Source organism: Parabacteroides sp. PM6-13 (assembly GCF_029892605.1).
Classification (GTDB): domain Bacteria; phylum Bacteroidota; class Bacteroidia; order Bacteroidales; family Tannerellaceae; genus QVMG01.
The window spans coordinates 173015-230685 of record NZ_JARXWF010000006.1 but is presented as its reverse complement, the minus strand read 5'-3'; the positions used below and the strand labels follow the sequence as shown (position 1 = coordinate 230685).

The 57671-nt window shown below is 45.8% G+C and carries 38 protein-coding genes (2 of these 38 running past the window's edge); 12 read left to right on the top strand and 26 right to left on the bottom strand.

All coding sequences use genetic code 11. The annotated features are described in order from the left end of the window. The 6 genes from M2134_RS07970 to M2134_RS07945 all read left to right on the top strand — a co-directional run. Positions 1–1780, top strand: the 3' portion of a protein-coding gene (locus tag M2134_RS07970; protein WP_280751801.1) for a TonB-dependent receptor. 1328 nt of this gene lie to the left of the window's left edge; only the last 1780 of its 3108 coding nucleotides appear in the window; its start codon lies beyond the left edge, outside the window; the stop codon is at positions 1778–1780. Between the two features lie 13 nt (positions 1781–1793). Next, positions 1794–3569: a RagB/SusD family nutrient uptake outer membrane protein gene (locus tag M2134_RS07965; RefSeq protein ID WP_280751802.1), complete on the top strand. Its 1776-nt coding sequence runs from the start codon at positions 1794–1796 to the stop codon at positions 3567–3569. An 81-nt stretch (positions 3570–3650) separates the two neighbouring features. Next, a complete protein-coding gene (locus M2134_RS07960; RefSeq protein WP_280758150.1) occupies positions 3651–6770 on the top strand; it encodes a TonB-dependent receptor in 3120 nt (1039 codons plus the stop codon). A 21-nt stretch (positions 6771–6791) separates the two neighbouring features. Continuing rightward, on the top strand, positions 6792–8585 hold the full coding sequence (locus tag M2134_RS07955; RefSeq protein ID WP_280751804.1) for a RagB/SusD family nutrient uptake outer membrane protein: 1794 nt from the start codon (positions 6792–6794) through the stop codon (positions 8583–8585). A gap of 179 nt (positions 8586–8764) precedes the next feature. After that, positions 8765–11161 carry a TonB-dependent receptor gene (locus tag M2134_RS07950; protein ID WP_280751836.1) on the top strand — a complete coding sequence of 799 codons (2397 nt, stop codon included), beginning with the start codon at positions 8765–8767 and terminating at the stop codon, positions 11159–11161. A gap of 78 nt (positions 11162–11239) precedes the next feature. Further along, positions 11240–12169, top strand: a complete 930-nt coding sequence (locus M2134_RS07945) for a TIGR01212 family radical SAM protein (RefSeq protein WP_280751837.1) — start codon at positions 11240–11242, stop codon at positions 12167–12169. 2 nt (positions 12170–12171) lie between these two features. On the opposite strand, the gene kdsA is transcribed toward M2134_RS07945, so the two are convergent. The 13 genes from kdsA to M2134_RS07880 all read right to left on the bottom strand — a co-directional run bounded on the left by kdsA (position 12172) and on the right by M2134_RS07880 (position 25176). Next, positions 12172–12972, bottom strand: a complete 801-nt coding sequence (kdsA, locus tag M2134_RS07940) for a 3-deoxy-8-phosphooctulonate synthase (protein WP_280751805.1) — start codon at positions 12970–12972, stop codon at positions 12172–12174. A gap of 2 nt (positions 12973–12974) precedes the next feature. Next, positions 12975–13898, bottom strand: a complete 924-nt coding sequence (gene miaA, locus M2134_RS07935; RefSeq protein ID WP_280751806.1) for a tRNA (adenosine(37)-N6)-dimethylallyltransferase MiaA — start codon at positions 13896–13898, stop codon at positions 12975–12977. A gap of 5 nt (positions 13899–13903) precedes the next feature. Then, positions 13904–15997, bottom strand: a complete 2094-nt coding sequence (locus M2134_RS07930) for an ATP-binding protein (protein WP_280751807.1) — start codon at positions 15995–15997, stop codon at positions 13904–13906. 156 nt (positions 15998–16153) lie between these two features. Next, positions 16154–17158 (bottom strand): type I glyceraldehyde-3-phosphate dehydrogenase, encoded by a 1005-nt coding sequence (gene gap, locus M2134_RS07925; RefSeq protein WP_280751808.1) that lies wholly within the window; start codon positions 17156–17158, stop codon positions 16154–16156. Positions 17159–17404: 246 nt separating this feature from the next. Then, a complete protein-coding gene (locus tag M2134_RS07920) occupies positions 17405–17773 on the bottom strand; it encodes a hypothetical protein (RefSeq protein WP_280751809.1) in 369 nt (122 codons plus the stop codon). After that, entirely contained in the window at positions 17733–18149 is a 417-nt protein-coding gene (locus M2134_RS07915; protein ID WP_280751810.1) for a phage holin family protein, read from the bottom strand. Before M2134_RS07915 ends, M2134_RS07920 begins: the two co-directional genes overlap by 41 nt. Positions 18150–18158: 9 nt before the next feature. Further along, on the bottom strand, positions 18159–18407 hold the full coding sequence (locus tag M2134_RS07910; RefSeq protein WP_280751811.1) for a YtxH domain-containing protein: 249 nt from the start codon (positions 18405–18407) through the stop codon (positions 18159–18161). Between the two features lie 96 nt (positions 18408–18503). Continuing rightward, positions 18504–19352 (bottom strand): 50S ribosomal protein L11 methyltransferase, encoded by an 849-nt coding sequence (gene prmA / locus M2134_RS07905; RefSeq protein ID WP_280751812.1) that lies wholly within the window; start codon positions 19350–19352, stop codon positions 18504–18506. 74 nt (positions 19353–19426) lie between these two features. After that, positions 19427–21322 (bottom strand): AAA domain-containing protein, encoded by a 1896-nt coding sequence (locus M2134_RS07900; protein ID WP_280751813.1) that lies wholly within the window; start codon positions 21320–21322, stop codon positions 19427–19429. Positions 21323–21335: 13 nt separating this feature from the next. Continuing rightward, a complete protein-coding gene (locus M2134_RS07895) occupies positions 21336–23267 on the bottom strand; it encodes an NAD(+) synthase (RefSeq protein WP_280751814.1) in 1932 nt (643 codons plus the stop codon). Positions 23268–23411: 144 nt separating this feature from the next. Beyond that, on the bottom strand, positions 23412–23921 hold the full coding sequence (locus M2134_RS07890) for an RNA polymerase sigma factor (RefSeq protein WP_280751815.1): 510 nt from the start codon (positions 23919–23921) through the stop codon (positions 23412–23414). Between the two features lie 243 nt (positions 23922–24164). Next, a complete protein-coding gene (gene upp, locus M2134_RS07885; protein ID WP_280751816.1) occupies positions 24165–24818 on the bottom strand; it encodes a uracil phosphoribosyltransferase in 654 nt (217 codons plus the stop codon). 82 nt (positions 24819–24900) lie between these two features. Continuing rightward, complete coding sequence (locus M2134_RS07880; RefSeq protein ID WP_280751817.1) at positions 24901–25176, bottom strand: HU family DNA-binding protein; 276 nt, start codon at positions 25174–25176, stop codon at positions 24901–24903. 202 nt (positions 25177–25378) lie between these two features. Here M2134_RS07880 and M2134_RS07875 point away from each other — a divergent pair, with 202 nt between their 5' ends. Further along, positions 25379–26338 carry a hypothetical protein gene (locus tag M2134_RS07875; protein ID WP_280751818.1) on the top strand — a complete coding sequence of 320 codons (960 nt, stop codon included), beginning with the start codon at positions 25379–25381 and terminating at the stop codon, positions 26336–26338. On the opposite strand, the gene M2134_RS07870 is transcribed toward M2134_RS07875, so the two are convergent. Beyond that, on the bottom strand, positions 26322–27167 hold the full coding sequence (locus M2134_RS07870; RefSeq protein WP_280751819.1) for a hypothetical protein: 846 nt from the start codon (positions 27165–27167) through the stop codon (positions 26322–26324). The genes M2134_RS07875 and M2134_RS07870 overlap by 17 nt on opposite strands. 544 nt (positions 27168–27711) lie before the next feature. On the opposite strand from M2134_RS07870, the gene M2134_RS07865 reads away from it, so the two are divergent. Beyond that, on the top strand, positions 27712–30468 hold the full coding sequence (locus tag M2134_RS07865; RefSeq protein ID WP_280751820.1) for an ATP-binding protein: 2757 nt from the start codon (positions 27712–27714) through the stop codon (positions 30466–30468). A gap of 51 nt (positions 30469–30519) precedes the next feature. Here M2134_RS07865 and M2134_RS07860 read toward each other — a convergent pair whose 3' ends face one another. The 5 genes from M2134_RS07860 to M2134_RS07840 all read right to left on the bottom strand — a co-directional run bounded on the left by M2134_RS07860 (position 30520) and on the right by M2134_RS07840 (position 39692). Next, a complete protein-coding gene (locus tag M2134_RS07860) occupies positions 30520–31047 on the bottom strand; it encodes a methylated-DNA--[protein]-cysteine S-methyltransferase (protein WP_280751821.1) in 528 nt (175 codons plus the stop codon). Positions 31048–31165: 118 nt separating this feature from the next. Beyond that, positions 31166–33670 (bottom strand): TIM-barrel domain-containing protein, encoded by a 2505-nt coding sequence (locus M2134_RS07855; RefSeq protein ID WP_280751822.1) that lies wholly within the window; start codon positions 33668–33670, stop codon positions 31166–31168. A 344-nt stretch (positions 33671–34014) separates the two neighbouring features. Then, positions 34015–35376 carry an efflux transporter outer membrane subunit gene (locus M2134_RS07850; protein ID WP_280751823.1) on the bottom strand — a complete coding sequence of 454 codons (1362 nt, stop codon included), beginning with the start codon at positions 35374–35376 and terminating at the stop codon, positions 34015–34017. A gap of 2 nt (positions 35377–35378) precedes the next feature. After that, the gene (locus M2134_RS07845; RefSeq protein ID WP_280751824.1) at positions 35379–38573 is read right to left on the bottom strand and encodes an efflux RND transporter permease subunit; all 3195 of its coding nucleotides are present in this window, start codon (positions 38571–38573) and stop codon (positions 35379–35381) included. Positions 38574–38579: 6 nt separating this feature from the next. Continuing rightward, on the bottom strand, positions 38580–39692 hold the full coding sequence (locus M2134_RS07840; protein WP_280751825.1) for an efflux RND transporter periplasmic adaptor subunit: 1113 nt from the start codon (positions 39690–39692) through the stop codon (positions 38580–38582). Between the two features lie 126 nt (positions 39693–39818). Here M2134_RS07840 and M2134_RS07835 point away from each other — a divergent pair, with 126 nt between their 5' ends. The 4 genes from M2134_RS07835 (at position 39819) to M2134_RS07820 (ending at position 45408) form a co-directional block, all read left to right on the top strand. After that, entirely contained in the window at positions 39819–40658 is an 840-nt protein-coding gene (locus M2134_RS07835; protein WP_280751826.1) for an AraC family transcriptional regulator, read from the top strand. A 209-nt stretch (positions 40659–40867) separates the two neighbouring features. After that, complete coding sequence (locus M2134_RS07830) at positions 40868–42802, top strand: glycogen debranching enzyme N-terminal domain-containing protein (RefSeq protein WP_280751827.1); 1935 nt, start codon at positions 40868–40870, stop codon at positions 42800–42802. A 16-nt stretch (positions 42803–42818) separates the two neighbouring features. Continuing rightward, positions 42819–44084, top strand: a complete 1266-nt coding sequence (locus M2134_RS07825) for a glycosyltransferase (protein WP_280751828.1) — start codon at positions 42819–42821, stop codon at positions 44082–44084. 22 nt (positions 44085–44106) lie between these two features. Further along, the gene (locus M2134_RS07820; RefSeq protein ID WP_280751829.1) at positions 44107–45408 is read left to right on the top strand and encodes a glycoside hydrolase family 57 protein; all 1302 of its coding nucleotides are present in this window, start codon (positions 44107–44109) and stop codon (positions 45406–45408) included. Between the two features lie 33 nt (positions 45409–45441). Here M2134_RS07820 and M2134_RS07815 read toward each other — a convergent pair whose 3' ends face one another. The 7 genes from M2134_RS07815 to M2134_RS07785 form a co-directional block, all read right to left on the bottom strand. Next, on the bottom strand, positions 45442–46299 hold the full coding sequence (locus M2134_RS07815; protein ID WP_280751830.1) for an FAD:protein FMN transferase: 858 nt from the start codon (positions 46297–46299) through the stop codon (positions 45442–45444). Continuing rightward, positions 46265–46507 carry a hypothetical protein gene (locus tag M2134_RS07810; RefSeq protein WP_280751831.1) on the bottom strand — a complete coding sequence of 81 codons (243 nt, stop codon included), beginning with the start codon at positions 46505–46507 and terminating at the stop codon, positions 46265–46267. Before M2134_RS07810 ends, M2134_RS07815 begins: the two co-directional genes overlap by 35 nt. After that, the gene (locus M2134_RS07805) at positions 46504–47772 is read right to left on the bottom strand and encodes a Gfo/Idh/MocA family oxidoreductase (RefSeq protein WP_280751832.1); all 1269 of its coding nucleotides are present in this window, start codon (positions 47770–47772) and stop codon (positions 46504–46506) included. The genes M2134_RS07810 and M2134_RS07805 overlap by 4 nt, the downstream gene beginning before the upstream one ends. 210 nt (positions 47773–47982) lie before the next feature. Further along, complete coding sequence (locus M2134_RS07800; RefSeq protein WP_280751838.1) at positions 47983–49047, bottom strand: glycoside hydrolase family 88 protein; 1065 nt, start codon at positions 49045–49047, stop codon at positions 47983–47985. A 213-nt stretch (positions 49048–49260) separates the two neighbouring features. Next, a complete protein-coding gene (locus tag M2134_RS07795; protein WP_280751833.1) occupies positions 49261–51261 on the bottom strand; it encodes a RagB/SusD family nutrient uptake outer membrane protein in 2001 nt (666 codons plus the stop codon). Positions 51262–51294: 33 nt separating this feature from the next. After that, positions 51295–54492, bottom strand: coding sequence for a SusC/RagA family TonB-linked outer membrane protein (locus M2134_RS07790; RefSeq protein WP_280751839.1), 3198 nt, complete (start codon positions 54490–54492; stop codon positions 51295–51297). 1364 nt (positions 54493–55856) lie between these two features. Further along, positions 55857–57671 carry the 3' portion of a hybrid sensor histidine kinase/response regulator transcription factor gene (locus tag M2134_RS07785; protein WP_280750159.1) on the bottom strand. It continues 2307 nt past the right edge of the window, so the window shows 1815 of its 4122 coding nt (coding positions 2308–4122); the start codon falls outside the window, past its right edge — the gene reads right to left on this strand; it ends in the stop codon at positions 55857–55859.

Sequence of the window (57671 nt, the reverse complement as noted above, 5' to 3'; positions counted from 1 at the left end):
TTCACAATACCAGAATAATATTGTCGGACGCCTGGCAAAGGGTGGTTTTTACCGGGCTACCAATACCATTAACGAAACCAACTTTATTTTCGATTATAAGATGGATTGGCTCACGCCAGGCTTGAAAGCCAAAGCAATGCTTGCCTTTGACTATGATGCTTACTATAACCGGAGATTTACGGCTGATTTTGCTACCTATGAACTAAATGACCGCGATAATTACCAATCGATTGACGCATACAATAAGTTTAATACCGATACGGAGTTAGGCTATGCGGGGCATTCTCAAACAACCGTGTATAAGTTGTATATGGAAGCCCAATTGAATTATGCCCGCAAGTTTGATGTTCACGATGTGACCGGTATGTTGCTTTACAATCAGAACGACTATCGTTATCAGGCCAATCTGGCCGAACGTTACCAGGGCTTGGTTGGGCGTGTTACATACGGATATGATGATCGCTATCTGGCGGAGGTAAACTTCGGATATAACGGTTCGGAAAACTTTATGCGCGGCCGTCGTTTCGGTTTCTTCCCCTCTTTCTCTATTGGTTGGAGAATCAACAATGAGAAATTCATGGAGAAAACGAATGAATGGCTTGATAACCTGAAAATCCGTGCCTCTTATGGACAGGTAGGGAATGACGTCTATAAGGTGAACGGAGCAAAACAACGGTTCCTCTACCAAGAGGTATGGAGCCAGCTTGGTAATGCCTATTATTTCGGAGAAACCGGCACGACGGGTATATATGAAAGCCAGTATCCCAATTATTATGTGACCTGGGAAAGAGCGCACAAGTATAACTTAGGGCTTGAATTCGGTCTCTGGGGCGGTCTGTTGGATGGGAATCTTGATCTGTTTTACGAAAAGCGAAATGATATCCTGACGCCTTACCTGACCCGCCCACAATGGGTTGGTGTGAATATGGCTGCCGGAAACTTAGGTAAAACGAAGAACGCAGGTTATGAAATATCCTTAAAGCATAACAATCGTATTAGCAAGGATTTGAGCTATAATGTCGGTTTTAACTTCACTCATGCCCGCAATGAGATTCTGGAAATGGATGAGCCTGCTTCTAAAACAGCTTACCGCAAATCGGAAGGTCAGCCTATTTCGCAATACTTCGGACTGGTGAGCGAAGGCTATGTGACTTCTGAAGACCTGGCAAATCCTGATTTCCCAAAATCCACATTCGGAAACGTCAGGGTAGGAGACCTGAAATACCGGGATATGAATAAGGATGGCTTTATTGATGATAGAGACATTACCTTCATTGGATATAGCAATATACCGGAAAATACCTACTCCCTTTCTTTAGGACTTGATTACAAAGGTATCGGATTGAGTATGATGTTCCAGGGGGTAGACAAGGTGTCGCGCTATTATGATTCATTTGCCCAATTTGCCTTCTTCGATGGCGGGAAAGTAAAAGAACATCATTTAGACCGATGGGATCCGGCATTAAGTGAAGCAGAGAATTTGAAGTCGGCCAAGTATCCTTTGTTGCATTATGGATCGAATGGCGATCATAATCAACGACTCAACTCTTTTTTCCTGAAAAACGGTGCCTTCTTCCGATTGAAGAATATCGAGCTGAGTTATACGTTGCCTGAGCATTGGATTCGGGTAGTAGGAATGAGTGACTGTCGTATCTATATTAATGGAAACAACCTGATCACATGGGATAAACTCGATGGTTTGGTCGATCCTGAAAGCAATGGCTCTCATAAATATCCGATTATGAAAACCATAAACTTTGGAGCTAATATTAAATTCTAATACGAGACGAATCATGAAAAAAAATATTTTATATCCATTATTCACCTTACTTCTGTTGGGGATGACACTGACCTCCTGTGAGGATATGTTTGGTGACTTTCTGGACAAACAACCGAGTAATGAATTGACGGAAGAGATTGTTTTCAGCGATTGGACAACAACGCGGCAATTTCATTTCGATACCTATAACTTCCTTCGGCATGGAGCCGGACGTATTAATGGCTCATGGCTTGATGCGGCAACGGATCTTTCCGTCACCAGCTTCTCTTATGGTGGTACGCGCGTCAGCTTTAATATTGGTAATTATTACAATGGGGCTGCCTCTAATGAGTTGACTGGGACGTGGGAACATTACTACAGAGGTATTCGTAAGTGCAACTTTACGTTGACCAAGATCGACGAAGTGCCCAAACCGGCCGATGAGAGTGATGAAAAATATGAGACGGATAAGCTGAACTACAAATCGGAAGCCCGTTTTCTGCGCGCTTGGTTCTATTGGGAAATGTTCCTGCGGTATGGCCCTCTGCCTATCGTTACGGAGGTGTTGGATCCCGATGGTGATTTGTTGACAGGATATACCACACGTCCTTCTATCAAAGAATATGTGGTTGACTTTATTCTAAGTGAACTGAAAGACTGTGAGAGCGGCTTGATGAATTATATAGCCGATGAGTCGGAGCAGAAAAGAAATGCCGGACGCATCACAAAACCGATCGCCAGAGCGCTTTATTCACGCATCATGTTGTATATGGCAAGTGATCGATTCAGAGCAGAATCGGGTATCACATGGGCGGAAGCCGTTGAGGCATCCAAAGGTTTTATCGATACCTATGGTGGATTATACGCCCTGTTCCAGCCGGAAAGTGACCCGGTAGCCAATTATACAGCAGCTATTCTCAGAAATGCGCATAGTGGAAAAAATCGCGAAACCATATTCTGGCGCAACCAGGTTGCAGTCGGATGGTCGGCCATTAGTGATGACACACCGGTAGGTGAAGGAGGCATGGGCGGTAATTGTCCTACGCAGAATTTAGTCGATATGTATGATATGGCTAACGGAGAGTCGCCTTTTGCCTCTTATGATGAAACGGGTGCGCCGGTTTATAATGAAGGATTGATGCCGAAAATCAACCCGGAGAGTGGTTATAACGAAGCCAATTTCCTGGCAAACAGGGATGCTCGCCTGCAGGCGACAGTGCTGTACCAGGGTGTAAGCTGGGGGAATGGCGTTATTAATGTGATCAGAGGGCAGCGTGACAATCCGTTGGGTAATACCAATGCGACTCCTACCGGTTACTATATGCGCAAATATATCCCCGAAAACATTCTTAGTGCGAATCATTCTGGTTCGAATTTCCGCAACTGGATCATTATGCGTTATGCCGAAATCCTGCTGAATTATGCGGAAGCACTGAATGAAGCGGGTGGCAGTCGTGCAGAAGTACTGAATATATTGCAACCCATTCGTGACCGGGCGGGATTAACTGCCAAATTGCTTGAACGCAAAGACCTGCAAACATTAGAGGACAGACGGAATTTTATCCGTAAGGAACGCACAGTGGAATTGGCATATGAAGAGCATAGAGGATGGGATGTGCGTCGTTGGAATGTGGCAGAAAAAGCCTTGGCACGCCCCGTTTACGGTGTAGATGTGACCAATGAAGGCGGTGTGATCAAGATGACACGTAAAGTAGCTCAGGAGCGGGTGTTTGACTCTAAAATGTATCTCTATCCGATTCCGGAAGCAGAAGAATGGAAAACAAATATTGAAAACAATCCTGGTTGGTAATTTAAGTCTATGAACATGTGTACTACAAAACAAAAAAATAGATGGGCGGGGTTAGAGAAATGCCTGCTTGTCACTATCTTGATGTTGTTTGCTTTTATGGCAAATGCCCAGGAAGTAAGAACGTTAGAGGGACGAATTGTTGATCCGGAAGGTAATCCAGTCCCCGGAGCTATCGTTAATATTGCGGAATCCAGCCATATAGAGCTGACTGATGAAAACGGAAACTTCAAATTACCCCGTGTAAAAGCGAGTGATGAGATTATAGTAACAGCCGTTGGCTATTTTACAGAGACGGTGAAACCGGAGTTTACTGTTGGGTATAAAATCACTCTGCGCGAGGATCTTGATGAATATGCCCATACAATAGCCGTGCCTTTTGGGCGGAAGCAGAAGAAGCTTACCACCGAATCGATGTCTACCGTAACAGGTGAAGAGTTGGAAAAGCATCCGATCACTGTGTTGCAAAATGCCTTTACATCGACTGTTACAGGGGTACAAGCGTATGAATCGGCCAGTGAGCCCGGATGGAGTGAAACAGCCACCTTTATTCGTGGTATTCGAACCATGAACAGAGGAGCTCGTTCGGTGTTGGTTATTGTTGATGATGTGGAGCGTGACCTCTCCTTCCTGGATGCCTATCCGATTGAAACAATATCGGTTCTCAAAGACGCTGCCGCGACTGCTATTTATGGTATGCGAGGAGCAAACGGAGCGATTATTGTTACAACCAAACGCGGACAAGCCGGGAAAACCAAGATAAACCTGTCGCAGGAGTTTGGTTATCAGACGTTAACCGGTATGGTTGAGAATCAGAATTCGTACAATATGGCTTTGACCCGTAACCAGATTGCTTATCTGGATGGTATGGATCCGATCTTTTCAGATGAAGAAATCGAATATTACCGGAGAGTAAGTGCCGGAGAAGAATTGGAAGGAATGAATAAGTATAAATACTTTAACACCAATTGGTTCAAGGAACTCTACCGGGATGCCGCGCCACAGATGAAAACAAATTTCAATATCAGTGGGGGAAATGACAAAGCGCGTTATTTTGTTTCGTTCACCTATCTCCGCCAAGAGGGTATGTGGAATGACAAATGGACGAATTACAATGAAGACTTCACGACTCAGCATATATTGAATCGTTATAACCTTCGTTCGAATATCGATATTGATGTGAATAAATACCTGAATGTCTCGTTAGACTTAGGGGGACGTATCGATAATATTTCACAACCTCGCGAAGGGGTGTTCGGGTTGGTAACCTTTGGTGCTGTTGAAGCAAACCCTATGAAGCCTATCTATTGTCCGAATGGAGAATTGTTTGTCGATACGGATGCCAATAATGCCGGAGTGATGCTGGCAGCATCGGGTATGGATAAGAACCGCCGTCGTAACTTGTATTCTACCTTGACGGCAACGGGTGATCTGGGAGCTCTTATCCCGGGTTTGAAAGCCAATGTTACATTTAGCTTTGACACATACGAGACATTCCAGTCGGTTCAAACATCTAATGTGAACGCTTTCTATTATAATCTGATGGATGATGTTTCGGATATCTCTGAATATAAGTATACCCGTCGACGCACCTATTCCGCTTTGACTAATCCTACGTCAACTCCGCGTGATTATTATTACAATATTAATATGAACGGAGGATTGAGCTATAATAACACATTTGGTAAACATGCCGTAAGCGCACGGACTTTTGTTCGTACCTACCAGAATGTTGTTCGGGGACAATCGTCATCCAACCGGAATCTCTCTTTCAACGGAACCGCGACCTACGTTTATGATCATCGATATATCCTTTCCGGAAATGTTTCTTACATGGGAAGTGATAATTATGCGCCGGGCGAACGCTTCGCTTTGTTTCCCGGTGGATCTATCGGATGGGTGGCCTCTGAAGAGTCTTGGTTGAAAAACAGATATATCACGCTCTTGAAACTACGTGCTTCTTATGGCCGTGCCGGACAATCGACTACCGGAGCCGGAAGATACCCTTACCAGGGAACATTCGCTCAGGGATCGGGATATAACTTTGGAACGAGCCAGTCGTATACGCAGGGAACCTATGAATCAAAAGCAGGGAATCTGAATAATAAATGGGAAATATCCGATATGGTGAATGTGGGTATTGACTTTGATTTCTTTGATAAAAAGCTCTACGGCTCTTTCGATGCGTTTAAAGAATGGCGTTCTAATATTCTTGTGAGCCGCTCTACCGTTCCTACCATGTTTGGCGTAAGCGCTCCGCAGGACTCTTACGGTAAGGCAGAAAGCAAAGGGTTTGAACTTTCCTTGGGACATCATAATAATATAGGGAAATTCAAATACCACGTAGAGGGTATGCTTACCTGGAATACCAACAAGATTGTAGAAATGGATGAATTGGCACCTAATATGCCCTGGCAGCAAAAGACCGGAAAGCGTATTTTCGATTATGCTGTGGCTGACGGAAGTTACAATGGGAATGTCGGAGGATACAACCTCTTCCTGTTTGACCAATGGGCGAGTGACCCTGATTTGATTGCCAGTAGCCACCAGGATGCCTTAGATAATCCGCATAAGTATCCTTACCACTCGGCATCAGGCGAGGGGCAGCCCTTAGGAACGGCTGTGTTTAGAGACCTGGACGGAGACCGCAAGATTGATACGAATGATATGACTCCACATGGGTACACGATCATTCCGGAACTTACTCCTTCTTTGAATGTAGGATTTAACTGGCTTGGCTTCGATGCCCGCGTGATACTGACAGCGTATCTGAATCGTTCGGTTATGGGGCGTGAGAATATGGCCTACTCTTCCTGGGGAAAGATGGGAACACATGAAGTGGTGAATGCATGGGGTTACTACACGGATGATCCGAATGACCCGCGCAATATAAATGCTAAGTATCCCCGTCCTTCTACCAATGCTTTTAACAGTATTGACAGCTCCGGTGAATACCAAAAGAATACGATCTGGCATTTCAATGGCGATTACCTTTCTTTGCGTAATATCGAAGTCGGTTACTCACTACCGAAAGCGCTTATTGCCAAGGCAAATATGACCAACTGCCGCATTTATTTCAGTGGCTATAACCTCCATACCTGGAGTCATCTCCCCAAAGGCTTTGACCCGGAAAAACCGATGAGTTTTGTTTGGTGGTATCCTAAAACAAAATCATTCTCGGTGGGAATAAATATTGGTTTTTAATTATGACAAATGAATAAGATTATGAAAAAGATACTAACATATATCGTTATAGTGTTTTTTGCAGGCACGGTTATCTCTTGTGATGACTATCTTGACAAAGAATATGATGCCTCATTGTCTGAGACGCAAACGTTCAACAATCCGGATTTGACGAGAGGCTTTCTGGCCAATATCTATACAAGTCTGCCGGATGGATTCGAAGGGTTTGGCGATACGCAATACAGAAGCTCTTTCCGTGACGGGATGACCGACAATTGTATGGCCTGGTGGAATGTGATTTACTTCAATAAAGTGTTGGAAGATGCCTACACGGCTGTGGATCATACCCTGTTGACCCCTTGGTCCAGGAACACCTCTGCCATTCGTAAATGCAATCAGTTTTTAAAGAATGCGAAAGCCTCTGTGGTTGGGAACAGGGAAATTGCCGGCGACGACAACCGTCTGTATGACCGTTATTGTGCGGAAGCCCGTTTCTTGCGTGCTATCTATCATTTCGATTTATTGTGCTGGTTTGGAGATATCCCTATTATTGCAGAGGATGAAGAAGGCGTTCCAATCGTCTTTGACCTGGCTAATCCGGAAGCCATGCAGATGTCGCGCACGAATGCTGCTGAGGCGCTGAAGTGGATAGCGGAGGAGTGTGACAAGGTGAAAGATCTGCTTCCTTTCCGTTACAGCAATGAGACAGAGAACTGGGGACGTGTCAATGGCGCTGCTGTCTATGCTCTGAAGTCAAGAGCATTGCTTTACCGTGCTTCCAAATTGAATAACCGATCAGAGGATGTTAACTTATGGAAAGAGGCTGCAGAAGCTGCAAACGCTTTTATCACCAAGAATGCTTCTCAAAGCAAGCCGTATAAACTGTATAGTACAGGAAAGGTAAACAACGACTATTACGAATGTTTTGTGACCAACCCGGTGTACAATGATGAATTCATTCTTTGTCGCTCTGTCTGGCGGACAAACACCATTGAATCCCACATGGCACCTTGTGGCTTTGGGGGACAATTGAATGCCGTAGGTCGTACAAACCCGACGCAGAATTTTGTCGATTGCTATGAGACGACAAAAGGATTGCCTATCGATCAGGATCCCGATTATGACGAAAACAACCCGTATGTAAACCGTGACCCGCGTCTGGAACAAACCGTGTTGCACCATAACTCCATTTGGGGTGATGTGGAACAGGAAGAAAGTCGTCCGGTAGATATTCGCTATTCTTTAGGCCCTGATTATGCTTCGTTGCATGGAGGAACATTGACCGGATATTATTGTAAGAAATTCTTGAACAATATTTCTTTTAAAATACCGACCGTACCTGCGCATGCATGGCCTATTTTCCGTTATGGGGAGATCTTACTGAATGCTGCCGAAGCCTATAATGAGGCTTACGGACCCGATCAGGCATACCAGTTTGTGAATCAGATCAGAGCGCGTGTAGGGATGCCGGCCTATAAAGGAATGAGTAAAGAGCAGCTGCGTGAGCGTATACGAAACGAACGCCGCATCGAACTCTCTTTCGAAGATCACCGATTCTTCGACGAACGTCGCTGGATGTTGTTCGAAGGGGTTACGCCTGCCAGTGAGAAAAACCTGCCGCGTTACAAACAAATATATAATCTGTATGGTGTCAGAATAACGGGTGATGCCGACGATCCTGAATATACCTATGGACCTGCAGAGTCTCATCCGCTTCGTACGTTTAATAGCCCTAAAAACTATTACTTGCCTATACCGGATAATGAAACGAAACGCTTGCCAAACCTTGGGCAAAATCCGGGATGGGAAATTGGAACATCTGGAAGTAGCAATTAAATTTTGCAGATAACAGTTGTGACAGATGTTTAGGTTGTGGGAAGACTGATATAGATCAGTCTTCCCTTTTTAAATCAGATACGGATTTGTTGATAGGAATTCCTTCCACAGCAATAAAAAATAGCTCTATGAATTTACATGATCAAACTGTATCTTTGCCCGATATTAGTAATACGGATATGAAAAACTATTTCTTTCTCTTATTGGCATGGTGTATGCCGGTTTCTCTTTTTGCAATGTCTGGTATCGAAGGAAAGGTGGTTGATGCTTCTACGCAAAGCGCCATCGAGTTGGCTCATGTCATCCTCTACTCGGGCGAGCAGGTGGTGAGCGACGTGATGACTGCCGAAGATGGCTCTTTTCGGTTTGCTTCGCTGTCGGCGGGTGAGTATGTGTTGATGGTACGGATGATGGGGTATGACCTGTATGCCCAACCGCAAACAGTGAAAGAAGGAATGATATTGGACGTTGGTGTGGTGGCGTTGCAATCCCTTGAAATAGGATTAGCTGAGGTAGAGGTAGTAGCCAACAGGCGACAAATTATATACAAACTGGACAAACGGGTGATCGATGCCTCAGCGAATATGTTTGCCAGTGGCGGATCGGCAGTCGATATTTTGGAGCATACGCATTCGATACGGGTGGATGCCGAAGGGGAGGTGACATTCCGCGGAAGTAGCGGTTTTGCTGTTTATGTGGATGGCAAGCCCAGTGTCTTCAGTGGTTCGCAAGCCTTGGAACAGATTCCTTCGGGGCATATCGAAAACATTGAGATCATCACCACTCCCTCTGCCCGCCATGACAGCGGTGGCGATGTGGGCATGATCAATATCATTACGAAGAAAGACCGACAGCAGGGATTAAGCGGCATGGTCAACTTAACGGGAAGCACCGTGCTTTCGCGCGGAGCAGACTTTTTATTAACCAAACAAAACAAAGCTTCGCGTTGGTTTGTCGGTGGAAACTATGCGGAACGCTTACGAAAGAGTGATTTCAATCAACAAAAGACGACCCTCGTGGATAATGCTTCGACGATCTCCCATTCCAACGGGCCGCGCGAAAGTAATAATTTCAATTACGCCCTGAAAGCGGGCTGGCAATACAGCCTGCCTCGTACCACTTTCGATATGGATTTCGAAGGAGGATACGGTGGAAGAACGCGCGACGGTGATCTGGACTACACGGAAGAACGAAAGATTGATCAGGTTGTTGAGGCGAAGGGCGACTACTTCAGTCGCGACTATTATAATATCCATGAAACTTATTTTCAAGGAAGCGTAGGCGTTGATCATCAGTTTAATAACCGGGGACATCAACTGACGGCTCGCTTTTACGCCAAATACGGAGGCGACGCGATGGAGTATTTCGAAAGCGATCTGTTCGACAGAAATAACATCCGCCAGCAGGGGCATCGCGCCTACGAAGACGAACATCGCTGGACTACCCGTGCCAACGTGGACTATATGTATCCCTACAATGAAACAGGCAAAGTAGAGCTTGGTTATCAATACTTCTCTTACCTGGAAGATGGCGATTACAGTATGGAATACTGGAGTCCGGAAAAGCAGGAATTCTACTGGCGGGATGATATCTACAATACTTTTTATTTTATGCACGGCATCAATTCGCTCTATGCTCTTTGGGCGGAAGGTTTCAAGTCTTTTGAATTTCAGGTAGGTTTGCGGGCTGAACATACCCATCGGGTGTTGCGCAGTTCCATTGAGGGCGCCGATCGTACTTACAACCATTGGGATTTCTTCCCCTCTGCTCATGTTGGTTACCATTTTCCTAACGAACATCAACTGATGGCATCCTATTCCCGACGGATCACTCGGCCGGAGTTGTTCTTTATGGAACCTTATATTACCTATCGCGACTATTATTCGGCAGAGATTGGGAATCCCGACATCCGTGCCGAATACATCCATTCTTTTGAACTGAATTATAAAAAGAACGTCGGGCAACACACTCTGTCGGCCTCTGCCTTTCATCGCACAAGGAAAGACAAGATCGAACGATTGCGGGTGCCTTTCGAAGCAGGAGTGACCCTCGACTCCATGGCGAATGTGGGCAGCGACTATGCGACCGGAGTGGAATTGACTCTGCAAATGCAGGCGACGCGTTGGTGGAGCGCCCATGTGAACGGAAGCGTGTATCATTATAAGGTGAAAAACAAACTCCAGAAGTTGGGCATGGATGAGAAGAGTACCAATTATGAGGTGGCGCTTAACAATGGTTTCGATGCCGGACGATATACCCGAATCCAATTAGATGGCAACTTTGTAGGGCCGTCGGTCACTACGCAGGGGCAGACCGATGCTTTCTGGTATGTCAATCTGGCGGTGCGCCAACAGTTGTTCAATCGGCGGTTGGCTGCGACGCTTTCTTTTCGTGACGTGTTCAACTCGGCTCGTTATGTAAGCAATATCTCCACCTCAAACTTGCAGTCGATTACCCGGATTCGTCCCAATTATCCGCTGATTTCGTTGACGCTCTCTTACACCTTTAATAACTACCGGGCTAAAACCGTGCAGGCACGCGAAGGGCATGATTTGTTTGAAGGGACAAATCATTGATCGTGGCAGATTGACTATCCTATATCGGTGGATTATGCATATATTTACACCATGAACACTCAGAAGACAGTGACAGAGATGAACGAAGAGAAGCGATATAGAGATTTTGGAGACTTCCTGCGGGAGGTCTTTCCTTTTAAGGTGCAGAAGATATCTGTGAATGCAGGCTTTACCTGTCCGAACCGGGATGGCACGAAGGGGGTAGGGGGATGTACTTATTGTAACAACCAGACCTTTAGCCCGGACTATTGCCATACGGAGAAATCAGTTCGAGAGCAGTTGGCTGAAGGCATTTCTTTCTTCTCGCGCAAATACCCGGAGATGAAATACCTGGCCTACTTTCAAGCGTATACCAATACGTACGATGAACTGGAATCGCTAAAAAGGAAGTATGAGGAGGCGTTGGCCTTCCCGGATGTGGTGGGGCTGATTATCGGGACACGACCGGATTGTATGCCCGATGAACTATTGGATTATCTGGCAGAGCTGTCGAAACAGACGTTTGTGATGGTGGAGTATGGAGTGGAATCGACATTGGATCGCACGCTCGAACGGATTAACCGGGGGCATACTTGGGAAGAGTCGGAAGAGGGCATACGGCGAACAGCCGGCCGAGGCATTTATACCGGGGCGCACCTGATCCTGGGATTGCCCGGTGAGGCGCGTGAAGAGATCTTACATCATGCGGATAGCCTGTCGGCACTGCCACTGACGACCATTAAACTGCATCAATTACAACTGATCCGTCAGACGCGTATGGGACGGGAATACATGGAGTATCCCGAACGATTTCATCTTTACAGCGCAGAGGAATATGTGGAATTGGTGATCGATTTTATAGAACGCCTGAACCCTTCCTTTGTGGTGGAACGGTTTGTTTCCCAATCGCCGAAGGAACTGTTGATTGCTCCCGACTGGGGGTGGAAGAATTATCAGTTTACCGCCAAGGTAAACCGCCGCTTGGAAGAGCGGAATACCCGGCAGGGGAGGTTGTTTTCCCAGAAGTAAATTTATCGGATCGCTTCCCGGATGCGGACTAATTTGACGAGTAAATCTTCCAGAAGATCCAACTTCAACATATTGGCACCATCCGACTTGGCTACTGCCGGATCGGGATGTGTCTCGATAAAGAGGCCGTCGGCACCTACGGCGATGGCTGCTTTGGCCACGGTTTCGATCAGGGCAGGCAGGCCTCCGGTGACACCGCTGGTCTGGTTGGGCTGTTGAAGCGAATGGGTTACGTCCATCACCACCGGAAAACCAAACTGTCGCATCTGAGGAATGCCCCGGTAATCGACCACCAGGTCGGTATATCCGAAGGTGGTTCCGCGTTCGGTGATCATCACGTTCTTGTTTCCGGCGTCGACTACCTTCTGCGCGGCAAACTCCATAGCGGCGGGGGAGAGGAATTGTCCCTTTTTGATATTGACAATTTTGCCTGTCTTAGCCGCGGCAATCAATAGATCGGTCTGACGACAGAGGAAGGCTGGTATTTGCAATACGTCGACATACTCGGCAGCCATAGCGGCTTCCTGGTTTTCATGAATGTCGGTTACGGTGGGTATGCCAAACGTTTCATGCACCTTTCGCAAGATCTTAAGCGCTTTCTCATCGCCAATGCCGGTGAAGGAATCGATGCGCGAGCGGTTAGCCTTGCGGTAAGAGCCTTTGAATATATAGGGAATGGAAAGTTTTTCCGTGATATGAAGGATCTTTTCCGCTATCCGCAAAGCCATCTCTTCGCCTTCGATCACACATGGGCCGGCCATCAAGAAGAAGTTGTCGCTTTTGAAGTTGTCTGTTGTTATCATGATCAATTGTTGTTATTTAATAGTTTGATTGTCATTTCTATTTTCTCTTCCATCGGAAGGGTGGCGTCTATCCAATGGATTGTATGCCCCCGGCGTTCCATGCCTCGGAACCAGGTCATCTGCCGTTTGGCAAACTGATGGATGGCTATTTCTAATTGGCTGACCATCTCCTCGTATGTGAGCTCGCCGATGAGATACTGTGTGAGGTATTTGTATTCCAAACCATAATAAATCAGCTCCTCCGGCTTTACGCCTGTCTCCAGGATACTTTTTACCTCTTCGATCATGCCCTCCTCTAAGCGAGCATGAAGCCGACGGGTTATTTTCTCACGTCGGAGTTCCCGATCGATATGTACTCCGATAATCAGGCTATGTATTGGGCTATATTCGTTGGTGTCCGGAGCCTGTGTCAGGTAATACTCTTCGATTTCGATTGCCCGGATCGCCCGTTGGGCGGAATCGACATCGGTTTTGTTATGCAATACTTTGTAAGAGGCGAGGATCCCCTCCAGTTCTTCCAGCGACTTGCCTTTTAGGGATTCGCGCAAGGGAGGGTTTTGCGGAACGTCCAACAGCTTATATCCGTTGAGGACCGCCTCGATATACATACCTGTTCCACCACAAAGCAGGGGCAATTTCCCGCGGTTGCTGATCTCTTTGAAGGCCCGGAAAAAATCATGTTGATACTCAAATACATTGTATTGGTAGCCGGGCGGATGGATATCAATCAGGTGGTAGGGGATCTGCTTCCCGTTTACCACATAGTCGGCCAAGTCCTTTCCGGTTCCGATGTCCATCGAACGATAGATCTGCCGGGAATCAGCGCTGATGATTTCTGTATCCAGATGAGCCGCAAGCGCCGCGGCAAAAGGGGTTTTCCCTGATGCGGTCGGTCCTAATAGGGTGATAAGTTGATATGGTTTCATGGAGGCTATTCCGTTGGTTTAGCGATAGGCAATGTAAACCAGAAGGTAGAGCCTTTGCCCTTTACTGAATCTACTCCGCTCTCTCCCCCTTGGTCTTCGATAAATCGCTTGGTGATGCTTAATCCAAGCCCGATGCCTCGTTGGTAGTCATCGATTTTGTAGAACTGGTTGTAGATTTGATTGATCTCCTCCGGCGTTAATCCAATGCCGGTATCTGTCACTTCAATCCTGGCGAAGCCTTCGTCCTGTTGACTATATGATAAGGAGATAGAGCCTTTTTCTGTGAATTTATTCGCATTGTCCAACAAATGGTAGATGGCCTGTTTGATATGCTTTCTGTCGGCATAGACAAATAACGAAGGCTGTGATGAGTCGAAGTGGAAATCCAGGTGCTCTTTTTTGTTAAAGGAGGTCAGGTTGATCGCTGCGTAGCAGATCTCTTTTAGGTCGATCACCTCTTTCTCATAGATAATCGGACCGGACTCAATTTGCGTGAAATCCAGTATGCTGTCGATCATATGCAACAGAATCTCGTTGTTTTGTTGCACAATCTTCCCATAAGCGCGAGCTTGCTCACCGGAGTCTTTCGATTCGGTGATGATTTTGGTGAAGCCGAGAATGGCATTCAGTGGCGTACGTATTTCGTGACTGATGTTTGAGACGAAAGACTTTCTGACCCGACTAAACTCTTTGTTTTTGATGATTTCTATGTCTTTTTCCCGCTGCTCGGTAATGTCTGTCGTTAGGCAAATGATCCGTTCCGGTTTGCCCTCTTCATCCAACTTGTAGGTCTGGAAGCAGGTGTATAACCAATACATTTTACCGGCGATCTCCTCCCGGTAAGTCTCTTCGAAGGACGAGATTTCCCCCCGAAATAATTGGTCGGTATGTTTTCGGAAGGATTCAACATCTTCCGGATGTATCTGTTCGAAATGGATGAACGTATTGCCTAAAACCTCTTTTCGTATTCGTGGCAGCGGGTTTCCTTCTTGGTTGTTGAGCAAATTGGCATCGATGATGATTTGCTCATTTTTGATATCATATTCCCAGAAAAAAGCATTTTGCGCTTCCAGCGCCATGCGTAGTTTCGTGAGGTTGGTGTTGAGCTCCTCTTTGGTCTTGTAATAAGTGGCATCGTTGTGAACCAATTCCAGGTAACCAAAGATATGTCCATTCATGTCTTTCAAAGGGGTGCATTTCCCAATCAGGCGCAATACTTTTCGGGAGTTGTCAGATTTGTAATAACCGGTTTCGTTTACCTTGTCGAAAAAATAATCATTTTCAAATACGGTCGGTTCCCCCTTTCGTAGTTTGTCGAAAGAGGAGGGCGAGATATTGGGATTCTCAAACAGGTTGACACCTAAAACATCTTCCTCCTTTGTTCCCAATAAGTGTAGGCCGTATGGGTTTATTTTTCGGAGGATTCCGTTGGCGTCGTATAATTCGATACCAACGGGAAGGGTGTCGAATACTAATTGAAAAATTGTTTTACTTTTAAATATTTCCAGGGTTGTTTCTTCTATTTCTTTTTGCATATATTCATTTTCAATCACAACGGAGAAAATGTTAGCAAAGAAATGTACATTTTCAATATCCTCTTCGTCCCATTTGTGTTTCCTGTTGACAAAGTCAATGCCCAAAAAACCACAGACGACACCCTCCTGGTGAATGGAGGTGGTGATAGAGGATTTGACATTGTTTTCAATCAATAAGGGTATCTCTGTAAAGGATATCATGGGCATCCGATCGATATCGGAAATCACCGTGTCAATACCATTTTTTATGTTCCCGATCCACAAAGGATATTCCTCTTCGGAATATTTCTTTTTGTGGTTGAATTGTTGATTCAATAGGCCTGTGGCGTTGGCCACTCCCTCCGCCGTACTCTCATGTATGAAGGAGATGGATGAGTCGCTTTCGTTGAAGTATCCTATGTATATACGGTCAGCATCAAAGAATTCAAGAACCTTGGCTAATCCTTGCTTTGCCGCATCCGATTTTTCGCAATCAAGGAATAATTGAAAAATATCTTTAACGGTTTTACTGAGTGAATAAGAATTTGTGCTTTTATTACCAATAATATTCCTGATCAGACTCATCTCTTTAGATATTTAGGTGATTACTATATCCATATCTTGGGAGCAAATGTAGTAAAAAAGAACAAATAGTAATCTTTTGTGAATGCTTTTAATTGAAATATATAAAAAAAGCCGCATCAGTCGATGCGGCTTTTTTTATAATATAGGATTTTTTGATTATCCGTTTACTTTTGCCATGTGAGCGATGAGTTCCAACACTTTGTTTGAATAACCCCACTCGTTGTCGTACCAAGATACCACTTTTACGAATTTGTCAGTCAAAGCGATACCAGCTTTCGCGTCGAAGATAGAAGTACGAGCGTCGCCGATGAAGTCAGAAGAAACAACATCTTCTTCGGTGTATCCAAGGATACCTTTCAGTTCGTTTTCAGAAGCTTCTTTCATGGCAGCCTTGATTTCTTCGTATGTAGCAGACTTAGCCAGGTTTACTGTCAAGTCAACAACAGAAACGTCCAGAGTCGGAACGCGGAAAGACATACCAGTCAGTTTGCCATTCAGCTCAGGAATTACTTTACCTACAGCCTTAGCAGCACCTGTAGAAGAAGGAATGATGTTACCAGCTGCAGCGCGGCCACCTCTCCAGTCTTTTACAGAAGGACCGTCAACTGTTTTCTGCGTAGCCGTAGTAGCGTGAACAGTTGTCATCAAACCGTCAGTGATACCGAATTTGTCGTTCAATACCTTAGCGATAGGAGCCAAACAGTTGGTAGTACAAGATGCGTTAGATACGAACTGAGTGCCTTTTACATAAGCATCCAGGTTCACACCGCAAACAAACATAGGGGTGTCGTCCTTAGAAGGAGCAGACATAACTACATATTTTGCACCGGCATCAACGTGAGCCTTTGCAGTATCTTTTGAAAGGAATAAACCTGTTGATTCAACAACATATTCTGCACCAATTGCATCCCATTTCAAATCAGCCGGGTTTCTTTCTGCTGTAACGCGGATAGCTTTACCGTTTACTACTAAATTGCCATCTTTTACTTCAACGGTACCGTTGAATTTACCGTGTACAGTGTCGTATTTCAACATGTATTCCATGTATTCAACACTAATCAAGTCGTTAATACCTACAACTTCAATGTCATTTCTTGTCTGAGCAGCACGGAAAACCAAGCGTCCGATACGACCAAAACCGTTAATACCTACTTTAATCATTGTAATAATTCTTTTTAATGGGTTTATTAAAAATACTGTTTTTTCTTGTTTCCTAACATCCACAAGGTGTGGCGCATGAGGTCAATACGAAGAGCATTAGTACAAATACTGCGAAAAGTATTCCTCTACATTTCATCTTGTTCATGATTTTTCGACTGCAAAGGTAGTTATGTTTTTAATAAGTTGTTTCTCCTAAGGGTAGAAAAATGTGTTTTCTAACATAAATTAATTGTTAAAACAGCCTTATCATTTCTTAACCTTTTGCTTGAAAAAGATCTTACTAATAAGTTTCTTGGCTCCTTTGATTCCCCAAGTCAATAGGAATGGCTGTGCCATCTTGAATGCGGCGGAAAAAAGTCCGCTATTTCCCAACACGTTTGTGACGTCGCCTATAGCCGGATTGGCTATGGAAGTCTGTTGATTCGATGAGGGGTTGCGTTTGGTTTTCCCCGGAAGCAGGGCGGATGCAGCACTGGCAATGATCAGCCGTCCTGCATTCTCATGCAAATATTTCAGCTCATCATTTATTTTATGCGTCTGTATATCCGTTTCCCGCTTTATGGATAGCTTTCTTTCACGAAGCTGTTCCAGGGGTGTCTTCTGCACTGCCTTCATAGATTGTTTCACTCGTTTGTGCCGGTTCATTCTCTTCGTCGTCCAGGGCAGCAATGATGCTGTTGGTGAGTTTTCCGGTGAACCATTTCTTATTCATAATTAAGATTCCGATAACAAGAAGGTAAATTCCTCCTACGATAGCAATACCTGCACTGGTAGAGTTGAGCCATTCTCCGATCTGAAACCCTAAGGCCAGAAAGATGAAAAAGGCGGCAAAAATACCAAGCACAACCAATGCTAATACATAGGAGAGTGAGGAAATCCATTTCCCCGCTCTCTCATATGCTGTTAGTTTCAGGAATTCGACTTTTAGTTCTACAAACGCTGTCAGATCATCTTTCAGCTCTGTGAAAACTTGTCCTAAATCTTTATCCATAAACTGATGTTATTCTTCTACTGCTCCTGTTTTCAGCACTTCATCTTTATAATTCTTTGCTGTTTTCAACGCTTCCTGTCCGGATTCTTTTGCTTTAGCCACGGCTACATTGAATCCTTCTTTTGCTTTTCCGGCCATATCTTTCAGTTCTTCCAACAGCTCTTCGCCTTTATCGGAACCTACTAAATAACCCACAGCAGCACCTACAGCTACACCAATGGCAAGGCCAATTAATAATTTTGAATCTGAACCTTTCATAATCTCAATGCTTTTAATGTTTATAATCTATATATTCATAACGCTTTTAACGCTGTTATAGTTTAAAGAAATCTGCTCTTTTAGTGTTAAAAGACTTTAACCTTTCACTTTTACAGCGACCCAGTTATTCTTTTCCGTAAAAGAGATGATTTCCATACGCTGCTGTTTGCAGGCTTCCTCTATAATAGGTATGTCCTCTTGGTAGAATCCGCTCATATAGAGTGTGCCACCCGGTTTCAGGTGTTGCGCATACGTGGGGATGTCCTGCAAGAGGATATTGCGGTTGATATTGGCGAAAATCAGATCGAAAGGTGGATAGTCGGCAATCAATTCGGCACCTCCGCAGGCTACCTCAATCTCTTCCTTATTATTCAGGCGGATATTTTCCAATGCATTCTTAAATGCCCATTCGTCGATATCGATCGCTGTCACCTTCTGTGCTCCTTTCATGGCGGCCAGAATCGCCAGGACTGCCGTGCCGCATCCCATATCCAATACCTCTTTTCCGGCGAAGTCTATCCCGAGAATCTCTTTGATCATCAGATAGGTCGTCTCATGATTGCCGGTGCCGAAGGCCATTTTTGGGTCGATCACAATTGTATAGGTAAAGCCGGGCTCCTCTTCATGGAAAGAGGCTCGTATCAGGCAATCCTGATCGATGCGAATCGGTTTGAAATAGTTTTTCTCCCATTCTTCGTTCCAGTCCCGGTCTTTGATCAATGCCTCTTCGATATGAAAGGTGACATCGACAAGCGGGAAGGAGTGGAGCTGGTTTTGCAATGCCTCTTTATCATATAGATTCTCTTTGATATAAGCAAGCAGCCCTTTATCCGTTTCCGTAAAGCTGTCAAAGCCGATCTCGCCTAATTCTGAGGCTAATACATCGTAAATGATATCTTGGGGAAGAGAGCTTGTATGGGTAATCGTCAGTTCGTAATAATTCATATGGTTTGTATATCAAGTTTCAGGTGGGTAAATATACAATTAAATTATGGTTTACAAACGTTGAAAAAACAAATTCACTCCGCCGATTGGTTTATTTCCTGGATGTAGTTCCACAGTTTGCGATAGAAGGTATGCTTGGTGAGTGTTTGGGCATCGCCCAGAATGATCAGTTTCATTCGGGCACGGGTGATGGCTACGTTCATGCGGCGTAGGTCGTGAAGGAAACCAATCTGCCCCGTTTCGTTGGCGCGTACCAGGCTGATCAGGATCACATCGCGCTCCTGTCCCTGGAATCCGTCTACGGTATGGATGCTGATCAGTCGTTTGTAGGGTTTGAAAAAAGAGTCCTGGTTGAGGCGTTGGCGCAGGTAATAGACTTGTGCTTTATAGGGTGAGATCAGTCCGAAATCGATGTTCTCTTCCAGGATGCGGTCTCTCCCGATTTTTTCCAGGTAGGCTTTGAGCTCGGCAATCAATAATTGTGCCTCTTGTTTGTTTACGCGGCTCATGCTTCCCGAGCGCACCTCTTCGGTGAAATCCATCTCCGAGGTATCGATCCAGTTGATAGGTTGATCGTATTGCAGAATGCCACGCTCTTTCACCTCCGGGGCTGCCACCAGCCGGTCGTGGTAGAACCATTGCGAAGGGAATTTCATAATCGCCTGGTGCATGCGGTATTGCATGGTGAGCAGGGAGACCGATTGGGGTTTGTGGCTAACAATCTTCTCCATCAGGGTGAAGTCGAGCCCGTCACGGGCGGCTTCGGGACATTTGATGGTGGGTGGAAGCTGTTGGTGGTCGCCGGCGAGGATTACCCGGTCGGCCTTGCCGATCGCGATCCAGCAGGCGGGTTCCAATGCCTGTGTGGCTTCATCGATGAAGAGGGTGGTGAAGTGGCGGTTCAGCATTAGGCGATGGTCGGAACCAACCAGGGTGCTGGCCACTACGCGCGCCTCCTCGAATAATTCCATATCGATTTTTACTTCCAGCTCTGTCACGCGGAAGCGCATGCGGGATAGGCGGTTGCGAATGGTGTCTCCACTGCTTCCGCTCTTACGCGATGCCGACTGTAAGGCACGAATATTCCTCCGCAAACTCCATAATTCCGGATAATCGGGATGTGCCTCGAAGCGACGCTCGTAGGTGAATGAAAGCATTTTTTCGTTTACCCGTGTCGGGTTTCCGATGCGAAGCACGTTGACGCCCCGGTCGACCAGCTTCTCTGAGATCCAGTCGACTGCCGCGTTACTCTGGGCGCAGACCAATACCTGGTTCTCCCGGCGTAGCGTTTCATAAATGGCTTCGACTAAGGTGGTCGTTTTTCCTGTGCCCGGCGGACCATGTACCACCGCGACATCTTTGGCCTCCAATACTTTGTTGACGGCGCTTTCCTGCGACGGATTCAGCCAGGGGAAGCGGGTAGGGAAGAGGGAGCGGGTGGAGGGCATTTGTTTGCCGATCAGTTTCTCGCGCAATTCGGCAAGCCGGCCGGTGTTTGTTTTCATCACCCGGGTCAGGGCTTCAAACATGACCCGGTAGCTGGTCTCATCAAAATAGAGCTGAATACCCAGATCCATTCTTCCCTGCACCTCGGCTAAGGCGGCAGCCGATGGCAGGACAACCACCATATACTCGTCGCCGACATAACTGACCGTCGCGGTAAAAGTGAGGTATTGCATCTCACCGCTCAGCGAGGTGTTGAAAAAGACAATCGGACGGCCGGGTTCAAAATTATGCTCGGTCTCGAAGTCTGAGCGCCGCTCAACGACAACGACAAGCTGATTCAGGGAGTTGTAATAACTCCTGCCCGGCGCGACAGGATACCAGCACAGGCCTTGCTGGATCTTCCTTTCGACACCGATACGCTCTGCCTGCAGGCGATAGTTCTCTTTCTCGTAGGCATACTCCAACTGAAGCAGATCATACTGTTTCTGCAGATCGGCCAAAGCAGAGGCAGGGGGTTGTCTCATCTGAAACAGGGCACTAATCGAGTGTTTCTATTTCTTTCAGCCACATGGTGGAGGCCGCATCGCTTGGCATGCGCCAGTCACTGCGTGGTGAAAAGCTGATATTCCCGACTTTGGGTCCGTCGGGCAGGCAGTTACGCTTGTATTGCTGTTGGAAGAAACGGCGATAGAAGGTATATAGCCACTTCTTGATGGTTGCTTTGTCGTAGATGCCGTCGAAAGCCAGTTGCGCCAGGTAATATATTTTGGCAGGGCGGCTGCCGAACCGCATGCAGTAGTAAAGGAAGAAGTCGTGTAGTTCGTAGGGACCGACCAGGTCTTCCGTTTTCTGCAGGAGGTTCCCTTTCGCGTCGGCGGGTACTAACTCCGGACTAATAGGGGTGTCTACGATGTCAAGCAGGGTAAGGCGCGACGTTTCGTCGGCCCGGTTTTCCGCTATCCAAACGACAAGCGACTGAATCAATGTTTTGGGGATGCTTACATTGACATTATACATCGACATGTGGTCGCCATTATAGGTGGCCCAGCCCAACGCCAGTTCGGAGAGGTCGCCGGTACCAATCACCAGGCCGTTCACCTGGTTGGCGATATCCATCAGGATCTGTGTCCGTTCGCGTGCCTGGCTGTTCTCGTAGGTCACGTCGTGCACGGCAGGATCATGATCAATGTCTTTGAAATGTTGGGTGGTGGCCTCCCTAATCGGTATTTCCCTGATTGTCACACCTAAGGAACGCATCAGGCTGAGGGCATTGATATAGGTGCGGTCGGTGGTGCCGAATCCGGGCATGGTAATGCCTGTTATATTCGCCCGGGGGATTTGGAGCAGGTCGAATGTCATCACGGTGACCAACAGAGCCAGTGTCGAATCCAGTCCACCGGAGATCCCGATAACGGCCGTTTGTGCCTGGGTATGTTCCAACCGTTTGGCTAATCCGGCCACCTGTATTTGCAGTATCTCTTCACAATGTTCCGATAGCTTTTCGCCGCTTGGGCGGAATGGGTGCGGATTGATCTTACGTGTAAGCGCGACCGGCTGGTCCATATGGGGCAGAGAGGCCGGTACCTGCAACACTTCGATCCGTTCGAATCCGGTCAGTCCTTTGTTGAAATTGGTGTTTTCCATGCGGTCAAGAAGCAAATGATCAATATCGATCTCGCTGATAAGCAGTTCTCCATCGCGTTGGAAACGTTTGGCTTCAGCCAGGATGTTTCCATTTTCCGCAATCAGGGAGCTGCCGGCAAAGACAACGTCGGAGGTCGATTCGCCATAACCTGCCGTAGCATACACATAGCCAGCCAGGCAACGGGCGGATTGTTGTTTTACTAATTGCTTACGATATTGGTGTTTTCCGATCACCTCATTGCTGGCCGACGGGTTGACGATAATCGTTGCCCCGGCCATGGTCAGCCTGGAACTGGGAGGAATCGGCATCCATAAGTCTTCACAAATATCCACACAGAAAGAGACAGTTCCCGCCGTGAACAGCATATTTTCACTCATAGGATAGAGCTGCCCGGATATATTTATGGTGTTCCCCTGCAGGTCGGTAGCGGAGGTAAACCAGCGTTTCTCCTGAAATTCTTTGCCGTTGGGGAGATATGTCTTGGGCACTACGCCCAATATGCGTCCTTGCTGTATGCCTACACAGGCGTTGACTAAGCAATTCCCGCTTCGCAGAGGAAGGCTGACGAAGGTAAGCATGTCAATGTCTTTGGTGCTTTCTACTAATTGAACAAGCGCTTTTTCCGCCTCTTCGATCAGTGCCTGTTGCAAAAACAGATCCAGGCAGGTATACGCCGTAACAGATAATTCCGGAAAGACAATAGCCTGCACACCTTGTGCCGCTGCTTTTCGCATAAACACTTCTATCTGTTCGATATTATAAAAACAATCTGCCACCCTTACCGGTGGAGTAGCCGCGGCTACTTTAACGAATCCGTAGTTCATAATTCTTTGAGTCAAGGCTCAAAGATAAGTCTTTTTCAGCGATTGCCCATACAATAGACCAAGACAAAAAAAGAAGGTGAAACCCGCGGGCACCACCTTCTTTTTCTCTTTCTGTCTAAAATTATTAAATGTGAAAACGGTTATTTAATTGTAATAAAAATCTTTCAATTCATTTTGTAAACGTTGGCGGGCAACAAATATCCGGCTCTTTACCGTACCCATGGGAATGCCCATCATCTCGGATATTTCGTCGTATTTGTATCCGCTAATGAAAAGAGCAAAAGGGGTTTTCATATCTTCACTTAAGCCTTCGATGGCCCGGTTGATCTCGTGCATATCGATGTTTCCTTCCGGTGAATCAAAGCCTGAATGGTCGATGGAATCTACATTGTAGAGGTCGGCACCCGCTTCAACAATGGAGTGTGTACGGACGATACGGTTGTAATTGTTGATAAAAGTGTTACGCATAACGGTCATAACCCAGCCTTTGAAGTTTGTGTTGTCAACAAACTTATCCCGGTTGTCCAATACCTTCAGTGTCGTGTCTTGCAATAAATCCTGCGCATCTTCTTTGTTGGCAGTTAGTGAAAGAGCAAAACTGAACAAATTGTCTTGCAAACTAAGTAGTCTTGTCTGAAATTGTAAAGCAGTCATTGTTTAATCCTTTTTCGCTGTTATATTAAAACCTTATCTATTCGCTAAAATCGCTGATCGATATGCGAATGTAGGCAGGACGAAAAAAGAGAGAAACAATTTCTTTGAGAAAAAAGATACGAAATTGAAAGTAATTGACTTTTTAAGAAATAAAGCGGTTTTTGAACAGAATATTCAACCTGTTCAACTTGTAGAAAGTGATATTTTCAACAAAGTGATTACAATTTTCAAGAACCGCTTTTTTTACATCTTCTCACCATACGCCAGATCGCCGGCATCGCCCAGTCCGGGAACGATATAGGCATGCTCATTCAACTCGTCGTCGAGAGCGGCTACCCATACGGTAATGGGAAGATTCGGTAGTTTCTCTTGCAGGTAGTTTATCGCTTGCCGGCTGGCAATGGCCGAAGCGAAATGGATTTCAGCCGGTTCTCCTTTGGTGCGCAAGGCTTCGTAGGCCAATTCCATAGATGAGCCGGTGGCAAGCATCGGGTCGGTGATGACTAAGGTCTTCCCGGTTAAAGGGGGTGTGGCAATATATTCAATGTGGATGTCGAAGTTCAATCGATCCTTATATTTCCGGTAGGCGGAGACAAACGCGTTCTCAGCGTTATCCATATAATTCAGAAACCCTTGATGGAAAGGTATCCCTGCACGCAGAATGGTGGCTAAAACAGTATGGTTGTCCGGCAAAAAGGTCGGTGCCGTTCCTAAAGGTGTCTGAACGTTCCGCAGTGTGTACGAAAAGGTTTTGCTTATCTCATAAGCCATTATCTCTCCGATACGCTCCAGATTCCGTCGGAAACGCATACTGTCTCCTTGTATAGAGGTATCCCGCAGTTCGGCAACAAAACGATTCAAAATAGAGTTCGGCGCGTTTAGATTAATGATCTTCATATACTTTTTTTGAATCAAAAGTAGTCATTACATCTTTTGTCGCCAATAGTTAGGGGAAAAAATGATGAGGATATGACCGCGCCTAGCTATTCATCGCTTCAAGCAGGAACTTGCCGGGTTTGAATTTTACGGTTGTACGCGGCTTGATCATCACGGGGGTTCCTGTTTTAGGATTCCTGGCGAGGCGGCTACTCTGCGGCCTTGGCAGGAGTGTGCCAAATCCTATCAAAACGATTTCTTCCTTTCTGCTCATACATTCTGTTACGATTTCCATGTATGCTTCCAAGGCCTTTTTGGCATCTGTCTTAGATAAATCAGCTTTTTGAGCTAATACATCGATTAATTCTTTCTTGTTCATGATAGTTAATGTTTTTGATTAATAGACTTCTACAAATATAATGTTTTCAAGGAGGGTAAATGGGTCTATCACACGCATTTGTATTTGTCTGGAAAGGTGTATTGTATAAAAATGAACAATAATTGTTTCAAAAAGCGGCATCGCATTGGTTTTTTCTCTACTTTAGTTGCGATATTTGAAAACGTCTAAACCCAGGATAAAGATGAAGGCAGATCTTAATAGTGAATTGATAGAGGCAGTAAAAGAAAAAATGTTGGATGATCGAAGTGTGCTTCATATTTTGATGGAGACTTTATCGATAGGGAAGGAGGCTGCTTATCGTCGGATTCGGGGCGATGTCCCTTTCACATTCTATGAAGTGGTGCTTATAGCCAAAGCGATGGGATTGTCGCTCGATGAAATTGCCGGAAATTCGGTCTCCCACGGAGCCATGTTTTCTTACAATCTGCAAAAGGAAGAGGCTCCTTTCGATTATATTTATGGTATTCTTCGAGGCTATTACAATCTTTATCTGTATGTGCGGGACACCCCTTCGGGAAGAGTAAGCAATGCTTCAGGTAACTTGCCGTTTGTCTATTATTTGCAATATAAGACGTTGACGAAGTTTCGTTTGTGTAGCTGGCTGCATCAGACGCATGGCACTAAAAGTATGCCCAAGATGAGTGCCGTAACCTTTCCGGATAATCTCACGGAGATTCTTCGCCAGGCATCACATATGCACCGGGAGGTGGCACATACGACCCTGTTGTGGGATAAGAATATTTTTTCAACCATAATCGAAGATATTCGTTTCTTCTCGGAGATGGGATTGGTTTCGGACGAGGAGGTTCGGCTGATGAAAGAGGAACTGAATAGCCTGATCGATGAGATCGAAGAGATCGCTTATAATGGGAAATATGCGAATGGGAATGCGGTGGATATCTATATTTCCAGTATTAACCTGGAGGCCTCTTATACACACGCGAGCAAGGAGAACTTTCAATTAAGTGCTTTTCATATGTTTGGCATCGACTTCATCCATTCGGAAAATCCGGAGATCTGTGAAGAGCAGAAAAAATGGATCGATTCATTGAAACGTTATGCTACACTCATCTCTCAATGTGGTGAAAAGGAGCGGTTGGCCTTCCTGAAAAAGCAGCGTGCCTCTATTGATTCTCTGTAAATTTTATATAGCCGATTTTCGTGTATTTCGTGTTGTGGGATTCTATATGCTTTAAGATTTTTGCCGAAGCAATAGACAATTTTTCATTTTTCTGATAGGAATGAGTGCCGGGTGAAAGTGTTTTGGAGGTAAGGCTTCTGTCTTTGGCCTTAACGGTCAACAAAAAATAATTACCGGCCGAATCGGTTGCCGTCAGCAACTGGTCGACATAGAAATACTCCACGCCGTCGACAAGGTCGGTTTTGTAGAAATCATCTTCAATACGCACTTTGGTAATAGTCAGCTCCAGGTTTTCCAGTTTTTCTCCCGGCCTGCCCGCGAAATGTCCAGCGATTGATTTGTATTTTTTCTTGGTTTGAAGATCCAGAAATACTTTGTTGTAGGTTCTGGCTAACTCCTTGAAGCGGCGTTCGCTTTTTGTTTTCGCTTCATATTTGTCGGCAATCCAGTTTATATAGCGAGGGTCGATCTGGTATATTGATTGAAGGTGGTGTCCTCGGTATTTGCCAAATAGGACAATATCATCACCCTGATAGGAGGTGGAATCGATCTCTTCTTTCAATTCCAGCGGCAACAGGGAGTTGGCCATGGTACGCATGGCTTTTCGGACAGACGAGAGGGCGTCCAGCTCCAGGTTATATAAATAAATGAAAGGATGATGTTCCGCGTCCGGATTATAGAACCAAAGTGTATAATAGAGCGATTTATTGGTCGGATACAACACAATGTAATACCCCTTGTCCGGAAATCTTCTTTGATTGAAATCATGAAGCTTGCCATGGATAATAGGTAATAACTCGTCCGGTATGTAAGGTGAATAATGGCTCATTCGCTAATTATATTATTTATCCACCCCCGTACTTTTTTCCAGGCGTGTGTGTCAAACAGGCTGGTATACTTCTTATACCTACCAAGTAGGAATTTCATTATAACAAAGATAGTATTTTTATTGATTGGTTAATGGTGAGCCGACTTACTTAAAAAAAACTACTTGATTGGGTAAGTGTCTTCCTATTCCGATCGGTCCCTATTAGCAGTCCGATCGCTCCCTATTTGCAACGGAATCACAGGCTATTAACGACGGCATCGCTGCCTATTAGCGATTGCGATGTTGAAATAATAGCGAAAACTTGGGGATGAAAGGATAATTCCTCCATTTAAGTTGGTAAATAATTTACGATTTGCTATTTTTGCCGCAAGAATGATTCTCGGTTGTATAGAATAGTGTAGACTAATTGCCATAGTGAGTTTATTTTGATTGTTGTTGAGTAGGCCTTAGTCGTTGTTGAGCTTATAGTAAGCCATAGTTTTAATATTTGACCTATAGTTACGGAAACAAAGTAATTAACCTGGATATAATAAGAAGAAAAAGCATGATAAAGAAAAGAAAAGACCTTCAGCCCGCAGACCCGCTGGTCGATTATGCTAAATATCAGATGATCTCAAATACATTCCAGCTTGGATGGTGGGAAATGGATCTGGCAGAGGAAATTTTTACCTGCTCCCTCTCTGTTGCTCATTTGCTGGACTTGAATAGCATGACCATTGGTATGTCAGACTTCTTTGAACTGATCCGAGAAGATTATCGGCAGCGAATTATCGACTTACTACTCTCTGCCGTACCGGAGGAGATTGAACAGCACACCTTTCCAGCTCGGGTGGATGGGGAGATTGTTTGGCTTTCTATGCGTTTTCAGGCGGTTGCCGGTCAGAAGGTGATGGGGGTATTATCGACTGCCACAGAGTCGGAAAAGAAGCACTTCCAAGAGGAGGCACAAGGTATGGTGAAGAACTTTATCTACCAGTTGAACGGTATCTCCAGTTCTTTATTCTCCTTCCTCGAAAAGGATAGCTTTGATCAGATGGTTAACCATATACTCCACTCCTTTATGACCCACTTCAATGCAGAAAGGAGTTATCTTATGACTTTAGACCGGGAGAAGCAAACCTCGACCTGCGTCTACGAGGTGGTCAGCCGTCCGGGGCTGGAGGAGATCGATATTCTGGGCAATGTGCCTTATGAAGCCGACGACTGGTGGTTTCAGGAGTTGTTCGCACTTCGCCCGGTTATACTCTCGAAGCTCGACGACCTGCCCCCGGGTAATGAATCCTACCGGAAACTGCTGGGGGTGCAAAACATCCAGTCGTTGTTGGTAGTGCCCCTTGTTTCGTCCGATAAAGAGGTGTGGGGTTTTGCCGGTATCGACCTGGTCGATACGCAGCGCAACTGGACGACGGAAGATATTCAATGGTTTTCGGCATTGATGAACATCATCAATATTTGTATCGAGCTTCAGAAATCGAAAATCGAGATAGAGGCCGACAAAGAATACCTGCAAAAGCTTCATAAATATATGCCCATCGGTTTCGTTTCTGAACGGATCATCTACGACGAGGCGGGCAAACCGGTTGATTTCGTTTACCTCGACTTTAACCAAGAGATGGAGAAGATCGTCGGAATGCCCTTGGGGCATATGATCGGACGCAAAGGATCAGAAGCGAATACTTTCGGCGACTTCGAACTGATGCGAGAGGTGATCAATATCGACACCCCTATCGAGGTCGATGTCCCTTTGTTGCAGTATGGTAAGTATTGCCGGGCCATCCGCTTTTCGATACGTAAAGATGAGGTGATCTCGTTGGTGATGGACATTACCGATATACACGAGGCACACAAATCTATGGAGAAGACGATCTATTCCAATATGCCTGTCAATATTGAGTTATACGATAAGGATGGCTATCTGATTTATCTGAATGAAGCGGATCAGCAGTTTCTGGAGGTCGACAATGTCAGTTCGGTGTTGGGAATCAATATTCACGATCACCCCACCCTCCCCAAAGAGGTTATGCAAAAGGTGAGCCAGGGCGAAAAGCTCAATTTTAACTTTAAAGTTGATCTGAGTACAACAGGTGATTATTACCGGAAAACCTTTTCGCCTAAAATGAGAGACATGATGGTGAAGGTTGTCCCCATCTTTGATGAGTCGCAGACGATACAGAACTACCTGTTTATATCGATCGACAATACCGAGACTACCAATGCCTACCAACGCATACAAGAGTTTGAAGATTATTTCTTGACGGTGGCCAATATGGCTAAGATCGGTTATTGCCGCTTGAACCTCACTACCAGGGAAGGCTACGGGACGGGTCAGTGGTTCATTAACCTGGGGAAGACGACTGATACGAAGATGACCGACAGCTTCGAGGAACGCTTCTGCAACCTGCACTACGAAGACTACCATATTATTGAGGACTTCTATATGAAGGCTAAAGAAGGAGTCATGATGAGCTTTGAGCGCGAGATGCGGGTGATGAAGGAGGGCGAGGTAGACAAATGGCTTAAGTCTACGTTTACCTCTAAGCAGAATCCGTTCAATGGACAGATCGAACTATCTGCTATCAGCGAAGATATTACCGACTTCAAGAATATGACCATCGCCAAAAACAGGGCCGAGGAGTTGAATCAGCTCAAGTCGGAGTTTATGGCTAATATGAGCCACGAGATACGTACCCCGCTCAATTCCATTATCGGTTTCTCCGACATCCTGGCGGAAATAGTTGAAGACAAGGAGCAAAAGAATTACCTCTCGATTATCCAACGCAACAATGAGCTGTTGATGAAGTTGGTTTCGGATATCCTTGACCTGTCGAAGATAGAGTCGGGAACTTATGTGTTTGAAAAGCGAAAAGAACATGTATGCAAGCTGTTCGGGGAGGTGATGCGCTCGTTTAACCATCGGGCCAATCCGGATGTGAAGATTAAAATGGATCCGATATCGGACGATTACCATATCAACACGGATGCGGACAGGGTGAAGCAGGTGTTACACAACTTTGTGGCTAACTCATTGAAGTTCACCCAACGCGGGACGATCAATCTCGGTTGCGAACACATTGGCAATGGCTACCTGCGGTTCTATGTGAAAGACACAGGTATCGGTATCCCCTCGGAGCATCTCGATACGGTGTTCGACCGCTTTGTGAAGCTCAATCCGTTTGTGCAGGGCACAGGCCTGGGGCTATCGATCTGCAAAAGCCTGGTGAAAGAGATGGGAGGGACGATAGGGGTCGACTCGGAGTCGGGCAAGGGATCCTGCTTCTGGTTTACCTTACCGATTAATTGAGAAAACGCCCGGCAACAGGGTGATGCCGGGCGCCTTATAGTTGTTTTTAGGTTAGCTGTTTGCCGCGAGGGTGTTTTTCTCCAATTCCAGGAGTTTTTTCTTCCTCCATAGGCCTCCGCCGTAGCCCGTGAGCGAACCATCGGCTCCGATGACCCGGTGGCAAGGCAGAATGATGGATATCTTATTCTTACCGTTGGCGTTAGCAACAGCCCGGACGGAGGAGGGTTTGCCGATCAGTTCGGCTTGCTTTCCATAATTTGTGGTGCAGCCGTAGGGTATCTTCAATAAAGCAAGCCAGACAGTTTTCTGAAACTCCGTGCCGACCAGGTCCAACGGAATATCAAACTCCTTGCGCTCTCCTTTGAAATATTCCTCTAACTGCTTACGAAGGGTGTCGAAATGCGGATTGACGCCTTGCACAAGCGGGGCTTTAAAGTGTTCGCCTACTTGGCGGAGCTCCAGGTCAATCAGTTTATAGTCGGCAAACTCGAACATACAGATTCCTTTTTCGGTTGCTGCGGCGATCATCAACCCTAATTCGGTCTCCATGTGAGTGATATGAACAAATGCTTGTTCCATGATTATTTGATTTTTATATGTGTATCAAATTTGTTATGCTTGTAAAAATACCTATAAAAAAACACCTGACAAAATGGTTTGCCAGGTGCTTTTTTTAGTTGGTGACTATTCAGAAGGATTAATACCTACAACTAACTTCATCTCCTGAATAACGAACAGTTTTAGTAACTATTTTCTTTTTATCATGCAACTCTATATGTACTGTGCGCACTTTTTCCATGTTGTCATACTCTCCGTTTCTTTTGGCAAGAGTGAACGTCCTTTTCTTATCATTCCATTTCAACTCAATCGTTGAATAATATCCTTGTTCGTAATTGTAGTTATCACCCTCGTCCTCATAGAGCGTAAAGCTCGCATCTTGTCCCGGATAGACTGAAATCGTAATATCTTTTCCACGTAGCTCTCCTGTATGCTGAACAACCGGTCCCATTGGTATAATTGAACCCTGGCGTACATACAATGGTATTTTATCAATAGAGGCATCCGCATCCACATATTGTCCGCCTTCATAACGCTCTCCTGTCCAGAAATCAATCCAATTTGTGCCTTTAGGTAAATACACATTTCGCTTCTTTTCTACTCCATGAAGAGCAACCGATTCCTTTTCGTAATACATAGGCGTTGTAACAGGACATACAAGAAAGGATGGACCAAACATAAATTGATTTTTTATGTCAAATACCTTAGTGTCATTTGGGAAGTCAAAGGCCAATAAACGGCTCATAGTATAATGATCATGACTCACCTTACCCGCAAGGGAATAAATGTAAGGAATTAACTGATAGCGCAAATGAATCATTTTTAATAGGCTGTCATAAAATGGCTCACCGGGTTCTCCAAAATTCCATATCTCACGTGGCGTATCTGTCCCATGGCTCCGGAAGATGGGTAGAAAAGTGGCATATTGGAACATGCGGGTATAAAACTCACGATAGCCTAAATCATTTACTCCCTGATTGAAATCTCCACACCAAAACCATTGTCTGGTCTTTTTTGTAAAGAAAGCACCTATATCTACTGTCCAGTAAGGGCATCCCGTAGCCATAAAATTCAATCCGGAAGGAATCTGTTGAGCAAAAGAGCTCCAGGACGCATGCGTATCCCCATTCCATGAGATAGTAGCATAACGTTGTTGCCCGGCATAACTTGAACGTGTTAGGTTTACCACACGTTTTTTGTCCGATGTCACCCGTTGATTTTCATACAAGCCTTTTGAATGATAAAGAGAAAAAGTGCTGCTGCGTTCTGCTCCCAATACATCGCTTAACAAAGCCAGGTTATTTTCCCAACGTTCCCGGTGATTATCCCACCCATAACCCTCTTTCATCATTTGCCAATCGGCATCAAGTGGTTCTGTACAATCACACCACCACGCATCAAATCCATTATTGAAGAACTCATTATCGGCATATTTCCAATAGTATTTGCGAGCTAATGGATTATAAGCATCATAGACAGAACGCTCCAGCATAAATCCCTTTTCCTTAAAATCATCCGTTTGTGGACAGCTTGTAGGGTTAGGCCATATCGAAATCATAAGTTTAGCATCCATTTGATGAACGGAATCAGCCAAATTAGCCGGATTTGGATAATATTTAGGATCCATCTTCAAATAGCCCCATCCCTGAGGCCAGTAGTTCCAATCCTGAACAATAACGTCCAACGGTACCTGGCGTTTACGGTATTCCGCTACCACATCCGTTACCTCTTTCGAACTTTTGTATCGTTCTTTTGATTGAATATATCCGAACATATAACGAGGCATCATGGGAGAGCTTCCTGTAAGTATACGATATTGCTTTATTACTTCATCCATAGTAGCCCCTTTCATGAAATAATAATCAATTTGTTTGGCTGCTTCTAATTCTATAAAACTGTCATCGTCTTTATCCGTATAAATCATACCACATCCCGCATCAAACAATAAGCCATATCCGGCAGTAGAGTTTAAAACCGGTACCATGGCTTTTAAATTATGCTGGCACAAATAAAGTTCTTTCCCTCTTAAATTCAGGTAATCTTCCATGTGCGAACCTAAGCCATATATGGCTTCATTATCTGCCCATTGGAAGTGATTACGAAACTTCCAACTGTATCCGATGGTATCACGACGAATGACATCCATCACTTCCTTTTCTCCGTCGGCAGTCTTTACTATTCGTTTGCTTTGTTCATCGTATGTCACTTTCTCTGTATAGATCTGCTCTCCTTCCCGGGGATTATCATTTTTTTCAGATAACAGTATTTGATTTGTTTTTGCATCCTTATAAATGATTGAATAGTCTTTCAAATCGACCTGTACAATCAGACTCTCAGATGACAACACTAAACTATTATCCATTTTTTGGGTTTGAAAGGGGACTTTTTCGACAGATCTATCAACGCAAACAATGGTTCCGTTTCCTAAAAAGTCAATCTCTTGGGTATATTGTACCCGCACAATTTCCGACGATACGAATTCTACGCGCAGAAGTCCCTTCGCTGTTTGAAATTGGGCGCCATTCTGTAAAGTAACATATGCCGGATTATTTCCGGCATAAGCAAAGAACGTGATCAAAAAGAAAGAGAATCCTGTCGTGATTTTTTTTAACCAGTTGTTTCTAAATAAAATACTTGTATTCATATTGTCGTTTGTTAGTTACTTCTTTACATCCAATCCTGGATTTTCTCTGTTATAAAGCAGATGTACAAATCTATGGGTAAAAAGAGAAAAAACACTTGTTCATTATCGATTAGTATTTGCACTTTATCGACTTTATAATTTGAGATATCGTTGATTCGAATAAGTTTGAAGGGGAATACACCTGGTCACTCGTATGAATTTGTTCTGTGTAAAATATATATGAAAAAGCACCTGACAAAATAGCTTGCCAGGTGCCTGTTTTTTTATTCTCACCCGCATGAGAATTTTTTCTCACGCGGGTGAGAATTTTTTTTAAGGCTCAAAAAGGGCGTGAGAAAAAAGCCTTAATCGGCTCCTCCTCCTAAGGCGTGATACAGGTTGATGACCGCCTGAATCTGTTCGAACCGGTCGGTTGCCATCGACATCTCGGCCTGAAGGAGTGACTGCCGGGCGGTCAATACATCCAGGTAGGTGGTCGAGGTGTGCGCCATCAATAATTCGGTTTGTGCCAATGCCTTGTCGAGCGATGCGATCTGGTTGCTGCGCCACTGCTGCTTGGCTTCGGCGGTCTGGTATTGCGTCAGGGCGTTATTAACCTCCATGCCGGCATTCAACAGGGTCTGCTGAAACGAAAGCTCAGCCTGCTCCTGTTGCGCTTTGGCGATTTTGACACGCCCACGATTGTATCCACCATTGAAAATAGGCTGTGCCAACGATCCTGTTGCGTTCAGTAATAATTTCCCGGGATTGATGATGGCAGAACCAACCGAGTTGGTCCAACCGGCTATGCCTCCTAACGTGATCGAAGGATAGAGCGAAGCCCGAGCGATGTTTGTCGCATAATAGGCTTGTATAAGCGTTTGTTCGGCTGCCCGCACATCCGGACGACGGGTCAACAGTTGCAAGGGAACACCCGTTGACAGTTCTGTTGGGAAACGCTGTTCGTCCAGGGTTCCGCGCACAATTGTTCCCGGCACCTCGGCCAGGACGGCGGAAAGTGAATTTTCGACCTCTTTGATCGAACGATTCAACTCCTCGACAGACGATTCGACCGAATACCAGGCCGCCTCCATCTGCGAAACCCCGACCTCGTTTGCCATACCCGCGTTTTTCATCGCTTTCATCACCCGCACGCTTTCTTTAAACTGAACAGCCGTCTCTTGGGCTATATCCAGTTGTTGATCGAGCATCAATAAGGTGTAATACTGTGTGGATATCGAAACAATCAATCCTGCCTGCACCGCCTGGCGGTAATCATCACTCTGTTCATACAATGATTTTGCCTGGCGTTTATTGTTGGTGATCCGGGCAAAGATATCGAGATCCCAACTGGCCACCAACGGAACGGAATAGCTCCACGCGCCTTTACTTTGATCGAAGCTGGCTACTCCACCGTTCGGCGCCAGATTGAACGACGGCAGGTAAGCCAATCGGGCTGTTTTCAGCGTCACCTCGGCCTGTTGCACCCGCAAATAGGCCGACTGCAGATCGGTGTTGTTCTTTAATCCCTGTTCAATCAATGCCTGCAAACAGGGATCGGTGAACAGTTCGCGCCACGGCATGGAAGCCAATGTCACGCTGTCTTCCGTTTCATAATCGGCGCCGTACAAGGCCTCGGTACGGATATTATCCGGTCTCGAATAGGGTTTGTACAGACTGCAACCGGTTAATAGGGCAACGCCTGATAGTATAATTATTTTTCGCATATTCATTTTTCTTCCTTTAATCGTTTCAATTCTTTCACCTCTTCGATCTCGGCTCCAACCATCCAGTCGGGTTTTTCATATTCCACCGGGCGGAACTTCTCCTGAATCCATTGGAAAATAATGAACAGAGAGGGCACCAGGAACAACATCACCAGGGTACCGATCAGCATACCGCCTACCGCGCCCGTGCCGAGCGAAGAGTTACCATTGGCGCCTACGCCACTGGCAAACATCAATGGAAGCATACCGAAAATCATCGTCAATGCTGTCATAAGAATAGGACGCAAGCGCACCTTGGCGGCGCCGATAGCGGCTTGTGTCAGGCTCATACCGGCTTTGCGCCGGGTGATGGCGTAGTCGGTGATCAGAATAGCGGTTTTGGCCAATAGCCCGATGAGCATAATGATCCCCGTTTGCAGGTAGATATTGTTTTCTAAGCCGAACAACTTCGCAAACAGGAAGCTCCCCATAAGTCCTGCAGGCACAGCCAAAATGATAGCCAGCGGCATGAATATACTCTCGTAAAACGCGCAGAGGATCAGGTATATCAATATGATACAGATGCCGAATACGACAAGCGAATTGTTCGATGTCTGGCTCTCTTCGCGCGTGATACCGGAGAATTCATAACTGTATCCACGCGGCAAAACGTTCGCGGCTACCTCTCCGATGGCGCGAATAGCGTCGCCCGACGAATAGCCGTCGGCAGCCGATCCGTTGACCGCTATCGAGTTATACATATTGAAACGGCTTAGCGTCTGTGGGCCATACACCTTAGTCAGGGTCACATATTCGCTCAATGGTGCCATCTGCCCGCCATCCATACGCACATAGGTGCGCTCCAGCGATGAAGGGTCGATACGATACTGCGGATCGGCCTGCAGCATGACACGGTAAACATGGGCGAAACGGTTGATATTCGAGACGTATGATCCACCATAATAACCGGCGATGGTCGAAAGCACTGTGGCCGGAGATACGCCGGCGCGTTTGCATTTGGCTGCGTCGACATCTACCATATATTGCGGATAGGCCGGATTAAAACTCGAATAGGCCATGGCAATCTCGGGGCGTTGGTTCAGCTCTCCGATGAACTGCTGCGTAATAGAGAAGAATTCGTTGAGATCACCATCGTTGCGATCTTGCAGGTGCATTTCGAACCCGTTGCTCACCCCGTATCCGGAGATCATCGGTGGTGAGAAAGCAAACACCTGCGCGTCTTTGATATCGGCCGTACGTTGTTGAATTTCGATCAACAGGGCGTTGACCTCGTCTTCTTTCTCTTTGCGCAGACTCCAGTTTTTCAGGCTGAGAATCAGCATCCCGTTGGAGGCTCCTTCGCCCGATAACAGGCTATATCCCGACACACTCGCGCATAATTTGATCTGCTCCATATCTTCGATGCGGCTGTAGATCTGCTGCATAAGGCGGTCTGTGTTTTGCAACGAACTACCCGGTGGCATATTGACATTCACCATAATCGTACCCATATCCTCATCGGGAACAAATCCTTTCTTGGTGTTCATCATCAATACCACCAACCCGGCGAACATTGCCAGAAGCAGTGTCCATGTCAGCCAGCGGCGACGAATAAAGAACAACACACCGTATTTGTAACGGTCGATCATGGCTGTGAACGAATGGTTGAACGCTTTCCGGAAACGATCCGAGAAGCCGTTCTTTTCCTGTCCGTCGGCTCCGATGTAAGGTTTCATCAACAAGGCGCACAGAGCCGGTGAAAGGGTTAGGGCGTTGACTGCCGAAATACCGACAGCCACAGCCATGGTGATACCGAACTGCGTATAGAAGATGCCCGAAGTGCCACCCATCATCGAAACGGGGATAAACACCGCCATGAAGACAAGCGTAGAGGTAATGATCGCTGCCGATACCCCACCCATAGCGTCGTTTGTGGCATGGTAGGACGATCGGTAGCCGATGTCGAAGCGTGCCTGTACGGCCTCAACGACGACAATGGCATTATCGACCACCGTCCCGATGGCCAATACCAACGCGAAAAGTGTCAATAGGTTGATAGTGAAGCCGGCGATAGCCAGGAATGCGAATGTTCCCACCAATGATACGATGATCGAAATAGAAGGAATAAGCGTTGCCCGAAAGTCTTGCAGGAAGAAATAGACCACCAGAACGACCAATAGGAAGGCGATGAACAGAGATAATACCACCTCTTGCATAGAAGCATACAGAAAGTCATTGACACTCATCAATGTATCGATCCGCATATCCTGCGGAAGCTCTTTGCGTGCCTCTTCGAGGAAAGCGTCGATCTCTTCCACAACCTGGGTGGCGTTAGATCCGGCGGTCTGGAATATCAGTGCCTGTGCTCCCGGGTGACCGTCGAGCTGCGAGATGTAGCCATACGACTCTGTACCGAGTTCTATATGCGAAACCTCCTTCAATCGAAGCAATTCGCCATTGGGAAGTGCTTTGATAATGATCTCGCCAAAGGCTTCCGGTGTCATCAAACGCCCGCGGTATTTCATCGTATATTCGAACGTCGAGCCGGAATTCTCACCAAACGAGCCGGTGGCCGCTTCTATGTTTTGCTCGGCAAGCACGCCTGCGATATCGTCGGGAATCAGTCCGTATTGCGCCATGGCTCCCGGATCGAACCAGATACGCATGGCGTAGCTGTCGGAAAGGAGTATCATATCGCCCACGCCCCGGATACGTTTGATCTGCGGTTCGATATTGAGCTTCATATAATTGGCCAGGAATTTCTGGTCGTAGGTGCCATTAGGGCTATGGATCGCGAGCACCTTCAGCATACTTGTCTGGCGTTTCACCACGGTCACCCCGATACGGGTCACCTCAGCCGGTAGCGATCCGGTGGCCTGCGACACCTTATTTTGCACATTTACCGCCGCCATATCGGGGTCGGTGCCCTGCCGGAAGTAGATGGTAATTGTCGCCGAACCATTGTTGGCCGAGCTCGATTGCATATAGTCCATATTCTCCACCCCGTTGATCGCCTCTTCCAAAGGGGCAACCACCGATTTCTGCATTGTTTCGGAACTGGCTCCGGGATAGGCGGCAACCACCATCACCGTGGGCGGCGCGATGTCGGGGTACTGCTCGATCGGCAGTGTGGTCAGGCCGATCAAACCACCAAGCAGGATGACAACAGAGATGACGCCCGCCATCACGGGGCGGTCGATAAATAATTTCAGATTCATATCGGTTTACTCCCTGTTTTCGTTTGTTTTTACTTTCACTTCGGCACCATCACGGAGCATACCGACCCCTTCGGCAACGATTACATCGCCCACGTTGAGCCCCGATGTTACAACATATTCCTTCCCATCGTCGGTCAGGGCTACCTCTATAGCGGCAGAACGGGTCTTGCCATCGACTACTTTATAGACAAAGATCTTGTCTTGCATTTCGAAGGTGGCCGAACAGGGCACTACCAGACCACCATGTACAGAGCGAGGCATAACCACCTTGCCCGAGGCGCCGCTATGCAACAGGCCTCCCTCGTTAGGGAACACGGCACGTGCCGAGACGCTTCCGGTAGATGGGTCGATGACGCCGCTGATTGTTTCTATATATCCTTTTTCGGTATACATTGTTCCATTATTGAGCTGCAAACCCACTTCCGGAAGGGATGCCAAGACCTCATCCATGGAACCGTGTTCCCGGGTCAGGTCGAATAACTGATTCTCGGTGAGTGAGAAGTAGACATACATTTGCGAATTGTCCGAAACGGTAGTCAGTGGCGTCGGAAGTGAAGGCGAAACTAAGGCTCCCTCGCGGAAAGGCAGGGTGCCGACCACACCATCCAACGGACTTTCTACCATCGTATAACGCAGGTTGTTTTGCGCTGTCACCTGTTGCGCCCGTGCCTGAGCCAGTTGGGCTTTCGCTGTGAGTAGTTGGTTCTGCGACGACTTGAGATCGAAGGCTGAAATGACCTGCTCATCAAATAACACCACACGACTGTCATAAACCAGTTGTGCCGTAGCTACGCCGGCTTCGGCCGCTTCTACATTGGCATTGGCCATGTGGAGTGCCTCCTGGAAAGGTACCTGGTCGATCATGAAAAGCGACTGCCCTTTGCGCACCCGTTGCCCCTCTTTGATATTTACTTTCGATATGGTTCCTGAGACTTGGGGATATATTGCTATATCCTGTCGTCCCTGGATGGATGCCGGATACCTGCCCGATAAGACCCTGTCGGCAGGTTGAAGTGTGAGTACGGCATACGAAGCCGTAACTGTTTGAACGGATGGTTGCTTACATCCGGACATTAAAAAACAGCAGACAATAGCTGCTGTACCAATTAATTTACGCATTTCTTTCTTTGATTGTTTTCGCCGGCAAAGGTACCGGTTCCCATCCCGAACAGTGGCGTTATAAAAAGTGCAAATTTGTTCAAAACGAGAACAAACTTTCTTATCTTTGTTCATTGTAAAACAAAGATGTCAGTAGCCCAACCCCATATCATTTCAGAAGAGAATCCCTTTATTGCCAGGGAAACTGATCTCCGCATTCTCCATAATCGCCCGCTGCGCCTGCATGGGGGTGGTATACTACTTTGTCAGAATGGGCATGCCGTGATCTCAATCGATACACAGCTTTACGATCTGCGAACCGATGCGCAGGTGATTCTTCTGCCCGGATCGGTGGTGATGATCGAAAGCGCGGATAGCGATTTCCGGGTCGTCTGTTTCTATTTCACCCGGCAACTGTTCGAGGAGGCGCACCGGCAATTCGATCCTACCTTTTTTCATCACCTGAAACACGCGCCGGTTTATTATCATTCTCCGGTATCGGCTATGCCAACCTTACATTTATTAAATCTTATCGTACTGGCTTATGCCGATATGTCGAACGACTACCGCACGGAGATTGCCAGCAACTACCTGCGGATTATTCTGCTGAATGTGTACGACAAGGTGCGGCGCAATGAGTTGCGGACGATGCCGGAAGAGTATACCCGCAAAGAGGATCTCTATCATCGTTTTATTCGCCTGATCCTGGAGAATTGCACGCGTCATAGGGATGTGGAGTTTTACGCGAATAAGCTTTGCATCTCGAAGCGTTATTTGGATACGGTAACCCGTGCAACCGTAGGTGAAGCACCCAAATATACCATCGATAAACACCTTATACAGGAGATCAAAACCCTATTGGCCTTTTCTGATATGCCCCTGCAACAGATGGCCGATTACCTGCATTTTCCCGACCAATCCTATCTCGGCCGTTATTTCAAACGACATACCGGACAATCATTATTGGCATACCGTTCCGCTTTATGAAATAGATTTCTGCTACGAAACATAAAGTTGTTTTAACACTTGGTTATAAAGCAATTGTATGGAAAGCCTTGATTATAAAGCGGTATAAATTAAATAATTTTGTCAACAAATTTGTTTTCTGTTTTAGTTTGTGTATTTTTGGTTCATTAAAAACATAGGAATAATAAGATTTCTATGAAAAACAATAACTTAAAACCTATCAAATAGATATGAGTTATCTGAAATTTGACAAACGATTAATGGTTAACCTGGAAGAGTCGCTGACTCGTGAAGTGCTCAGAACAAATAGAAAAGGAGCCTATCATTGTACTACTATTGTGGATTGTAATACCAGGAAATATCATGGGTTACTTGTTATGCCTGTACCCGAGCTGGATAATGATAACCACGTGCTTTTGTCTTCTTTAGACGAAACAGTTATTCAGCACAAAGCAGAGTTTAACTTGGGATTGCACAAATACCAAGGGGGAAGTTTTAGTCCGAATGGTCATAAGTATATTCGGGAGTATACGTCGGATACCGTGCCGCGTACGCTTTATAGAGTAGGGGGGGTGATCCTTTCCAAAGAGAAGGTGTTCTCCTCTTTCGAAAACCGGATTATGATCAAGTATACGCTGGAAGACGCCCATTCGGCGACGACCTTGCGTTTCCGTCCTTTCCTGGCTTTTCGCAGTGTGAAGAATCTCACCTATGAGAATGGGACACTCAATCGCTCTTATGAGGAGATCCCCAATGGCATCAAGACATGTATGTATCCCGGTTACCCGGAGCTCTTTATGCAGTTTAGCAAGAAGGCGACCTTTGTGTACCAGCCCGACTGGTATCGAGGCATTGAGTATCCGAAAGAACAGGAGAGAGGCTATCCGTATCAGGAAGACCTGTATGTGCCCGGCTATTTTGAAGTAGCTATCAAGAAAGGGGAATCGGTCTATTTCTGCGCGGGCGACGAACAGGTGGTGACCACACGCCTGAAATCGTTGTACGAAGAGGAGGTGAACGCCCGTACTCCGCGAGACAACTTTTTCAACAGCCTAAAGAATTCAGCTCAACAATTTTATTATCGTCCGAACGAAACGGATGCCTACCTGTTGGCCGGCTATCCCTGGTTCAAGGTGAGGGCGCGCGATCTCTTCTTGTCATTGCCGGGATCGACCCTCTCTATCGACGATCCGGTGCGATTCGAGAAGATTATGCACACTGCCATCCCGGCATTGCGCCGCTTTATGGAAACCGGTGCGGAGGACGCGGTGATACATGAGATCGGACAACCGGATGTCTTTTTATGGGCCATCTGGGCTATTCAGCAATATGCCAGCCATGTCGGGGTAGAAAAAGCCTGTGAACAATATACGGATATTGTCGGTGAAATGATCGATTATATCTTAGATCAGAAACACCCAGATATGCGGGTGATGGATAATGGTTTGTTATATGCCGAAGGAAAGGATAAGGCGATCACCTGGATGAACTCTACGGTGAACGGAAAGCCGGTTGTGGCTCGTTCCGGATATATCGTGGAATTTAACGCGCTATGGTATAACGCGCTTTGTTTCTATAACGAGCTGACGAATGGTCCTCAGAACGATAAACTGGCGCCTCTTATTATGCGTATCAATATCTCTTTCCCGGAGATGTTTGTGAATGGATACAATTATCTGTTCGATTCGGTGAGCGATAGCCGGGTAGACTGGAGTGTACGACCCAATATGATCTTTGCCGTATCGCTTCCCTATTCTCCGCTGTCGCGTATGCAGCGTCGGGCGGTATTAGACTATGTAACGAAGGAATTATTGATACCCAAAGGACTACGTTCGTTAAGTCCCAAGAGCGAAGGCTATCGTCCCTATTATGTCGGATCGCAATATGATCGCGACCTGGCTTATCATCAAGGAGCGGCCTGGCCGTGGTTGTTAGGGCCTTACTTGGAGGCTTACCTGCGTGTGTTTGGTAAATCCGGCGTTTCATTTGCCGAGCGCATGCTGATCAGTCTGGAAGAGGAGATCTCTCTGCACTGCATCGGTACGATCTCCGAACTGTTTGATGGGAACCCGCCGTTTACATCCCGGGGAGCTATTTCGTACGCACCAAGTGTATCGGCGATCTTGCGGGTGTTGGCTTTGTTGAAGAAATATGATGTAGAATAAATCGAATACCACATATATGAAAGCATTAATGTTTGGATGGGAGTTCCCTCCGCATATCTTAGGAGGATTGGGTACAGCCAGTTACGGGTTAACACGTGGCATGGCGCTGCAACCCGATATGGATATTACCTTTTGTATCCCAAAACCGTGGGGAGATGAAGAACAGAGTTTTTTGAAAATAGTAGGGGTTAACCATGTACCCATTGTTTGGAGAGATGTCGACTGGGAGTATATAAAGCAACGGTTTGGTAAAGTCAATTTGGATCCGCAGGATTATTATGATTTTCGCGATCATATCTATGCCGACTTCAACTATCGCCATGTGAACGATATCGGATGTATCGAGTTCTCGGGACGTTATCCGGATAATCTGTTGGAAGAAATTAATAACTATTCCATTGTGGCGGGGGTGATTGCTCGCACCAAGCCGTTTGATATTATCCATGCGCACGACTGGCTTACCTATCCGGCCGGATTGCATGTGAAGAGCGTGACAGGGAAACCGTTGGTGATCCATGTGCACGCGACCGACTACGACCGTAGTCGGGGGAATGTGAACCCGGATGTATATGCCATCGAGAAGAACGGGATGGACAATGCCGACCATATTATCACTGTCAGCAACCTAACCCGACAGACTGTGATCGAGAAGTATCATCAGGATCCGTCGAAGGTGACAACGGTACACAATGCCGTGGAGCCGTTGAGCCAGGAGATTCTGTCGATACCTGATAAGAAAGGGGTGAAAGATAAGGTGATCACCTTCTTAGGGCGTATCACGATGCAGAAAGGCCCCGAATACTTTGTTGAAGCCGCGGCAAAGGTATTACAAAGAGCGCCGAATGCCCGTTTTGTGATGGCAGGAAGTGGCGATATGATGAATAAGATGATTCGCCTTGTGGCGCAAAGAAATATAGCGGACCGTTTCCACTTTACCGGTTTTATGAAAGGAAAACAGGTGTATGAGGTATTGAAGGCCAGTGATGTCTATGTCATGCCTTCGGTATCTGAGCCTTTTGGTATCTCCCCCTTGGAGGCGATGCAGTGTGGTGTTCCCTCGATCATTTCCAAACAGTCGGGCTGTGCCGAGATTTTGGATTACGCCGTTAAGGTCGACTATTGGGATATTGAAGCCATGGCCGACGCCATGTATTCTATTATTACCTATCCGGCCATGCATGAATTCCTGAAGGTAGAAGGAAAGAATGAGGTGGATAATATCAAATGGGAATATGCCGGGCAGAAGGTACGCCATATTTATGATCAATTACTTAGTAGATAAAAATTAAAACAAGATAAGAGTTATGAAAACGATTTGCTTCTATTTTCAGATACACCAGCCGTTCCGTCTAAAAAGATATCGCTTTTTCGATATAGGGAATGACCACTATTATTACGATGATTTCCAGAATGAAGAGATTATGCATCGCATAGCAGAGCGTTGTCTGATCCCGGCTAACCGCATGATGCTCGATATGATCAAATCGAGCGGTGGAAAGTTTAAGGTGGCTTTTTCGATTTCCGGAACGGCCTTGGAACAGATGGAGATCTATGCTCCCGAAGTGATCGATAGCTTTAAGGAATTGGCAGCTACAGGGAATGTAGAGTTCCTGGCGGAAACCTATGCCCATTCACTCTCTTCCTTAGGCGATCCGGAGGAGTTCAAAAATGAAATCACACAACATAAGAATAAGATCCATGCGATGTTTGGCGTGAAGCCAAAAGTGTTCCGCAATACGGAATTGATCTATTCGGATGATATCGCTGAGCTTGTCTATGCCAATGGTTTCAAAGGCATGCTGACAGAGGGGGCGAAGCATGTATTGGGTTGGAAGAGCCCGAACTATATGTACTCCTCTTGTGTGCAGCCGCAGTTGAAGTTGTTGTTGAAAAACGACCGTTTCAGTGAGGATCTCTCTCGTCGTTTCAATGACTATAGCTGGGCGGAATATCCGCTGACTGCTGATAAATTCATCTCTTGGATTGCTGCTACTCCCGAGTCGGAGCAGATCATCAATCTCTTTATGAACTACGAAGTGTTTGGATCGCTGCATCCCGCCGAATCGGGTATCTTTGATTTCTTCCGTGCCCTGCCGAGGTTTGCGGCGGATAACAATATCTCATTCTCCACACCTTCCGATGTCTTCAATTTATTGAAACCGGTCGATTGTGTGACGGTGCCCTATCCGATGTCTTGGGCCGATGAAGAAAAGGATACCGGCTCGTGGTTGGGTAATGTGTTGCAGAAGGAGGCTTTCCAGAAGATCAATGAGATCAGCGAGCGTGTGCGTCTGGTAGAAGATCGCCGTATCTTGCAAGACTGGAACTACCTGCAGAGTAGCGACCATTTCTATTATATGAATACGCGCCATCCGGGTGGCGGATTCAGTCCGTATGATAACCCCTATGATGCCTTCAATAACTATATGAATGTGTTGTCGGACTTCATTAGTCGTGTGAATGCTCAATTCCCTGAGACGATCGAGAACGAAGAGTTGAATGCACTCCTCACCACGATCAAGAACCAGGGTGAAGAGATCGAAGCTTTGCAGAAAGAGATCGAGAAATTGAAGAAGAAAGCGACGAAGGAGAAGAAAGTAAAGTAATGAAGAATCGAAGATCGTAAAGCAATTAAGTCTTTATAAATAGGAGAAGGAGAAGTTGTTAAGCAGCTTCTCCTTTATTTTTGGGGAGATAAGTAACGTTTTCGATAATACTTCGCCTAAGGAGCCAGACTTTGTAATCACAGATGCGACACGTGCTCCGGTGATATACTGACCGGTTGCCGGGTCTATAAGATGCTTTCGTTCCTCTGTTTCGTTGCCCGAAGTGGTCAGGAATTCATCGTAGAGTGTCACCTCTTTGTTTGCTTCGGTCAGCACACCGTTATATTGAGTACTTACCTTCCATCCATGCCCCATCGGGTGATTGCCCATGGCAAGTACGGAGCTGTTTCCCATACTGATAAGCGCGTCGCGGCAAGCGGACGCTGTCAATAGTTCTTTCACCCTGTCGAGCGCGTAGCCTTTGATATAGCCCGACAGATCCAGTTGTATATGTCCGTTTTGCAAGAAGATAGTCCGCTTTGCCCGATCTAAAAGGATATGTTCTATTCCTTCTCGGAAGTTGCCACTCGACTGGATGGTGATGTCAAATGCTCCGAAAGTCTTTTGATGATATTCGATACACTCCTCGATAATATCCCACAATTCTTCGCTGATTGATAGGGGATAGTCGGACGCCAGGCGGTTGATCATGGCTAATTCGCTCTCCGGATGAAAGCGATTAGCCATATATTCAAGCCGTTTAATCTCTGTGTATACTTCATCCCTCAGGCAGAGAGAATCCTTTTCCGTCAGGTGACAAAACACGAGGTCGATACGGGTGTGCATCGCTTCAAACCAGGCATAAAAGAGTGTTTTGTCCGGATCTGCTTGCCTGAAGATATAGGGGATCGCCTCTTTATCTTTTCTGTTTGGTGAACAGTCTCTTGGCATAATAGAAAACAATCCGCAGGATAGACCAACCTACATACAATCCGATGGTGAACAACAGAACATATCCCAGTTGCGTAAACAGCTCTTTCATGGGCGTTTTATAATGTATGATCGCATACAGATTCACGATATTCGCCAACAGGAAGCAGGCAATGAAGGTAATAATCTCCGTCTTCTTTCGCTTTGCGGTTATGATGGTGTCTTTCATACTGTCAACTTTTTATGGTTCAAATAGTTCAGTTTGTATTCGTCCGGGAAGGTGAGGATCTGTTCTGCTTCGATGGCATCATGTCCCAATAGGCATAAAGCGCTGGCATAATAGCCCTCTTCCGCGATATTTTTAGGCTGCTGTTGGGTGATCACAGCTTCCACAAAAGCATCGATCAATAGCGATGTGCCATCCGATTTGGGCTTTTCTCCGATAAGGTATTCGCCATGATTCACATTGGCTGTCTCCGGTGCCCAGCTTGTTCCGGCAAAAGGCAGAGAGTCGAACAAGCGGTTCTCCCAATCGTTTATTAACTGCAGAAAACCTGGTGCCGGATCGTAGTTTTCAAAATAATACTTTCCTTTCTCCGGTTCCACGGTGCCTAAGTTTCCTAATATCTGTTCTTCGAGTCCATAGAATTTGTTGGACACCACCGATTCGTAGTTCAATTTAACGCCGTTATCGAACACATAAATACAGGAAATATTGTCGTATACCTCGCGTCGGTCTTTCCAGAAGGTGATTGCACCATGTCCCATTACTTTGTTGGGTATTTCACGCATCGCCCAAGAACCGACCTGAATCTGATGACAAGCAAGCTCGGTCATCAGCCCTTTTGAGTATTCCTTATATAAACGCCAGTTGATATGTCGCTCCAATTCGGGGGAAGGAACGGGGCGTCGCCAGTCGTTGTTGCGGAACCAATAAGCACGGAATCCTTCCAACTCACCGAATGTTCCGGCATAGATCATTTCCATGGCTTTGATATAGCGGGGGTCGAACAGGCGTTGCTGGCCTACAAAGAATATTTTACCCGTTTCACGATGCTTCTCATACATTTTATAGCAATCTTCGATTGTCATGGCAAGCGCCTTTTCGCAGAATACATGTTTTCCTGCGTCAAAAGCATCTATAACAATTTGATAATGGGTATTCAAAGGAGTCGTTACAATCACTCCTTCTATCTCTTTGTTTTCGAGAAGCGCGCGGTAGTCTTTATACACTTTGGCCTGTGGATACAATTTTAGTGTTTCATCAATCGATGGTTGATACACATCACAAAGGGCTATGATATCCGCATTCGGGTTCTTTTTCAGAAAGCTTAATAAGAAACGTCCGCGAGAGCCGGGACCGATGATCGCCAATTTGGCGCGTGAACTATTCGTATGGTCAACTTCTGAAAATGCGGATAACCAAGGACTCGAAGCTGCCAGAACAGTTCCCCCGGCTATTCCGAGGCTCTTTAAAAACTCTCGTCTTTCCATAATAAAACAAATTTTGCAAATGTTATTTTCTATGATTATTTATTTATTCTTCAGATTGTGTCTTTCAAACGCTGTGTTTTTCTTGTAACAAACCCTCAAAAGTAATAGAGGTTTGTGAGAAAATGCCTGTCGTAATGTTTTTTTAACAAAAAAGCACAAATGATATCAAAATATCATCTGTGCCTTTCTCTATGCGGAATCGGATCTTTTTTACTTATCCAAAAAACGGGCATATTCACATGCCGCTAACAGGAATGCGCCTACTCCGAAGTTGGCGGTTGATTTCTTGTCGACCACTTGTCCCGGAATGGCTTTGGCACCGATCGGCTGTACATAGCCTACCGAACCATCCTCCTGTAGGGCAGTTCCTTCCAGGTACTTCCATCCGCGCAAGGCGGCTTCCAGGTATTCATCTTTTTCCAAATAACCATTGTTGATGCCCCAGAACAGACCGTAGGTAAAAAAGGCCGTTCCGCTTGTCTCCGGCCCCGGTACATAGTCGGGATCCAGCATGCTGCGTGTCCAGTAGCCTTCCGGTTGCTGGCAGTTCTTAATGGCGACAGCCATATCGCGGAAGCGTTGCACATACTTCTTGCGGTGCATATCCGTTGATGGCAAGTCTTTCAATACCTTCGCAAAAGCAGCAAAGACCCAGCCATCGCCCCTTGCCCAGAAATCTTTTTTCCCGTTTATGGTCTGATGTTTCGGGAACACATAGGCAATATCCCGGTAATACAGGCATTCATGTTTATCATACATGATCTGATCCGCGTAAGCCAGGTATTCATTCAGTTTCTCCAGGTAGAGAGGATTCTTTGTTATTTTATGCAATTTCGTCATCACCGGCATGACCATATAAAGACCGTCTGCCCACCACCAATAATCATTGCGTTGCGTACTCATTTGATACTCCATCACCTCGCGGGCGCGGGCAATTTTGTAATCAGCCGGATCAAGCAGATAGAGGTCTATGTAGGTCTGAAAGCAAGTTTGCCAATCCCCAAAAAGAACATGGTCATTTGTTTCACCATAGTTGTATTTCCAACTCTTTTTGTCATCCGATTTGGCGCCCTTCCATTCGTTCTTTTCAGCCCAGCGTTCGGAATATTGACGATATTTCTCTTCGCCGGTCAAAAAGTAAGCCTCCATATTGCCGGTATGATAAGCAGCATGTTCCCAAAAAGCCCATCCGGGTTCGGGGTGTGTTGTCTGCCAGTGGTTGTTTACTTTGTGGATGATTCCGATGATACGATTATAGTCATCCGACGCATACATATGGAGTCCGGCGATTAGGAAACAACATGTTAAAATAATTGTCTTTCTCATGATAGATTCAATATGATTCTGTGTTTTCAATAAATCATTTACTTCCCACATTTTCTTCGAAAGGCATTGCTTAAAACTGAAAAACAGAAAGTCCACTTATGGGACTTTCTGTCTTTTCAGTATTCAACAAGATGCCCTAAAAATCTTAATGCCTATATATGATTAATTCACCTTGTCTTCGTCAGCAACAGCTTCCTGCCAGGTTTCCCATTTCGGCGTAGCAGGATCATAACCGCTATATCCGTAGTTTTGGGCAAGATCTCCGCGCTTATTGGCTTTAATTGAAGATTCCGGAATCGGCCAGTAAACATTGCATTTATCCATCCGATAGTTAATCGTTTTATTGGCAGAAATGATAGGTCCCTGGTTGTACATACGGCCACAAAGCGTCACACGTTTGTACCAGTAGCTACTCGGGGTATTTACTCCCACTTCCATTCCGCTGTTTTTATCCCATGTGTCGATGTTATAAGTGTTACCCCATTCGTCCGGTTTGCCGCTCAAGGCAAGACAGTAAGAAACACGGGTCAGCTCCATGTTACGCCATTCTTCCATATACAATTCGCGAGCACGTTCATTCATGATATCACCGATCGTTACTTCGCCTGTATAGAATTGAGAACATTGTGCTCTTTCACGCAGCACATTTAAGTCGTCTTTAGCTGAAGCATCGCCCAAGTAGAATTTTGCTTCGGCACGGAGCAGGTAAGCTTCAGCCAAGCGATACAGATACCAGTCGGCTACACTACCGGTTGAAGCACCGTTGAAGTCGACAGCTCCCATATTAGCTTCGCTGACGGCATCACGTATATAAAGCTTATAATAAGGCCAGTCATACCAGCTACGAATTGTATCCTGGCAAAGCAGTGCGCCTGTTTCCGGATGATAGAGCATCAGGTTTTGTCCCCGGTAGGCATCACTTACATTGTTATACTTCATAGAAGTCATTTTTACCCAGTTACCAGACTTCTCATTGTGGCGCAAATCGTCTTCATCTTCCACTCCGTTGACAACCCATAAATCATGTTGGGCAAAAGGTGTTGGGCGATGTGTACCGATACCACGTCCGAAAGCTCTGGTCATATCCAGATCTGCTCTATAATTAGCATTGTTACGTGCATATTTTTCAACCGTTTTTCCATCCGGAGAGCGTAAGTTTCCATTTTGCCATAGCGGGCCGAAGATACGCATCGTCGCAAAGGCAATGTTTGATTGTGAACCTCTATTAGGCATACCCATGATTACCTCTTTGTTGGCAGCGATCAATTTGTTCTCAGGACGGTGGAGATCCCAGATTACATTAGGTGTGATTGCCCATGTTTCAGGTTCGCCCCCTTTGTCCTGTGTTCCGAATGTAGTTCGCATTAATTCGTAACCAGAATTGTTGATTAGGATATCCGCCTGTTCTTTAGCTTTCTGCCATTGTCCGTTTGCCAGGTAACATTTTGTCAGCAACATACGGCAGGCTGCTTTGTTTACCATACCGGTATAGATCATATCCTTCTGCTCGGGTACCATTTCTACTGCCTTTTCCATATCGGCTGTGATCATTTCAATAATAGCAGCCTTCTTGGTAGAACGATAGTTTTGTTTGGGAACTTCCAATAGCTTCGTAACCAAAGGCACATCACCATATTGGAAAACCAATCCCATATAGCGGTATGCACGGTGGAAATAGGCACGACCCTTATACATATTCCGGGTTGCTTCATCCATACTCTCTACCTTGTCAACATAGCTGAGAATCGTATTGGCATATTTTATACCCGTATAGGTCTCACTCCAGAAGTGGTTAATGTAGTTGCCATCATTTCCTCCGGGACCTCCGGCACCTCCGGTCGGTGTCAAACCGGTTGCAATATCGAAGTTTACTCCTCCTACATTCGCATCTGTTTTTCCATAAACGCCCAGGTCAGAGAACATCAGTTCTGTACCGGCCACCACCGAGTTTGTGTTCGACGATGTATTGGTCCAGTAGGAGCGCAGGTGGCGGTCTGCGATTGCCATCGCGGCCATCATGCCCGATTCTGTAGTAAAGGTAGCTCCCGGTTCATAAAACGACAGAGGATCAGGATCCAAGAAGCTTTCGGAGCAACCGGTAAACAAGAAGGAACTACCGGCTAACGACAAAAGTGCCGTAGCCATCATTATCTTATTTTTCATATTTATAGTTATTTTATTCATGATTTACGTTTTTTAGAATGTAACATTTAATCCCAAAGAGTATACACGGGTTGCTAATCCACTTGTTTCAGGATCACCATATTCCCAGTCTTTTTGCCATGTAGCAACGTTTCTAACCGATCCGAAGACTTTGAATCTCTCGATGCCATACTTACGAATCCATTCTTTGGGCAGATTATAACCGAGGGAAATATTCTCCAGACGAATGAAAGAACGGTTATAAAGCTTTTGTACACCTGTTATACCTGCAGGACCTTGTGCATCCAAACGGCCGTATTTATTCGTCTGGTTTTCAGGAGTCCAGTATTTCTTTTCGAACACATTGTAGTTATAAGTAACCAAAGAACCGCCATTGTCCTGATTCAAATAGTTTCCACTTTGGCTCTTATGTCCCATGTACGAATAGATATTGATAGAGATATCGAAGTTTTTGAATAGCGTGAAATCGTTGCGTAATTGCCAGTGTACGGGAGGAGTTTTCTCGCCTAAGAACTCTTTATCTTCATCGTTATAAACAATTTTAGATAAGGTTCCATCTTCATTGTAAATATCATTGTCCGGATTATTCTTCACTTTCGGGTCACCCGGGCGTTGTCCATATTTTAATGCCTCTTCATATTCGTCGGTTTGCCAGATGCCAATTACCTTATAGTCCCAGATTGACTTGATCGGTTGATCGATAAACCAACCATTCGCTTTGTCGTCCATCTCTTTTGTGCCGATAACATTGCCGTTTGCATCCAGTACATCTTCGTATTCATAATAAAGATGTTTGATTCGGTTCTTGTTATAAGAGAGGTTGAACGTCGTATTCCATTCGAAATTAGTATTCTTGATATTCTGAGAACTGATAGAGAACTCAAACCCTTCATTGTTTACCTCTCCTAAGTTGGAGATGATAGATGAAAATCCGGTAAAGTTAGGGAGGCTCTGCCACATAATCATATCGGTGGTAGCCATGTTATAGTATTCCAAACTACCTGTGATACGGTTATCGAGGAAACCATAATCCAACCCTACGTTCCAGGAGGCTGTTTTTTCCCATTCCAGATTCGGGTTAGCCATACGGTCTACCATCAGGTATTTGAATTCATCCATGCTTCCATTCGCCAGGATATATCCCATGGTGTTTCCCAGACCTGAAGAGAGGTTTGCCATAGACACATAAGGATCCTGCAAGGAACGGTTTCCGTTTTTACCCCAGGAAACACGCAGTTTACCCATGCTCATCGGTTCCCAGTTAAAGAACTTCTCATTGGTAAACGACCAAGCCAAGGCTACAGATGGGAAGGTCGCATAAGGATTGTTTTGTCCAAATGCCGAATAGCCGTCACGACGTACCGAAGTGGTCAGCATATAACGATTGTCGTACGAATAGAAAAGACGAGCCAATAAGGCGTCTGCCGTTTGGTGAGTATCTGTTGTTGAGAAAGAACTATCTTCTTTTGTTCCGTTCTGCGTATTGTGGAAGCCCAATGCGTCGGAAGGCAGGATGTTACGGGATTCGATTTTGTCCATCCAATAACGGCGTTCTTCAGCTTCTTGTACCAAAGTCAGATTCACATGATGTTTGTCGTCAAATGTGTAATCCCAGGCAATGGTATTGTTAAGAGACCAGTCGAAACGTTTGGCCTGTTCGCGGTTTACCCCTCTGGAAACAGGATTAGAGTCGGGCAGATCGGCAGACATGAAATAGCGGTCATAGAACCACTGGAAACGAGGAGAAGCATTGAATGAATAGCTAAGACCAAAAGGCAAACTTATTTTTGCATTGAAAATAGAGTTAAGCACAGTATATCCCTTTTCCAGATCAAGGTACTGACGATCGAAATCATAGTTGTGTCCTCGTTTAACATCTGCTCCCATAGGATACTGCGTCAAACTACCGTCCTCATTAGTATAATTGCTATAAGGAGAGTTGCGCAATTGGTTGGCATCCCAATAGTTGGTTCCCAATCCCGGTGTAAGCGCGCCGTCGCTACGATCCTGGAAGTTAACGTTTGCACCAATCTGCAGCCAGTTGGTTATTTTACCATCAATTTTCATATTGGCGCGTATCGCCTGGTAATCATCATAAGAGACAGCTCCTTCATTACGCAGGTAACCCAAAGAAAGGTAGTAGTTTACATTGTCGCTTGCTCCGGATACACTTGCTTTATAGTCCTGGTTGAAACCGGTACGGAAGGTATGGTCAGCCCAATCGAAGGTCTTTCCCGCGATATAGTTGTCTAATACAGCGCTTTCCAGATTCAAACGGCGGCCATAAAGCCCCCTGTCATTCAGGTCTCCGGTGTTGCTGTCATATGCACGCCATTGCTCTACGCTAACGCCATATTTGCCCAGGTTTTCAGCTCTGTCGTAATAGCCCGCTTTATCGCGCATGGCCGATGTTTGATATGCTTCATACTTACCTGTCGCTTCATTAAGTCCGTAGGTAGCTGATTTATACCAGTCTTCGCGGAATTGCATATAGCCATCTGCATCAAACATGTCGCGGTAAGCACTTTTGGTTGTGAAGCCAAAATTGGCACTGATGTCAACAACCGGCTTTCCTTTCTTCCCTTTTTTTGTTGTGATAATGATAACTCCATTGGCTGCTTTTGCACCGTAGATAGAAGCAGCCGAAGCATCTTTCAACACGTCAATTTGTCCGATATCACCCGGATTGATTTCAGAAAGCTCCCCGTAGAACATCATACCATCAAGAATGATTAACGGTTCGCTATGTGTTTTGTAATTGTCGGTCTCATACACCGAACGCTGACCACGAATCATCATAGAACCGCCCCCTTTGGCAGAAGAATCATAGCCCACTTGTAAACCCGGAGTACCACGAAGCAAATCCTGAATGGTTTTCGGATTTTCGTTCGCTAACTTCTCCGGACGGATCTGGATAATAGATCCCGTCAAGTCTTTCTTACGCATTGTTCCGTACCCTACGACTACTACCTCTTCCAGTAACTGGGAGTCTTCTCGGAGGGTTACATTGAATACTGTCTGGTTACCCACCGGCACTTCCAACGTAGCGTAACCGATGTAGGTAATTTGAAGAATGGCGTTTTCGGGAACTGATAAGGCAAATTCCCCGTCAATGTTAGTCACTGTACCGATAGCGGTACCCTTTACTGAAACATTAGCTCCAATAACAGTTTCACCTGTGGCGTCTTTTACCACCCCGGTGATCGGTTTGGTTTGTTGTTGCACCACCATGCTGTTTGTGCGGAACGCGTCTGTTTCTGCCGCATATCCATGTATATATGGATATACTCCGAAGAGAACGGCAGCCAGAAGAAAATTTCGTACTTTCATTCGTTCTTTTTTAAAGTTATACAAAGCGATAATTTGGGGGCAAATAAACTATACATCTTTTAACAGAGAGGCTACGCAATGCCCAAAAAGGTGGATGAATAGCGGGATGAGCAATAATTCGCCCTTTTTGAGCATAAATTGCGGAGGCAGGAAAGGATGCAAATGGTTGGCAGAAACAGGCTGTTTTTTGCATGGGTGACATGGGTTGTATATTCAAGTTGGAGGGGAGAAGGGGGAAAGGAGAAAGGAGAAGGGAGAAGGGAGAAGGGAGAGGTTGGTACAGATGGCATTGGGGTTTATATTCAAATCGGAGGAAATTGGAAGGTTTCCACAGAGCGCTGTAAGCGCGATTCAACCCAGCCCATGGGTGACCGCAGGGAACCCTGGGTATCAGAGTATAATAATAATGGAGTTCTGAATCGAAGATCGGCCTTAGCCAAAGAACGACTATATACACAAATACCTAATAGTCACTCTTTGGCTAAGGCCGATCTTCGATTCAGAGTTCCATTTAGTGTAACCTAAACGACCCAGGGTTCCCTAACGGTCACCCATGGGCTGGGTTGAATCGCGCTGGCAGCGCTCCTTGGGAATCAACTATTTCAAAATTGGAAGATTTTCTTTATATGGCTGAAGGTCACAGTGGCCTGGAAGGCCGAGTCCCAGCGGGACGAAGACTTAGCCCACGGGTAAGCAGGCTGAAGGCCTGCGCCACCCTGGGTATCACGACAATGCAAGAAATTGAGTTCTGAAGGAACGATAGATAATATGATGGGATATATGGTGATAGCGCCTGTAAATAGTGGATTTCTTCTTTCGTTCTTACAGAACTCATTTTTATGTATCCATGGAATCCCAGGGTGGCGCAGACCTCCAGCCTGCTTACCCGTGGGCTAAGTCTTCGTCCCGCTGGGACTCGGCCCTTCAGGCCCTCTGTGGCCTTCAGCCATGAATATATATTTCCACCTTACTTAATCTAAAGCCCCCCCCTTCTCCTTTCTCCCTTCTCCCTTCTCCTTCAAATATGGGAATATTTGAAGATCCCCACCCTGACCAAATTGCATTAAGTGCGAATTTGACATTTTGTCAAAAACGCCCGACTATTTTTCCAAAAACGTAGGGGTATTTAAAATTAGTCCCGCGAGTAACACTTTTTAACGTATCATATTGTATAGCAAAACGGGTTTTTTGCTTACACTTTGTATTTTGGGAATTACGCAAGTAACCCTCCTTCTTGGGGGAGGTCGGTGGGGCAGCCTTTCTCTCTACGATTCCGGGACGAAGCGTTCCATGTATTCGCTGGCTAACATGCCCATCTCTTTTTTGAAGCATGCGCTGAAGTACTTCGGGTCGTTGAATCCGACGGCATAGGCCACTTCGGAGATACGCAGGTTTCTCTTCTCCTCCATGATCCGACATGCCGCTTTGATGCGTATGTTGCGGATAAAAGAAGAGGGGTTAAGCCCGGTCAGGGATTTTAGTTTCCGGTAGAGGGTCGACCGGCTGGTGCCCATCGCCTCCTGGAACATGACCTGATCGAATTCGGGGTCATCCAGGTGTTGGTGTATTAAGTCGATGGCGCGTTGCAGAAACTCTTCGTCGAGGCTGGTGTAATTGAGTTCGTTCGCCTCGAAATTGAGTTGTTTTTTGAAATCATGGGTGTTGCGCTCTTTGGCTTTGATCAGGTTGTTGATGCGCGCATGCAATACGCTCAGATTAAATGGCTTGGTGATAAAGCCATCGGCCCCCGATTCGTATGCCTCCACGCGGTCTTCCTCTCGATTCTTAGCTGTCAACAGAATAATAGGGATATGGCTGGTCTCCAGATTGTTCTTGACCTGTTTACAGAATGCTATTCCGTCCATCTCCGGCATCATAATATCGGACACAACCAGGTCGATCTCTTCATTTTCCATGCAGTGGATGCCTTCTGTGCCTGTTTTTGCGGTAAAAACAGTAAAATCCAAGCTTAATAGACGAACCATTAGTTGTAATAAATCGTCGTTATCTTCGATTAGAAGGAGGCTGTGTGCGCGGGGAGGCTGTTCGATGGTGTCACTTTCCTTAACGACTTTGTTAGGGACTGAATACGAAGTCTCGCTGTCTGGAATAGATATGCTGTCGTCGATTTCTTCCGGCGAATAGAAAGATTTTCGAATAGGGATGATCACCTTAAATTCACTTCCTTTACCCGGTTCGCTATTTACTTCGATATTGCCTTTGTGCAATAAGACCAAATCTCTTGTCAGCGATAAGCCAATCCCTGTGCCGGTTGTTTTAAACTTACGGTGATCGCCTTCATAAAAGCGTTTGAACAGATTGTTTACCGTCTCTTTTGACATCCCTTTTCCATTATCTTTCACAGAAAGAACAGCCCATCCGTTTTCCGTATCATATTGCAAATCGATCCATACGGCAGCACCGGGTGTATTATATTTTGCCGCGTTCGACAGCAGATTATACAATATTTTATCCAATTTGTCCGGATCGAAATAGGCCGGGAAGTATTCCGGATCGCATATCAAAGAGAAATGCATCCGTTGCTTTTTTATTAACGGTTTAAAACTTTCTACGCTATTGCGCACAAAACCGGCTAAGTCTCCCTGGGACACTTTCAGTTTTAGATTGCCTGTTTCCGCCTTACGAAACTCTAATATCTGTTGCAACAGACGAATCAACCGGTTGACATTGCTTGTCATCACCCGGTATTGCTCTTTATTTTCGGGGGCTGTTTGTTTTAGCTCATCGACCGATGCGGAGATAATGGTCAACGGAGTCAATAACTCATGGGTGATATTGGTGAAGAATTGCAATTTGGAATGATTCACCTCGTCTCGCTTAGCTTGTTCCAATTCGGCTAACTGAAGGCTTTGTGTCAGTTTGATTCGGTATCTGACGAATCGATACCCTCCATACACCGCCAGTACAATCAATAATACGTAGAGTAGGTATGCCCAGGCGGTTTTCCAAGGCGGAGGCAGGATGGTGACCTGTAGCTGTTTGACTGAGTCATTCCACTTCCCATTGGCGTTGGTTGTTTTTAGGGAGAAGGTGTAGTTGCCCGCATTCAGGTTGTTGTA

What these genes read in the sequence shown, in the direction of transcription:
- M2134_RS07965 (WP_280751802.1), top strand. Translation starts at nt 1,794, where the DNA reads ATGAAAAAAAATATTTTATATCCATTATTCACCTTACTTCTGTTGGGG.
- M2134_RS07960 (WP_280758150.1), top strand. Translation starts at nt 3,651, where the DNA reads ATGTTGTTTGCTTTTATGGCAAATGCCCAGGAAGTAAGAACGTTAGAG.
- M2134_RS07955 (WP_280751804.1), top strand. Translation starts at nt 6,792, where the DNA reads ATGAAAAAGATACTAACATATATCGTTATAGTGTTTTTTGCAGGCACG.
- M2134_RS07950 (WP_280751836.1), top strand. Translation starts at nt 8,765, where the DNA reads ATGAAAAACTATTTCTTTCTCTTATTGGCATGGTGTATGCCGGTTTCT.
- M2134_RS07945 (WP_280751837.1), top strand. Translation starts at nt 11,240, where the DNA reads ATGAACGAAGAGAAGCGATATAGAGATTTTGGAGACTTCCTGCGGGAG.
- kdsA (WP_280751805.1), bottom strand. Translation starts at nt 12,972, where the DNA reads ATGATAACAACAGACAACTTCAAAAGCGACAACTTCTTCTTGATGGCC.
- miaA (WP_280751806.1), bottom strand. Translation starts at nt 13,898, where the DNA reads ATGAAACCATATCAACTTATCACCCTATTAGGACCGACCGCATCAGGG.
- M2134_RS07930 (WP_280751807.1), bottom strand. Translation starts at nt 15,997, where the DNA reads ATGAGTCTGATCAGGAATATTATTGGTAATAAAAGCACAAATTCTTAT.
- gap (WP_280751808.1), bottom strand. Translation starts at nt 17,158, where the DNA reads ATGATTAAAGTAGGTATTAACGGTTTTGGTCGTATCGGACGCTTGGTT.
- M2134_RS07920 (WP_280751809.1), bottom strand. Translation starts at nt 17,773, where the DNA reads ATGAAGGCAGTGCAGAAGACACCCCTGGAACAGCTTCGTGAAAGAAAG.
- M2134_RS07915 (WP_280751810.1), bottom strand. Translation starts at nt 18,149, where the DNA reads ATGGATAAAGATTTAGGACAAGTTTTCACAGAGCTGAAAGATGATCTG.
- M2134_RS07910 (WP_280751811.1), bottom strand. Translation starts at nt 18,407, where the DNA reads ATGAAAGGTTCAGATTCAAAATTATTAATTGGCCTTGCCATTGGTGTA.
- prmA (WP_280751812.1), bottom strand. Translation starts at nt 19,352, where the DNA reads ATGAATTATTACGAACTGACGATTACCCATACAAGCTCTCTTCCCCAA.
- M2134_RS07900 (WP_280751813.1), bottom strand. Translation starts at nt 21,322, where the DNA reads ATGAGACAACCCCCTGCCTCTGCTTTGGCCGATCTGCAGAAACAGTAT.
- M2134_RS07895 (WP_280751814.1), bottom strand. Translation starts at nt 23,267, where the DNA reads ATGAACTACGGATTCGTTAAAGTAGCCGCGGCTACTCCACCGGTAAGG.
- M2134_RS07890 (WP_280751815.1), bottom strand. Translation starts at nt 23,921, where the DNA reads ATGACTGCTTTACAATTTCAGACAAGACTACTTAGTTTGCAAGACAAT.
- upp (WP_280751816.1), bottom strand. Translation starts at nt 24,818, where the DNA reads ATGAAGATCATTAATCTAAACGCGCCGAACTCTATTTTGAATCGTTTT.
- M2134_RS07880 (WP_280751817.1), bottom strand. Translation starts at nt 25,176, where the DNA reads ATGAACAAGAAAGAATTAATCGATGTATTAGCTCAAAAAGCTGATTTA.
- M2134_RS07875 (WP_280751818.1), top strand. Translation starts at nt 25,379, where the DNA reads ATGAAGGCAGATCTTAATAGTGAATTGATAGAGGCAGTAAAAGAAAAA.
- M2134_RS07870 (WP_280751819.1), bottom strand. Translation starts at nt 27,167, where the DNA reads ATGAGCCATTATTCACCTTACATACCGGACGAGTTATTACCTATTATC.
- M2134_RS07865 (WP_280751820.1), top strand. Translation starts at nt 27,712, where the DNA reads ATGATAAAGAAAAGAAAAGACCTTCAGCCCGCAGACCCGCTGGTCGAT.
- M2134_RS07860 (WP_280751821.1), bottom strand. Translation starts at nt 31,047, where the DNA reads ATGGAACAAGCATTTGTTCATATCACTCACATGGAGACCGAATTAGGG.
- M2134_RS07855 (WP_280751822.1), bottom strand. Translation starts at nt 33,670, where the DNA reads ATGAATACAAGTATTTTATTTAGAAACAACTGGTTAAAAAAAATCACG.
- M2134_RS07850 (WP_280751823.1), bottom strand. Translation starts at nt 35,376, where the DNA reads ATGCGAAAAATAATTATACTATCAGGCGTTGCCCTATTAACCGGTTGC.
- M2134_RS07845 (WP_280751824.1), bottom strand. Translation starts at nt 38,573, where the DNA reads ATGAATCTGAAATTATTTATCGACCGCCCCGTGATGGCGGGCGTCATC.
- M2134_RS07840 (WP_280751825.1), bottom strand. Translation starts at nt 39,692, where the DNA reads ATGCGTAAATTAATTGGTACAGCAGCTATTGTCTGCTGTTTTTTAATG.
- M2134_RS07835 (WP_280751826.1), top strand. Translation starts at nt 39,819, where the DNA reads ATGTCAGTAGCCCAACCCCATATCATTTCAGAAGAGAATCCCTTTATT.
- M2134_RS07830 (WP_280751827.1), top strand. Translation starts at nt 40,868, where the DNA reads ATGAGTTATCTGAAATTTGACAAACGATTAATGGTTAACCTGGAAGAG.
- M2134_RS07825 (WP_280751828.1), top strand. Translation starts at nt 42,819, where the DNA reads ATGAAAGCATTAATGTTTGGATGGGAGTTCCCTCCGCATATCTTAGGA.
- M2134_RS07820 (WP_280751829.1), top strand. Translation starts at nt 44,107, where the DNA reads ATGAAAACGATTTGCTTCTATTTTCAGATACACCAGCCGTTCCGTCTA.
- M2134_RS07815 (WP_280751830.1), bottom strand. Translation starts at nt 46,299, where the DNA reads ATGCCAAGAGACTGTTCACCAAACAGAAAAGATAAAGAGGCGATCCCC.
- M2134_RS07810 (WP_280751831.1), bottom strand. Translation starts at nt 46,507, where the DNA reads ATGAAAGACACCATCATAACCGCAAAGCGAAAGAAGACGGAGATTATT.
- M2134_RS07805 (WP_280751832.1), bottom strand. Translation starts at nt 47,772, where the DNA reads ATGGAAAGACGAGAGTTTTTAAAGAGCCTCGGAATAGCCGGGGGAACT.
- M2134_RS07800 (WP_280751838.1), bottom strand. Translation starts at nt 49,047, where the DNA reads ATGTATGCGTCGGATGACTATAATCGTATCATCGGAATCATCCACAAA.
- M2134_RS07795 (WP_280751833.1), bottom strand. Translation starts at nt 51,261, where the DNA reads ATGAAAAATAAGATAATGATGGCTACGGCACTTTTGTCGTTAGCCGGT.
- M2134_RS07790 (WP_280751839.1), bottom strand. Translation starts at nt 54,492, where the DNA reads ATGGTGGTGCAACAACAAACCAAACCGATCACCGGGGTGGTAAAAGAC.